This window comes from Fervidobacterium sp. (genome assembly GCA_026419195.1).
Taxonomy (GTDB): domain Bacteria; phylum Thermotogota; class Thermotogae; order Thermotogales; family Fervidobacteriaceae; genus Fervidobacterium.
In genome coordinates this window covers 1-55,732 of the sequence record JANZZV010000012.1, presented here as the reverse complement: position 1 = coordinate 55,732, position 55,732 = coordinate 1, and the positions used below count along the sequence as shown (strand labels likewise).

52 protein-coding genes and 1 tRNA gene are annotated in these 55,732 nt (G+C 35.0%); 26 read left to right on the top strand and 27 right to left on the bottom strand.

The features are described 5' to 3' along the window. Positions 1 to 217, bottom strand: a 217-nt coding sequence (locus tag N2Z58_08770; GenBank protein ID MCX7654748.1) for a hypothetical protein, incomplete at its 3' end; no start/stop codon positions are given. 265 nt (positions 218 to 482) lie between these two features. Between N2Z58_08770 and N2Z58_08765 the strand changes: the two genes are divergently transcribed. From N2Z58_08765 to N2Z58_08735, 7 genes are all read left to right on the top strand, one after another. After that, the gene (locus N2Z58_08765) at positions 483 to 1,694 is read left to right on the top strand and encodes an iron-containing alcohol dehydrogenase (protein MCX7654747.1); all 1,212 of its coding nucleotides are present in this window, start codon (positions 483 to 485) and stop codon (positions 1,692 to 1,694) included. Positions 1,695 to 1,812: 118 nt separating this feature from the next. Continuing rightward, positions 1,813 to 2,265, top strand: a complete 453-nt coding sequence (locus tag N2Z58_08760) for a hypothetical protein (protein ID MCX7654746.1) — start codon at positions 1,813 to 1,815, stop codon at positions 2,263 to 2,265. 146 nt (positions 2,266 to 2,411) lie between these two features. After that, a complete protein-coding gene (locus N2Z58_08755) occupies positions 2,412 to 3,041 on the top strand; it encodes a superoxide dismutase (GenBank protein MCX7654745.1) in 630 nt (209 codons plus the stop codon). Positions 3,042 to 3,083: 42 nt separating this feature from the next. Next, positions 3,084 to 4,013: an L-lactate dehydrogenase gene (locus tag N2Z58_08750; GenBank protein MCX7654744.1), complete on the top strand. Its 930-nt coding sequence runs from the start codon at positions 3,084 to 3,086 to the stop codon at positions 4,011 to 4,013. An 18-nt stretch (positions 4,014 to 4,031) separates the two neighbouring features. Then, positions 4,032 to 4,370 (top strand): ferritin-like domain-containing protein, encoded by a 339-nt coding sequence (locus N2Z58_08745; protein ID MCX7654743.1) that lies wholly within the window; start codon positions 4,032 to 4,034, stop codon positions 4,368 to 4,370. Between the two features lie 28 nt (positions 4,371 to 4,398). Then, complete coding sequence (locus N2Z58_08740; GenBank protein MCX7654742.1) at positions 4,399 to 5,193, top strand: bacteriocin family protein; 795 nt, start codon at positions 4,399 to 4,401, stop codon at positions 5,191 to 5,193. A 184-nt stretch (positions 5,194 to 5,377) separates the two neighbouring features. After that, positions 5,378 to 6,676 carry an MFS transporter gene (locus tag N2Z58_08735; GenBank protein ID MCX7654741.1) on the top strand — a complete coding sequence of 433 codons (1,299 nt, stop codon included), beginning with the start codon at positions 5,378 to 5,380 and terminating at the stop codon, positions 6,674 to 6,676. Between the two features lie 39 nt (positions 6,677 to 6,715). Here N2Z58_08735 and N2Z58_08730 read toward each other — a convergent pair. Next, positions 6,716 to 6,805: transfer RNA gene (locus tag N2Z58_08730), tRNA-Ser, on the bottom strand. A gap of 133 nt (positions 6,806 to 6,938) precedes the next feature. Between N2Z58_08730 and N2Z58_08725 the strand changes: the two genes are divergently transcribed. The 3 genes from N2Z58_08725 (at position 6,939) to N2Z58_08715 (ending at position 11,528) form a co-directional block, all read left to right on the top strand. Then, entirely contained in the window at positions 6,939 to 8,945 is a 2,007-nt protein-coding gene (locus N2Z58_08725; protein MCX7654740.1) for an alpha-amylase family glycosyl hydrolase, read from the top strand. Positions 8,946 to 9,497: 552 nt separating this feature from the next. Next, on the top strand, positions 9,498 to 10,001 hold the full coding sequence (locus N2Z58_08720; protein MCX7654739.1) for a hypothetical protein: 504 nt from the start codon (positions 9,498 to 9,500) through the stop codon (positions 9,999 to 10,001). Between the two features lie 39 nt (positions 10,002 to 10,040). Then, positions 10,041 to 11,528, top strand: a complete 1,488-nt coding sequence (locus N2Z58_08715; protein MCX7654738.1) for a methyl-accepting chemotaxis protein — start codon at positions 10,041 to 10,043, stop codon at positions 11,526 to 11,528. On the opposite strand, the gene N2Z58_08710 is transcribed toward N2Z58_08715, so the two are convergent. Further along, positions 11,512 to 12,582, bottom strand: coding sequence for an EAL domain-containing protein (locus N2Z58_08710; GenBank protein ID MCX7654737.1), 1,071 nt, complete (start codon positions 12,580 to 12,582; stop codon positions 11,512 to 11,514). The two genes, N2Z58_08715 and N2Z58_08710, sit on opposite strands and share 17 nt — an antisense overlap. A 964-nt stretch (positions 12,583 to 13,546) precedes the next feature. On the opposite strand from N2Z58_08710, the gene N2Z58_08705 reads away from it, so the two are divergent. Further along, on the top strand, positions 13,547 to 14,230 hold the full coding sequence (locus N2Z58_08705) for a DUF429 domain-containing protein (protein MCX7654736.1): 684 nt from the start codon (positions 13,547 to 13,549) through the stop codon (positions 14,228 to 14,230). A gap of 2 nt (positions 14,231 to 14,232) precedes the next feature. Here N2Z58_08705 and trpA read toward each other — a convergent pair whose 3' ends face one another. The 15 genes from trpA to aroF are packed head-to-tail and all read right to left on the bottom strand — an operon-like array spanning position 14,233 to position 29,048. Beyond that, the gene (trpA, locus tag N2Z58_08700) at positions 14,233 to 15,015 is read right to left on the bottom strand and encodes a tryptophan synthase subunit alpha (GenBank protein ID MCX7654735.1); all 783 of its coding nucleotides are present in this window, start codon (positions 15,013 to 15,015) and stop codon (positions 14,233 to 14,235) included. 5 nt (positions 15,016 to 15,020) lie between these two features. Continuing rightward, positions 15,021 to 16,205, bottom strand: coding sequence for a tryptophan synthase subunit beta (gene trpB / locus N2Z58_08695; GenBank protein ID MCX7654734.1), 1,185 nt, complete (start codon positions 16,203 to 16,205; stop codon positions 15,021 to 15,023). Further along, positions 16,198 to 16,818 carry a phosphoribosylanthranilate isomerase gene (locus N2Z58_08690; protein MCX7654733.1) on the bottom strand — a complete coding sequence of 207 codons (621 nt, stop codon included), beginning with the start codon at positions 16,816 to 16,818 and terminating at the stop codon, positions 16,198 to 16,200. Before N2Z58_08690 ends, trpB begins: the two co-directional genes overlap by 8 nt. 11 nt (positions 16,819 to 16,829) lie before the next feature. Beyond that, positions 16,830 to 17,570, bottom strand: coding sequence for an indole-3-glycerol-phosphate synthase (locus tag N2Z58_08685; GenBank protein ID MCX7654732.1), 741 nt, complete (start codon positions 17,568 to 17,570; stop codon positions 16,830 to 16,832). An 11-nt stretch (positions 17,571 to 17,581) separates the two neighbouring features. Beyond that, positions 17,582 to 18,634 (bottom strand): anthranilate phosphoribosyltransferase, encoded by a 1,053-nt coding sequence (trpD, locus tag N2Z58_08680; protein MCX7654731.1) that lies wholly within the window; start codon positions 18,632 to 18,634, stop codon positions 17,582 to 17,584. Between the two features lie 11 nt (positions 18,635 to 18,645). Continuing rightward, the gene (locus N2Z58_08675) at positions 18,646 to 19,263 is read right to left on the bottom strand and encodes an aminodeoxychorismate/anthranilate synthase component II (protein ID MCX7654730.1); all 618 of its coding nucleotides are present in this window, start codon (positions 19,261 to 19,263) and stop codon (positions 18,646 to 18,648) included. A 29-nt stretch (positions 19,264 to 19,292) separates the two neighbouring features. Further along, the gene (locus N2Z58_08670; protein ID MCX7654729.1) at positions 19,293 to 20,753 is read right to left on the bottom strand and encodes an anthranilate synthase component I family protein; all 1,461 of its coding nucleotides are present in this window, start codon (positions 20,751 to 20,753) and stop codon (positions 19,293 to 19,295) included. A 22-nt stretch (positions 20,754 to 20,775) separates the two neighbouring features. After that, positions 20,776 to 21,570, bottom strand: a complete 795-nt coding sequence (locus N2Z58_08665; protein MCX7654728.1) for a prephenate dehydrogenase/arogenate dehydrogenase family protein — start codon at positions 21,568 to 21,570, stop codon at positions 20,776 to 20,778. 12 nt (positions 21,571 to 21,582) lie between these two features. Then, positions 21,583 to 22,683, bottom strand: coding sequence for a prephenate dehydratase (pheA, locus tag N2Z58_08660; protein ID MCX7654727.1), 1,101 nt, complete (start codon positions 22,681 to 22,683; stop codon positions 21,583 to 21,585). Beyond that, positions 22,684 to 23,709 (bottom strand): chorismate synthase, encoded by a 1,026-nt coding sequence (locus tag N2Z58_08655; protein MCX7654726.1) that lies wholly within the window; start codon positions 23,707 to 23,709, stop codon positions 22,684 to 22,686. It abuts the gene before it with no gap. 4 nt (positions 23,710 to 23,713) lie between these two features. Further along, positions 23,714 to 25,048, bottom strand: a complete 1,335-nt coding sequence (gene aroA / locus N2Z58_08650) for a 3-phosphoshikimate 1-carboxyvinyltransferase (GenBank protein ID MCX7654725.1) — start codon at positions 25,046 to 25,048, stop codon at positions 23,714 to 23,716. After that, the gene (locus N2Z58_08645) at positions 25,041 to 26,408 is read right to left on the bottom strand and encodes an AAA family ATPase (protein MCX7654724.1); all 1,368 of its coding nucleotides are present in this window, start codon (positions 26,406 to 26,408) and stop codon (positions 25,041 to 25,043) included. The genes aroA and N2Z58_08645 overlap by 8 nt, the downstream gene beginning before the upstream one ends. Positions 26,409 to 26,450: 42 nt before the next feature. Next, positions 26,451 to 27,176 carry a type I 3-dehydroquinate dehydratase gene (locus N2Z58_08640; GenBank protein MCX7654723.1) on the bottom strand — a complete coding sequence of 242 codons (726 nt, stop codon included), beginning with the start codon at positions 27,174 to 27,176 and terminating at the stop codon, positions 26,451 to 26,453. After that, a complete protein-coding gene (aroB, locus tag N2Z58_08635; protein MCX7654722.1) occupies positions 27,125 to 28,186 on the bottom strand; it encodes a 3-dehydroquinate synthase in 1,062 nt (353 codons plus the stop codon). Before aroB ends, N2Z58_08640 begins: the two co-directional genes overlap by 52 nt. Further along, positions 28,179 to 29,048, bottom strand: coding sequence for a 3-deoxy-7-phosphoheptulonate synthase (gene aroF, locus N2Z58_08630; GenBank protein ID MCX7654721.1), 870 nt, complete (start codon positions 29,046 to 29,048; stop codon positions 28,179 to 28,181). Before aroF ends, aroB begins: the two co-directional genes overlap by 8 nt. Before the next feature lie 439 nt (positions 29,049 to 29,487). Between aroF and N2Z58_08625 the strand changes: the two genes are divergently transcribed. Beyond that, positions 29,488 to 31,245 carry a methyl-accepting chemotaxis protein gene (locus N2Z58_08625; protein MCX7654720.1) on the top strand — a complete coding sequence of 586 codons (1,758 nt, stop codon included), beginning with the start codon at positions 29,488 to 29,490 and terminating at the stop codon, positions 31,243 to 31,245. Here N2Z58_08625 and N2Z58_08620 read toward each other — a convergent pair. The 3 genes from N2Z58_08620 to N2Z58_08610 are packed head-to-tail and all read right to left on the bottom strand — an operon-like array spanning position 31,195 to position 33,552. Continuing rightward, positions 31,195 to 32,100: a radical SAM protein gene (locus N2Z58_08620; protein ID MCX7654719.1), complete on the bottom strand. Its 906-nt coding sequence runs from the start codon at positions 32,098 to 32,100 to the stop codon at positions 31,195 to 31,197. The genes N2Z58_08625 and N2Z58_08620 overlap by 51 nt on opposite strands. 21 nt (positions 32,101 to 32,121) lie before the next feature. Further along, positions 32,122 to 33,348, bottom strand: a complete 1,227-nt coding sequence (locus tag N2Z58_08615) for an ABC transporter permease (protein MCX7654718.1) — start codon at positions 33,346 to 33,348, stop codon at positions 32,122 to 32,124. An 18-nt stretch (positions 33,349 to 33,366) separates the two neighbouring features. Continuing rightward, complete coding sequence (locus N2Z58_08610; protein ID MCX7654717.1) at positions 33,367 to 33,552, bottom strand: hypothetical protein; 186 nt, start codon at positions 33,550 to 33,552, stop codon at positions 33,367 to 33,369. A gap of 131 nt (positions 33,553 to 33,683) precedes the next feature. On the opposite strand from N2Z58_08610, the gene N2Z58_08605 reads away from it, so the two are divergent. Continuing rightward, a complete protein-coding gene (locus N2Z58_08605) occupies positions 33,684 to 34,871 on the top strand; it encodes an ISL3 family transposase (protein ID MCX7654716.1) in 1,188 nt (395 codons plus the stop codon). A 540-nt stretch (positions 34,872 to 35,411) separates the two neighbouring features. Here N2Z58_08605 and N2Z58_08600 read toward each other — a convergent pair. The 3 genes from N2Z58_08600 to N2Z58_08590 are packed head-to-tail and all read right to left on the bottom strand — an operon-like array spanning position 35,412 to position 37,314. After that, complete coding sequence (locus tag N2Z58_08600; protein MCX7654715.1) at positions 35,412 to 36,602, bottom strand: M50 family metallopeptidase; 1,191 nt, start codon at positions 36,600 to 36,602, stop codon at positions 35,412 to 35,414. 56 nt (positions 36,603 to 36,658) lie between these two features. Next, complete coding sequence (locus tag N2Z58_08595) at positions 36,659 to 37,105, bottom strand: SPASM domain-containing protein (protein MCX7654714.1); 447 nt, start codon at positions 37,103 to 37,105, stop codon at positions 36,659 to 36,661. An 8-nt stretch (positions 37,106 to 37,113) separates the two neighbouring features. Then, the gene (locus N2Z58_08590; GenBank protein ID MCX7654713.1) at positions 37,114 to 37,314 is read right to left on the bottom strand and encodes a hypothetical protein; all 201 of its coding nucleotides are present in this window, start codon (positions 37,312 to 37,314) and stop codon (positions 37,114 to 37,116) included. 325 nt (positions 37,315 to 37,639) lie between these two features. Here N2Z58_08590 and N2Z58_08585 point away from each other — a divergent pair, with 325 nt between their 5' ends. From N2Z58_08585 to N2Z58_08540, 10 genes are all read left to right on the top strand, one after another. After that, positions 37,640 to 38,479 carry an ATP phosphoribosyltransferase regulatory subunit gene (locus N2Z58_08585; GenBank protein ID MCX7654712.1) on the top strand — a complete coding sequence of 280 codons (840 nt, stop codon included), beginning with the start codon at positions 37,640 to 37,642 and terminating at the stop codon, positions 38,477 to 38,479. Between the two features lie 19 nt (positions 38,480 to 38,498). After that, on the top strand, positions 38,499 to 39,122 hold the full coding sequence (gene hisG, locus N2Z58_08580; protein MCX7654711.1) for an ATP phosphoribosyltransferase: 624 nt from the start codon (positions 38,499 to 38,501) through the stop codon (positions 39,120 to 39,122). Between the two features lie 22 nt (positions 39,123 to 39,144). Beyond that, complete coding sequence (gene hisD / locus N2Z58_08575) at positions 39,145 to 40,452, top strand: histidinol dehydrogenase (GenBank protein ID MCX7654710.1); 1,308 nt, start codon at positions 39,145 to 39,147, stop codon at positions 40,450 to 40,452. Beyond that, on the top strand, positions 40,434 to 41,477 hold the full coding sequence (locus N2Z58_08570) for an aminotransferase class I/II-fold pyridoxal phosphate-dependent enzyme (GenBank protein MCX7654709.1): 1,044 nt from the start codon (positions 40,434 to 40,436) through the stop codon (positions 41,475 to 41,477). Before hisD ends, N2Z58_08570 begins: the two co-directional genes overlap by 19 nt. Next, complete coding sequence (gene hisB / locus N2Z58_08565) at positions 41,477 to 42,079, top strand: imidazoleglycerol-phosphate dehydratase HisB (protein MCX7654708.1); 603 nt, start codon at positions 41,477 to 41,479, stop codon at positions 42,077 to 42,079. Before N2Z58_08570 ends, hisB begins: the two co-directional genes overlap by 1 nt. Continuing rightward, positions 42,076 to 42,693 carry an imidazole glycerol phosphate synthase subunit HisH gene (gene hisH, locus N2Z58_08560; GenBank protein ID MCX7654707.1) on the top strand — a complete coding sequence of 206 codons (618 nt, stop codon included), beginning with the start codon at positions 42,076 to 42,078 and terminating at the stop codon, positions 42,691 to 42,693. Before hisB ends, hisH begins: the two co-directional genes overlap by 4 nt. Continuing rightward, positions 42,687 to 43,427 (top strand): HisA/HisF-related TIM barrel protein, encoded by a 741-nt coding sequence (locus tag N2Z58_08555; protein MCX7654706.1) that lies wholly within the window; start codon positions 42,687 to 42,689, stop codon positions 43,425 to 43,427. The genes hisH and N2Z58_08555 overlap by 7 nt, the downstream gene beginning before the upstream one ends. Beyond that, on the top strand, positions 43,417 to 44,175 hold the full coding sequence (gene hisF / locus N2Z58_08550; GenBank protein ID MCX7654705.1) for an imidazole glycerol phosphate synthase subunit HisF: 759 nt from the start codon (positions 43,417 to 43,419) through the stop codon (positions 44,173 to 44,175). Before N2Z58_08555 ends, hisF begins: the two co-directional genes overlap by 11 nt. A gap of 28 nt (positions 44,176 to 44,203) precedes the next feature. Then, positions 44,204 to 44,836 carry a bifunctional phosphoribosyl-AMP cyclohydrolase/phosphoribosyl-ATP diphosphatase HisIE gene (gene hisIE / locus N2Z58_08545; protein ID MCX7654704.1) on the top strand — a complete coding sequence of 211 codons (633 nt, stop codon included), beginning with the start codon at positions 44,204 to 44,206 and terminating at the stop codon, positions 44,834 to 44,836. A 144-nt stretch (positions 44,837 to 44,980) separates the two neighbouring features. Further along, complete coding sequence (locus N2Z58_08540) at positions 44,981 to 47,443, top strand: glycogen/starch/alpha-glucan phosphorylase (GenBank protein MCX7654703.1); 2,463 nt, start codon at positions 44,981 to 44,983, stop codon at positions 47,441 to 47,443. A gap of 49 nt (positions 47,444 to 47,492) precedes the next feature. Here N2Z58_08540 and N2Z58_08535 read toward each other — a convergent pair whose 3' ends face one another. Both N2Z58_08535 and N2Z58_08530 read right to left on the bottom strand, forming a co-directional pair. After that, on the bottom strand, positions 47,493 to 48,137 hold the full coding sequence (locus N2Z58_08535; GenBank protein ID MCX7654702.1) for a peroxiredoxin: 645 nt from the start codon (positions 48,135 to 48,137) through the stop codon (positions 47,493 to 47,495). A gap of 106 nt (positions 48,138 to 48,243) precedes the next feature. After that, positions 48,244 to 49,875, bottom strand: coding sequence for a phosphoenolpyruvate carboxykinase (ATP) (locus N2Z58_08530; GenBank protein ID MCX7654701.1), 1,632 nt, complete (start codon positions 49,873 to 49,875; stop codon positions 48,244 to 48,246). A 247-nt stretch (positions 49,876 to 50,122) separates the two neighbouring features. Here N2Z58_08530 and N2Z58_08525 point away from each other — a divergent pair, with 247 nt between their 5' ends. The 3 genes from N2Z58_08525 to infB all read left to right on the top strand — a co-directional run bounded on the left by N2Z58_08525 (position 50,123) and on the right by infB (position 53,768). Beyond that, positions 50,123 to 50,590, top strand: coding sequence for a MarR family winged helix-turn-helix transcriptional regulator (locus N2Z58_08525; GenBank protein ID MCX7654700.1), 468 nt, complete (start codon positions 50,123 to 50,125; stop codon positions 50,588 to 50,590). Between the two features lie 23 nt (positions 50,591 to 50,613). Further along, positions 50,614 to 51,627 carry an NAD-dependent epimerase/dehydratase family protein gene (locus N2Z58_08520; protein MCX7654699.1) on the top strand — a complete coding sequence of 338 codons (1,014 nt, stop codon included), beginning with the start codon at positions 50,614 to 50,616 and terminating at the stop codon, positions 51,625 to 51,627. An 86-nt stretch (positions 51,628 to 51,713) separates the two neighbouring features. Next, positions 51,714 to 53,768, top strand: a complete 2,055-nt coding sequence (infB, locus tag N2Z58_08515; protein ID MCX7654698.1) for a translation initiation factor IF-2 — start codon at positions 51,714 to 51,716, stop codon at positions 53,766 to 53,768. 39 nt (positions 53,769 to 53,807) lie between these two features. Here infB and N2Z58_08510 read toward each other — a convergent pair whose 3' ends face one another. After that, positions 53,808 to 55,241 carry a DNA photolyase family protein gene (locus N2Z58_08510; protein ID MCX7654697.1) on the bottom strand — a complete coding sequence of 478 codons (1,434 nt, stop codon included), beginning with the start codon at positions 55,239 to 55,241 and terminating at the stop codon, positions 53,808 to 53,810. Between the last annotated feature and the right edge of the window lie 491 nt (positions 55,242 to 55,732).

Below are 55,732 nucleotides of genomic sequence, written 5' to 3'. Positions count from 1 at the left end.
TATATTTTTGCATAATTTGTATTAAAGAATCAAAGTTATCACGACCAGCAACGACGTTGTTGATTTTTTTAAACTCAGCACGCAGGGTTTTGTGAAGTTTTTCGAGGACTATGCTTTCAAAAGCGATGAAACTAATTATGATAAAGACAAAAAATATGAGCAAGCTTACTGCAATTAAACTTATGTTTATGCATCTGTTTATACTTATCCTAATCATTAATATCACCTCAGGAATAAACCTTTCAGTCAATTATATTTCCATCAAAGTAATTATATCATAGATTTTATAAAATTGTTTAACACTTAAAAATTTATAATATGTACAAACTCAAGGAAACGAAGAAGATGAAAATCGATTCTTACATTATTTAAACATATTTTTTGTGAACTCTTTCACAAATAGAAACAAAAAGTAGCATTTTAAGGTTATAATTATTGTGAAATAAATCACTTATCATTCGAAGAGCAAGGAGGTATTAAAAATGTGGGAAAGAAAGGTGAATATCTACAACATTTTCGAACTTAGATGCAAGACAACATGCTATTTTGGTGTTGGAGCAATTAAGAAGATAGAAGACATTTCGGAATGGCTTTCAAATCAAAAGAAGAAGAAAGTCATTGTTGTAACAGATCCAGTGGCATACAAGGTAACAGGTGCATGGGATGTAGTTGAAAAGGCACTAAAATCGAAAAAAATTAAATACTTGGTTTATGACGAAGTCTCTCCAAATCCGACAACTTCTCAGATAAACGAAGCAACAAACCTAGGAAAGGATTTCAATGCGGAAGCAGTCATAGGTATAGGTGGAGGTAGCCCAATAGACGCGGCAAAAAGCGTAGCAATTTTACTTGAATATAAAAACAAGAGTGCAGAAGAACTTTATGAAGGAAAGTTTATTCCGAGCAAAGCAAAACCAATAATTGCTATCAACACCACACATGGTACAGGTACGGAAGTTGACAGGTTTGCAGTTGCCACAATAACTGAAAAAAAATATAAACCCGCGATCGCTTATGATTGTATATATCCAACGTTTGCCATTGACGATCCACAATTAATGGTGACACTTCCTTACAAACAAACATTATACACTACTATAGACGCACTAAATCACATTACAGAAGCAGCTACAACGCTTGGAAGAAATCCTTACTCGATACTCTTGGCAAAAGAAGTTGTAAGATTAATAGCAAATTACCTACCACAAGCATTGAGTAATCCAAACGATTTAAATGCAAGATACTATCTATTATATGCTTCGGCAATAGCAGGGATTTCTTTTGATAATGGTTTATTGCACTTTACACATGCTCTTGAGCATCCACTTAGTGCGGTTAAACCTGACTTAGCACATGGTCTGGGGCTTGCAATGCTCTTACCTGCTGTAGTAAAAGAAATATATCCTGCAACAGCAGAAATACTATCAGAAATTTATAGCCCGATTGTATCTGGACTAAAAGGAATTCCATCCGAAGCGGAAGAGATAGCTTATGGTATTGAACAGTGGTTATGCAGTGTTGGAATAACTCAAAAGTTGAGCGATGAAGGATTCAAAGAAACGGATATTGAAAAATTAACAAACCTTGCTCTGGAAACTCCATCACTCGGATTACTTTTAAGCATGGCACCCATCGAAGCAACTAAGCAAATAATTGAAAGAATATACAGAAATTCTATGTGGAGAATGAAATAATTAAGCACCTTCAATATTGTTAGAACTCATAAAAAGAAACGAATACAACAAGGTCGAGTGACCTTGTTGTATTTTATATGGTAAAATATTTTCGTAAAAAAGATAAGGGGGGATATCGATGAAATGCTTGATTGTTTACATTTCAAAGCACAAAGGGAACACAAAAAAGGTTGCACTCGAAATGGCGGATGAACTTAAATGTGAAGCAAAGACCGTCGAAGATGTCAACTCATCAGAACTGGATAATTATGAACTTATTGGAATTGGCTCAGGAATTTATGCCTTTGGAATGGACAGAAAATTAAAAAAACTCTTCAAAAAAGTTAGCCAACCAAAAGGTAAAAAAGTATTTCTCTTTTCAACTTCCGGGGATTTAAATGGAATAAAATACCACAAAAGTATGAAAAAATTTCTCGAAAAGAAGGGTTTCGCAATTATTGGAGAATTCAACTGCCCAGGCGCTTACACTGGCTGGTTTTTCGGAAAGAAAAATATAAACATTGATAGACCCAACAAAGTGGACTTGGAAAAAGCAAGAGAATTTGTGAAAGAGATTATCAAAAAATTTTAACAATCACCTATGTTTTATCAAGTCCACCTCCTCACGTTTCAAGTTTTTAGTTGACAAACATTATATGTTGTATTATAATAAGTCTGACTTAGCTTAGACTAAGTATAAAATTTTACAAGAAAAGCTTTTGATGAGGAGGTGTTGTTATGTTTAGACTACCGGAATTATCTTACGGTTTTGATGCGTTAGAGCCGTATATTGATGCAAAAACAATGAATATTCACTACAATGGTCATCATAGTGCTTACGTAAACAATTTGAACTCGGCGATTGAAAAATATCCCTATCTGAAAGATAAATTACTCATAGAATTACTCTTAGATTTGGAAAGCTTACCCGAGGACATCAAGATCGTTGTTCGCAACAACGGAGGAGGTCACTATAATCATACTTTCTGGTGGTCACAGTTAAAAAAAGCAGCAAGTTTTAATTCCGAAGGAGAACTTTTTAAAGACTTAGTCAATCAGTTTGGCGACTTTGAGAATTTTAAAGCAGAGTTTAAGAAAGTGGCGCTTAATAGATTTGGCAGCGGCTGGGCATGGGCAATTTACGAGCATGGGAAGATAATTCTTTATTCCACACCAAATCAAGATAACCCAATTATGGAAAGAAGATTGCCATTTCTGGGTTTGGATGTATGGGAACATGCATATTACTTGAAATATCAAAACAAAAGGAGCGAATATATTGATAATTTCTGGAATGTCGTTGATTGGAATGAAGTCGAGAGGCGATATTTAATGGTTAAAAGTGGTAAACAACCTTTGATCTTGTAAATACCATATTTTTAAAATATGAGCTTTTCCGAGGTGGTTTGCATGAAGGTGAGTATTTACGGCGCAGGTAGAGTAGGGGTTAGTGTCGCATTTTCACTGATTCACAGAGCATTAATTGATGAAATTGTACTTGTAGATATAGATACAGAGAAGGCTGAGGGTGAAGCTCTTGATTTATTACACAGTTCTGCAATGTTTAAGAAATGCAATGTTAAAGCGGGATCACACGAAAATATATTTGACAGCGATTTTGTTGTTATAACAGCAGGCTATAGTCAAAAACCAGGCGAGACAAGATTAGATCTTGTGGAAAAAAACTTGAAGATTATAAAACAAATTGCACATGAACTAAGAATATATGCTCAAGATAGCATAATAATAAACGTTACAAACCCTGTTGATGTCCTAACTTATTTTCTTTGGAAATATACTGGATTTAGCAGTAACAAGGTAATAGGTACTGGCACAACACTTGATACTGCAAGGCTGAGAACTTTGTTGTCAAGTATCTGTGATATCGCACCAAGCAGTATACATGCATACGTCATCGGTGAACATGGTGACAGTGAATTTGTACCATTTTCAATAGCTACCATTGGTGGATTAAAACTTGTAGATTATTGTATTCAGTGCAAAAATTATGTGGCTGGAAAGTGTCCTAATTTAGAAATATTAGTTGAAGAAGTAAAAAATGCAGCATACAAGATTATCCAGAAGAAGGGAGCAACATATTTAGCAATAGGCTCTGTCGTAGGTTCAATTATAGAAAGTATGATCAAAGACGAAAAAAAGGTGTGGACACCTTCTGTCTTAATTGATGATGTGTACATTGGTTACCCGGCTGTTTTAGGTCGCAAAGGTGTGGAGAAAGTACTAAGACTTAATCTGACACATGAAGAAAATATTCTGTTTGAAAAATCAAAAAGCACTATTAGGAATGTTATAATAGAAATGGAATCTAAAAAGATTTAAAAAAAGGGGGGAACTTGAATGAGTTATCACGAACCATACGAAGAACTCCAAGATTTTGATAGAGATTTAACAAGACTTATTAGAAGCCTTATAGAAGAACTTGAAGCAATTGATTGGTACAACCAAAGAATGTCTGTGTCAAAAGATCCAGAAGTAAAAGCTGTTGTAAAGCACAATCGCGACGAAGAGATGGAACACGCAGCCATGGTTTTAGAGGTTTTGAGAAGAAGAATTCCTGAATTTGACAAGGCCTTGAGAACATATCTTTTTACAGAATCACCTGTAACTGAGGTAGAAAAATCCACTGTAGAACATGAAGCAGAAAACAATTTAGACAAAGGACTTATAAGGCCATAAGTCTTATGATCTCAGGAGGTGTGAATCTATGGAATTTCTAAAAAGGACGTTTGCTCCTATAACTACAAAAAGTTGGAAAGAGATAGACGAGAGAACCAAAGAAATCTTAAAAAATAACTTGTATGCAAGAAGAGTAGTAGATATACACGGGCCACTTGGATGGCAGTTTTCTGCATTGCCACTCGGGGAAGTTGAAGTAAAATCTGATGATACTGATAAAGTTCAATGGGGAATAAGAAAGATATTACCTGTTGTTGAATTACGAGCTTCTTTCAAACTTAAAATTTGGGATTTGGACAACATTGAACGTGGAGCTCAAGCACCTGATTTATCAGCTTTAGAAGACGCTGCAAGACAAGTAGCAAAATTTGAAGATGAGCTCGTGTTTTTTGGTTGTCCAGAATATGGAATAAAAGGAATAGTTGAAATAATCAAAGAGAGAAATTTATCAGCAGTTAAAGATGATGTGAAATTTCCTTCAAGTGTTCAAAGAGCGATACAGATTTTAAAAGAAGATGGTGTCTCTGGCCCATACAACTTGTTGATCTCAGCTAATGTGTGGAAAGAAATGATTTCTGACCAATACTTTTACCAAGCAAATAGAGTACTTTTAAATTTGTTAGAAGGTGGAAGAGTTGTGCCAACTCCAAGGATAGATGAAGCTATAGTTATTGCTCAAGGTAACCATTTCAAACTGTTTATAGGTCAGGATTTTTCAGTTGGATATGAAGGAAATACCGACACTGAAGTAAAACTCTTTATAACCGAAACACTTACATTTTGTATAGTAAATCCTCTCGGGGCTGTTGGATTGAAATTCTGATAAATTCTCTTGAAAATAGCCTCTGGCTTCAGCCAGAGGCTATATTTTATTTGGAATTTTTGATTTTAAAATGACAAGCAAATTTTGTGCTATAATTGATTTGCAAGACCTATTAATACCTTTGTTGCTTGTTAATTTTTATAGTACGGAGCTTGTCAAAATAAAAAAATAAGGGGGAACTTATATGATTAATATTACTAACAGAAAGAAAACAGTCTTTTTTTTATTCTTGCTTTTAGTGATACTGAATGCTGACCAAATGGTAATGAGCCCTGTCATTGGTATGATTGAAAGAGAGTTCAACGTTACAGATTCGGACATTGGCTTAGTTGGGGGTGTCTTTAGCATTGTTGGTGCACTTGTGAGTCTTGTTTGGGGTTACTTATCAGATAAATACAATCGGAAAAAGTTGTTGATTTCTTCAATCCTAGTCGGGGAGATCCCTTGCTTACTTACTTCAATATCAAATTCCTTTGGTGAACTATTTCTTTGGAGAGTCTTAACAGGAATAGGCATAGGAGCATCTTTTCCAATATCTTATTCGCTTGTTGGTGATATGTTTGGTCACAAAGAGAGGGGAAAGGTAGTTTCCATACTTGGGCTTGCAACTACAGTAGGTGGTATTCTTGGTATGCTGATAGCAGGTTACACGGCTGGCATATTTGGTTGGAGAATACCATTTATACTCGTTTCTGCGCCTAATTTAATAATAATCCCATTGATAGCAAACTTGTTAGAAGAACCAAAAAGAGGAAGTGCGGAAGAAGGATTTTCTGAATTTGAAACTGAATACGTATTTAGCATCAAAATTTCCGATTACGCTAAGCTTGTAAAAATAAAGACAAACCTGTTACTCTTTTTCCAGGGTATAGCTGGAACCATACCTTGGGGTGCAATACCGTATTTCATGATAGAATTTTTCAAAAGAGAAAAGCAGATGAGTTTAAATGCCGCTACAACCGTTTTTTTAGTGTTTGCTGCAGGTAGTATAGTAGGCAACCTGATAGGTGGATTTGTCGGTGAACAAATATACAAAATTTCAAAGCGGTTAGTTCCGTTAGTTTCTGCTGCGACAACTATTCTTGGTGTATTTTTCACAGTTTGGGTATTCAGGTACCCGTATATTCCTGGTCAGTTTTCTTCATTTTTAATTTTTTTGGTTATTGGCTTTTTAGCTGCAACAATGGATTCTTACACAGGACCAAATGTAAAGATGATGCTCTTAAATGTAAATGAACCGAAGGACAGAGGAAGAATATTTTCTATATTCAACCTTACAGATTCAGTAGGTAGCGGGGTTGGACGTTTTGTAGGTGGTGCTTTAGCTGTTTCACTCGGTACACTTGGTTCGGCACTTGAAATTAGCGCATACTTTTGGTTTGTATGTGGATTTCTCTTAATGCTTACATCGTGGTACTTTGAACAAGAAGTAGAAGACTTAAATAAGAAGATGCGCGAGCTTGCCCAAAAATCTGTACAATAAAATAAAAGGCACGTTTAACGTGCCTTTGTTTCGAAAAAATGGCGGAGGCGGTGGGACTCGAACCCACACGGTGGTTTGACCACCACCGATTTTCAAGACCGGCTCCTTAGCCAGTTCGGACACGCCTCCGTCCAGCAGAAATGATTATACAACCAATACAATTTTTAGTCAAGAGAGTAATACATTATGTGATTTTGCATAGCGAATTTCTTGTTTTATGATATAATTACCAAAGTAGCTGTAAATTGAAAGGAGGAATATGATGACCGAATTAAGGAACTTGAAAGACTACTTAAAAAGTAAGATTACAGGAAAAACTCTGTACGCTTTACCAAAACATTGGTTTATTTCAAATTATACTGGAAAGGTTTCCATAAAGGATGGGCACTACTTTGTTGATCCTTACGAATATTATAGCTTTGTAATTGACAGCATACTTGAAAACGACAAAAGTTTAGATTATTCCAAATCCCTAGCACAACTTAATGGAGAGAAGGATACAAGTTGGTTAAGGAAATCTAAAATGTATGGTTCTCTTCCAAGAACAACTGTTGCGTATAATCATAAGGGATTTGGCAGCTTTGAACCAGAAGATATATTTGGCTACAAAGAATCTGGTACGTTCTTGAAAATGATTGGATTTCTACCATACCTTAAAAACATGGGAATAAACGTACTTTACATGCTCCCGATATCAAAAATGAGCGATGTATTTAAGAAAGGTGAAATTGGTTCACCATATGCTGTAAAAAATCCTGTGGAACTTGACAGTTCTTATCACGATCCTCTTCTAAATGGTATATCAGTGGATGAACAATTCAAAGCATTGGTTCAAGCGGCTCACGTGCTTGGTATACGTGTGATTCTTGACTTTATACCAAGAACAGCAGCACGAGATAGTGACCTAATTACTGAACATCCAGATTGGTTTTATTGGATTAAAATTGAAGAAGTTGCAAGTTACAAACCCCCTCATATACCGGGACTTCCATTTAAAATCCCTGATCCAGAAGATTTAGAAATAGTTTATTCAAATCAAGAAGTTAAAACTCATCTTAGCAAATTTACATTATCACCGGATAAAATTGATTCAAAAAAATGGCAAAAGGTAAAGAAAATGAAAGGTGACATTCTATCAAACATTGCTAAAGAATTTGGAATAATCACACCTCCTGGATTTTCTGATTGGATAAATGATCCTCAACCAACTTGGGATGATGTAACATTCCTAAGATTGTATCTTGACCATCCAGCTGAGAGTCAGAAATACCTACCAAAAGACCAGCCACCTTATGTACTGTTTGACGTAGTAAAAGCCAGTAAGTTTCCAGGAAATGAACCAAACAAAGAGCTTTGGGACTATCTGGCAAATATAATACCTTCGTATCAAAAACGCTTTGGAATAGATGGTGCAAGAATCGATATGGGGCATGCACTACCTTCTAAACTTCAAGATATGATAATCTCCAAAGCAAAGGAAATTGATCCAGCTTTTGCTTTCATAGCTGAAGAACTTGAAATGAAGAACGACGAAAAGGCTATGAATGAAGGATACGATTGTATACTTGGCAACAGTTGGTACGCGGTTGCAAGGCCAAGAGAACTTTACAAATTTGTTGAAGAAATAATACCATATTTAAGAATTCCATTTATTGCATCATGTGAAACACCTGATACACCAAGGATTGTGATAAGGGAAAATGGAGATAAGCTTAAATACCTCGCGCCTGCTTTATTATATTTCTCACCTAATGCTATACCTTATGTAAACACAGGACAAGAGATTGAGGAAATTCAACCCATGAACCTTGGACTTGACAATACAATATTTGGAAAGACAGTTTTGTCACCAGACGATCAATTTTATGGAAAACTGGCATTCTTTGACTATTACGCACTTCACTGGGATAAAGCAGATTTTAACATGTATAATTATCTTAAAAAGCTGCTTGCAATAAGAGATAAACTCTCGGATTTCTTTGAGGGTGAGTTTAGATACGTATATTTAAATTATCAAGACGGTTTAACTGCAAACTACAGTTATTGGAAACAAGACAAAGGACTGATTGTTTTGGGAAATTTAAACCTTGTTCAAGACAGATACGTTGAAGTTTTTGTTAACGAAACAGTTGGTAGAGACATTGAGGTAAAAACGGTATTTTTCATAAACAAAAACGGAGCAAAAAAAGTACCTATAACGTCAAATATAATACCATTTGAATTACCAGCTGGTGAATTCATGATAATACTTGTTAACCAAGAAATTTAACACGTACGCAGCAGAAACCCTAAAACACTTATGGCGGATTTCGATAAAAAGCGTTTTTATTTACTGAAGATAAAAAATTGAATACCCAAAATATCTGTTTAAAGCTGAAAATGGATTAAGAAGTTCGCACAGACAATTGTCAAGAAAGAAAAGGCCATTAAGACTGTGAGAAAACAGGAAACAGACTTCCAAAGGAACGTGAACACGTAAGAAATTCAAGAAAAGACTCTTTGCACAATTTATCTAAGACCATCATGGACTAAAAGGAATCAGTAGGATGGGGGACACACGAATTTACGACTGCAAAAAATAGGTCTTTACTAGTGTGGATACAGCTTCAGTAGCAAGTCAGGGTGATGAAACAGCAGTTTTTTTCTTTCCGGACAGATGATAGTTTATTATTTGATAAATTTTTGTAAATAAAACAAAAAGGTAGGTCTTATCTGACCTACCTTTTTATTTTCTAACAAAACTTATAACTTTCTTTAAGTACTTAATGCGAACTATCCCGTGTATTAATCAATAAAAACTGAAAAAGAAGGAGGTCCAAAAATGAAACTTTCCACATTTTTAAAAGCTGGAGTACCTTTGATAATAGTTATCACTTTTGTGATTACTTTACTTCTCTCATTAATAGGTATGAACAATTTGAACAGATACATGTATGAGGAACTTGCCATTTTTAAAGCTAAGAATATCTATCAAAAAGTTTTAGACTTACAAGATTTGAGTAATGAATTTTCAAGAAACTTCACTTCAGATTTTGCTACACTTTGGTCATTATCACTTAAAGATTACAACGGTCTAATTGATAATGCACAATCAGCTTTCGAAAGATACAGAACAAATAGCTATGTAAATGGAATCAATTTTTACACAAAAGATGGAAAGTACTATGCCACAATCGGACTTGCTAAAAAGAAATCACAAAGTACGGCTGTTGAGGATGTAATAAAACAACAAAAAGAAATAAAATTAATTGAACACGATTCCCAGGGATTAGCATTAAGACATTATAAACCACTAATTCTAGATGGTGTTTTCGTTGGTGTCTGAGAATTTGTTACAAAACTCTCTGGTCCTATACTGGAAAGATTGATCAAATCAATAGAAGAAGAAACTATCTTTGTTGATCTAATTAACAAAAAATATGTAGAAAAGAGTCAAAACTTTACTCAAAAAGACATTGAGAAAATATTTGGTTTTTCAAATCAAGAACAGTTAAAAAAAATTATAAAAGATCAACTCATATGGAAACCACACGGAAAATACCTAATCGTTGGAAGCTTGCTAAACGATAATCAAAACAAACCATTTGCAGTCATATTCTCAAAAGTTGACATTTCAAAGTTTGTAAGATCTGTCTTTCTCACCACATTCATGGTATGCATATTGATGACTGCCTTAGTAATCTTTGCCGCATTATTCACAACAAGAATTGGTATTAATCTCACAAAACATGTTAATAGCATTGCACAGCAAGTTCAGCACATTTCAGATAACAACGATTACACAAAAACAATAAACACAGATCATTCTGGTGAATTTGGTATAATAGCTGAGAAAATCTCAAATCTTGTTGAAACAGTCAGAATGAGTTCTTTTAATATATACTCAAACATGATAGAATCAAAAGGAAAACTCGACGAACTAAAAGAACACTACTCTTCGTTCGACAATCTATTAAGTGAATTCTTAAATAACTTCAAAGCCTGGTCAGAAAAAACTCAACAAGTCTCTGCTGCAGTCCAGCAAATAGATGAGACAATAACAAACATATATATTGGTACAACAGAAGTTACAGAAAAATCTGAAAAACTTATCAACATAGCAGACAAAACACTCGACGTAACCCTCAAAACTCACAAGTTTTTACAAATACTGACAAACGAAGTCGGCAACGTAAACACGACATCAGCGGAAGCAAGCAATATATCAAAAAAATTATACGAAGAATCATTAAATATTGATATGATACTCAACACAATAGACAACATAAGCAAGAAAATAAACCTACTTTCATTAAATGCCGCTATAGAAGCCGCAAGAGCCGGGGAAGCGGGTAAAGGATTTGCTGTAGTAGCAGATGAAATACAGAAACTTTTAGTCACCACCCAAGAGGCTTGCAACATGATAAAAAACAAAATTAAAAATATAAAAGACGGAATTGTCAAAATAACAGATTCAATGAACTTGGTAAACACTAATGTGTTAAGACTTGTAGCACAATCAGAAAATCTTTCCTTAGATTTCAAAAAGGTTGAGGAAAGCATGCAAGAAACACATCAAATAGTCAGCGAAGTAACTTCACAAACCTTAGAGCAGGCAAACTTACTTGAAGTAATCAAAAACACATCTGACGTGATATCTACAATGACTTCAATACTTGCACAAGAAATTGTCGAAAGTAACTTACAAGTTTCAAACGTCAAGAACCAGATGAATGACATTGCCAACAACATTGACGAGGTACTAATAAACATCCAAAAAGTTGTCAACATTTTCAACGAAAAAGTCAAAATTTTCAGCCAAGAAGATCTTGGCTTTTTTGAAAAAACTGAAGAAATCAAACTTGAAGTTTAATTTCCCTTAAAGGTTCAGGAGCCGGCTTTGCGAAAAGAAATCCTTGAACGAAATCTACATGTTCTTTCACATAGTTGTATTCATCAACTGTTTCAACACCTTCTGCAAGTACAAATATATTTGCTTCTTTACAAAGTGAAACAACTGCTTTGAATATTGACCTTTTTAACTCATCATTTTGTATGTTTCGGATTATTTCTGTGTCTATTTTAACAATATCCGGTCTAAGGTGCACAAGCATATTCAAGTTCGAGTAACCAGAACCAACATCATCAAGTGCAACCAGAAAACCATTTGTTCTGTAGAAATTTAGAATATTTGAAAGAAGATCGATATCAGTTACTTTGTAACTTTCAACTACCTCAAACACTATATTACTTGGTTCAAAATCAACCTCCTTTGCGAAACGGATTGTTGATTGTAAACACACATTTGGATCGTATATAGATGTTGGAATAAAGTTCACAAATATCTTACAACTTCTCATATCCTTTTCCGCAGCTGTTCTCAGCACTGTTTCTCTGCAAAATCTGTCAAGATAAAACAAAGTATTCGTTTTTTCCGCGGTATCAAACAAAAATTTAGGACTCACAAGCGAACCATCTTTAGATATTCCTCTTATTAGGGCTTCGTACCCAATTATCGATAAATTTTTACTTTCCAAAACTGGTTGGAAATATACTATCAATCTCTGTTCCTTTAATATATCGAAATAATCCTGGGCATCAATTAGTGAAAACCAATAAGAAAGAGGTTTCAACTTTGAAAAATTAGTAAACGACAAGTCTTCTCCTTCATTTAAAGTGATACACATAATATCGTTTAACTCAGGAGTTGAAAACCCTGACTGCATGCGTAAGTCTGTTAAAAAGGACCTAAAATCTTGTGCAAAAACAGTAAGTAATTCATTATTCTCAAAGAACTCGAAATTTGTTTTTCTTAAAATATCCTTTACCTTATCTCTCAACAAATCAATCGGAAAAACAAAATGTACAACTTTTGGTGCAGATTCCACGACAGGTAAAAGCTGGCATCGTTTACAAATATCATTCATTTCTATCCCCCCAAATAAACTTATCTAACTTGAATCTTCAAGAAAAGCTGAAGAAATTTATTCCTGACACTCCTATTATATCACAAAATAACCTATACAAAAAACTAATAAAACTATCCACAATCAATGTAGAACTGATAAAAGCCAACCTTACCTAACAAAAAAACTACTAACAAATATAACCTACTTGACAAAAGCTATTCAAAAATAGTAAAATACGTCAGTACAAAAAATCTAAAATCCAAACAACCTAATATGTGTGATTATTTTCACACAAAATAATTCATATAACAAGTGTTTATAGCTACTTAAATTGATTGAACCATCTCAAGCATTTCACAACAACAATCAAAACCCCTAATAAATAGGCCCGGCACTGATAATCGGAAAAACAATTTGTTCAACAAATGGCATAAATTCAACAAAATTTGAAAATCACCCTGTTTTAAAAACCATTTCCGTACCTATTATAACAACAATATTATGATTGTGAACACAGAAAATAATGAACGGCGCTGAAGTTGTAACAAATCAAAAAACAGGTCCGGAGTCAAGAATCCAAAAGCAAGTAGGTAAAGAGTAAGTCATAAGAAAACACACTTAATGCAAGCTAAAATAAGGGGTGTGGAAAAACGCAGTCTAAAAAGCAAGAATTTAAGAGCATTCTGGAAGCCAAGAGTCAGGAAGGTACTTCTCTCTGAAAGAGATGGAAACTAAATAAAAAATGGACCTTGAAAGACGGGCGAGATGGATTTTTCTCGATAGAAATAAAGATTTATAAGCTGCGAAGATGTCTTTGTTTATTTTGTCGTAAGCTAGGAATGTACTTCTTTTTCAAAGATATAAGAATACACAATCATATAAGGCTTTTTTAAGGAAACAATGAACCGACAGCCGCATACAATGGGAAGGTTATGCTAAGGTTGGATGAATAGGCAAAAATTTATGAGGTTGGGTGTAAGTTGTGTTTATTGGTATAGACGGAACAAAAGGTGGATGGGTATATTGTTTTCTTTCAGAAGATATGAAAAGTTTCAGTTTTAAATGTTCAAAACACTTCGAGTTAAGCGGCATTATAACTGAGAAGGTCTTTGTTGATATACCTATAGGTTTGCCAAGTAGAAGTGTGAGAACATGCGATGTTTTAGCAAAAAAGCTACTTTCAAAAAGAGCCTGCAGTGTTTTTACAGTTCCTGTTCGAGCAGCTGTGTATAGTGATTCTTACAAGAATGCTTTAACAATTAATAGAAAAGCCCAGGGAAAGGGCTTTTCTAAACAGTTTTGGAATATTCGTGAAAAGGTAATACAGGTGGATTCGGCTTTGAGAAGTAACGCTAATCTTTATGATGTTGTTAGAGAGTCTCATCCCGAGTTATGTTTTATGATGTTGTCTGGATATCCTTTACCATCTAAGCATACTCGTGAAGGAATTACTTTAAGATTAAGCTTTTTGAAAAAATACGTACCGAAGGCTGATAGTAAAATTTTGGAGATTAGTTATAAGATAAAAGTACCTATCCATGATCTTATTGATGCAACGGTTCTCGCACTTTCTCAATTCTTTGAATTGAATGTTGTTCCTGAACATAAAGAATTCGATGAATACGGAATCCCTATGAGGATTTTCTTTCCCAAAGTTTATTTATAAGATCAGTAAGTATGTACCTTAGAAATCATCGATTGCCAAAATTTTTTTAGGTTCTCTCCAATCGAAAAATTGTCTTCTTCCCAACTTTTTATAAGGGCACTTCCTATTATGAATCCATCAACTTCATCTTTGAATTCTTCGATTATCTGTGGGTTACTAACACCAAATCCTAAAAGCGTGGGTAATCCTGTTTTTTCTTTCACAATCTTTGCTCTTAGTTTTATGTTTTGCGGGAGTGTATTTCTTATTCCAGTTGTACCTGTTATTGAAATTAAGTAAGCAAAACCACTGAAGAATGTTTTCATTTTCTCTAATCTCTCAATTGGAGTTATTGGAGATATAAGTGGAATAAGGTGTATGTTGTGTTTTCTGAAAATTTCAAAAATGATATCCACTTCTTCCAATGGTAAGTCAACTATTATAATTGCTTCAATGTCAAGTTCATTCATCTTTTCTGCCAGCTTTTTGATTCCATAATTATAGAATGTGTTAAAGTAACCCATAAGTATTATTGGTGTGTTGTGTTTTGTCCTAAATTTTTCGATTAGTTCAAATGTTTTTGAAATAGAAAATCCAAGGGCTCTGTTCATTGCTCTTTGAATGATTTCTCCGTCAGCCATTGGGTCTGAAAAAGGAATACCAATTTCTATCGCTTTAGCTTTGTTTGAAGCAAGAAAGTTCAAAAGTTGTAGAGATGATTTAAATGTCGGATCACCTGCTGTTATGTAGGGTATGAGAAGTTTTTCTTTTTGGTTGAAAAGTTCGTTTATTTTATTCTTTGTCATATGTCCTATTCACCCCCTTGATCTGTAAATCTTTTTACTGTTTCTAAATCTTTGTCACCACGTCCAGATAGGTTTATTAGTACGTCTTTTCCAAGATGTTTGTCCCTGTTTTGTAATATGTAACCAATTGCGTGGCTGCTTTCAAGTGCCGGTATTATTCCTTCTAAACGTGTGAGAGTTCTGTAAGCATTTATAGCTACTTCGTCTGTTATGTATGTGTATGTAACACGCTTTGTTTCATACAGGTTAGCATGTTCAGGTCCAACTGCAGGGTAATCAAGTCCTGGTGCCACAGAATATGTATCAAGTACGTTTCCTATTTCATCTTGTAATAAATAACTTTTTGTACCTTGAAAAACTCCTGGTCTTCCTGTTTGAAATCGCGCCGCATGTTTTCCTGTTTCGATCCCTAATCCTCCTGCTTCAACACCTATTAGTTCGACATTGTCATTTAAGAATGCTGAAAATATACCTATTGCGTTGCTACCACCTCCAACACACGCAACTACAGTGTCTGGAAGCTTGCCGTATTGGTTTACAAATTGTTCTTTTACCTCTTTTCCAATAGTTGATACAAACGTACGAACTAATTGAGGAAATGGATACGGACCATACACTGTACCTATAACGTAATGCGTGTTTTGAACATTTGTTATCCAATCTCTCAAGGCTTCGTTTATGGCATCTTTGAGTGTTTGCGTGCCTGTTTTCACTGGTATTACCTCAGCGTTCAACATCTTCATTCTTTCAACATTAACTCTTTGACGTTGAACATCATCGTACCCCATGTATATGACACATTTCAAACCGAGTAAGGCACAGCATGTTGCAGTAGCAACTCCGTGTTGTCCAGCACCTGTTTCAGCAATTATTCTTGTTTTTCCCAGTCGCTTTGCTAGCAAAGTTTGTCCCAAAGCATTTAAAATCTTATGTGCTCCTGTGTGGTTTAGATCTTCTCTTTTTAGAAAGATATTTGCGCCTATGAATTCTGATAGTCTTTTTGCATAATACAAAGGGGTTGGACGTCCAACGTAGTGTTTTAAGTAGTAATTGTATTCCTCTTGGAATTCTTTTTTTGGTACTATGTGTAGCAGTCCGTATTCAAGCTCAGATAACGCAGGAATTAAAGTTTCAGCCGCGAAAATTCCACCGTAATTTCCATAATACCTCTTTTCAATTGTTTCAAACATTTCGACCAATCCTCCTAAGGATAGCTTTTATTTTTTGTTCGTCTTTTTTACCTGGGTAAGCTTCTACACCACTTGATATATCTATCGCATATGGTTTGTATTTTAAAACATTTTCAACATTCTCTAGGTTTATTCCACCAGCTAATATGAATGGTACAGAAATTTCTGTTAATTTTTCCCAGTTAAATTTTGCACCAACACCACCGTACTTTTCACTGAAACCTTCCAAAAGTGGAAAATATTCAGATGAATTTATTTTATTCATTTGGAAATTGTCCGTTATTCTATAAGGTCTTATAATCGCCCTAGGGTCTATAAATTTTGCAAGAACACCGTAAAGTTTCTCATCATCAAAATAAGGCTGTACGTATGAAAGGCTAAGTTCTTTTTTGATTTCAACTAGAAAAGATGGTGATTCGTTGACAAATACACCTACTGTACAGATGAATGGTGGTAATTTTTGAATTATTTGCCACGCTTTTTCGTAACTGATGTATCTCGGACTGTCTTTGTAAAAGACAAATCCGATAGCATCGACTCCCAAGTCAGCACAAGAAATAGCATCTTCTAAATTTGTGATACCGCATATTTTCACTCTAAGCAAAATTATCACCTTACCTCGCGTTAGTTTTTAGCAGTTTTTATTATTCTCGATAATTTTTCTACCCTGTTTATAGCTTTTAACAGACTTGTACCTATTAGAAATCCACTTGGTTTGTATGGTTTGTAGATTTCAATATCCTTTTCATCTTCGATTCCACTTTCTATTACAAGTGGAATATCACTTGGTAGGTTTTTTACAACTTCTAATGCGTGCTTATGAGATACTTGCAATGTTTTTAAGTTCCTGGAGTTTACACCGAGAATGTACGGAACTTTAAGTTTTTTTACTTTTTCGTACGATTCAAGGTAGTGAATCTCAATCAACAAGTCTAATTCAAGATCGGTTGCAATTGTGGAAAGCTTTTGAAGTTCTTTAATACTTAGCAACTCGCTTATTAAAAGTACACAATCTGCTCCGTAGATAGCACTTTCGCAAATTTGTTTTGTTAAGCATATGAAGTCTTTTCTAAGTATCGGAAGTTTTGTTATCTTTCTGGCAGTTTCTAAATCAGTTATAGAACCCTGAAAATATTGTTCATCTGTCAGGATAGAGATAGCAGCCACCCCTGCTTGTTCGTAATCGTTCAGGATGTCTTGCAGGTTTTCTTGTTGCAAAAGTTTTCCTTTTGAAGGAGATTGTCTTTTGAACTCTGCAATTATTCTTCCTTTGCCCCTATCTTTGAAAATGTTGTAAAATTTGTGAGGATTATCTTTTTTGTACTTGTTTATTTTTTCTTGTCTAATTTGTTTGAAGGATAACATATTTTTCACCTCTATTCAGATTTTTGTGAAAATTCTTTTATCTGCTGTAGTTTATCGTAAGCTTGTCCAGATTCAATGATGTGCTTTGCTACTTGCAAACCTTCATCCGGAGTTTTTACTTTTTCGTATGTATACAATGCATACGCTGAGTTTAGTAAGACAATTTCTTTTATAGGTCCGTCTACTTGCCCTTTAAAAAGTTTTTCTATAATCTGTGCATTGTAATTTGGATCTGCTCCTTTTACGCTTTCTTCTGATGCCAATTTAAAGCCATGGTCTACGGGATTTATTTTTAATTTCTTTATTTTTCCCTTGGCGATTAAGTAAGCGGTAGTCGTTGTGGACAGTGTTATTTCATCCATACCATCATCACCTGAAAAGATTATTGCCCTTCTGACGTTTCGGTTTTGAAGTACTTTTACGTACAATTTTAAAAGTTTTTTCTCAGAGCAACCTAAGAAGATGTATTCAGGTGAAAATGGGTTTGCGATTGGTCCAACAAAATTAAATATGGTTTTTACAGGTAATGCCTTACGAATTGACATTATATTTTTCAAATAAGGATGGTAATTCGGAGCAAAAAGGAAGCAGAAGTTTGTTTCCTCAAGCATTTTGACAGAGCGTTCTGGTGAGAGGTTTATGTTTATACCAAGTGATTGAAGTACATCAGCACTTCCGCATTTGCTTGAAGCAGCTTTGTTACCGTGCTTAGCAACTTTGACACCAGCGGCAGCAAGTATAAATGAGACAGTTGTTGATATGTTAATAGTCTGTTTACCGTCCCCTCCTGTCCCTACAATGTCAATGATAGGGTAAGTTGGACGAGAAACAGGAACACTTTTTTCTAACATTACGTTAAGCAATCCAAGAAGTTCTTCTTCATGTATTCCTTTCATGGTTAAAGCAGTTAAGAAGCCGGTGATTTTATATTTTAGTTCTAAGTCTGACTCATTGTCATTTAAGTTTAGCATGTTTTTGAACAATTCCGTACTTTCTGACAAGGTTAAGTGCAAACCGGAGGATATCTTTTTTATCGATTCGTCAATTAAGTAGTATTCGCTCATAATTTCCCCCCTTAAAATTTATTCAGTTGTTTTATAAACAGTGTTGCTTGATGTATGAAATTTTTAACTATATCAAAACCGTGTTCTGTGAAAATAGATTCTGGATGAAATTGAACGCCTTCTACTGGGTATTTTTTGTGTCTTATGCCCATAACCTCACCGTCAATTGTTGAAGCCGTTACTATAAGCGGTGAGTTAGCTAGGTCTTCTTTTCTTACAACAAGTGAATGGTAGCGCATAACTCTTATCGGTTGTGGTATACCCTGGAATATGCCTTTCCCATCGTGTAGACACTGTCTAAGTTTTCCATGTACAACCTCTCTCGCATTTACCACAGAACATCCAAAGGCATATCCAATGGCTTGATGTCCTAAACAAACACCAAGGATAGGTATGTTTTCTCCAAATTTTTTTATAATTTTCAAAACGTTTGGTATATCTTTTGGATGCCCAGGACCGGGTGATATAATTATCCCTTCTATCGGTTTTTCTTTTTCTATTTTGTATATCTTTTCAGTATCAATCTCTCTGTTTCTGAACACTAAAACATTCTCTGCACCAACTATTTCCATAACATACTGCACAAGGTTATATGTAAATGAGTCGTAGTTGTCTATGACAAGAAACATATATGATCACCTCACGTTAGTTGAAGTTGCTAAGTTTTCATAGCTAAGATAGAAAATATCGCTTTAGCTTTGTTCATAGTCTCTTCGTATTCGTTTTCAGGAATCGAATCGTATACAATACCAGCACCTGATTGCGTATACAATACTTCGTCTTTTAACACAGCACTTCGGATAGTTATTGCAAAATCAGCATCTCCAGACCAAGAGATGTAGCCAACGCTACCCGCGTAAAATTCACGAGAAGTGTCTTCTAATTGTTCTATTATCTCCATCGCTCTGAGCTTTGGTGCACCTGTGACCGTCCCAGCAGGAAATACACTACGTATTACATCGAATGCGTTAAATCTCTCCTCTGCCACCCCAACTACTTCTGAAACTATATGCATTACATGTGAGTATTTTTCAATATACATAAGTCTCGGAACTTTCACAGTACCAGGTATCGCAACACGTCCAATATCGTTCCTTGCCAAATCAACAAGCATGGAGTGTTCTGCTAATTCTTTTTCGTTCGTTAGTAATTCTTTTTCGATTTCTTCATCCTCTTGAGCATTCATACCGCGTTTTCTGGTACCTGCTATTGGATGTATAATTACTTTTTTATTAATAAATTTCACAAGCGTTTCGGGAGAACTTCCGAAAAGTGAGAAATCTTTTGTTTGCACTAAAAACATGTACGGTGAAGGATTGGTTAACCTTAACTTTCTGTATAAATGTAAATCATTCTGTGTCGTATTGATAGAAAATCTTTGAGATAAGACGACCTGAAAAATGTCTCCTTGGTATATGTAATCCTTTGCTGTTTGGATCTTCTCACAGAACGCCTTTTTCGACGTATGAGACTGGATTTTGCTAGTTATGTCTTGTTTGTCAAAAGGGTGTTTAAGAACTACCGGATATTTTTCTATCGAAAGCAGTTCTCTTTCAACTTCGCTTTGTGCTTGGGAAGGCTGGTAAGTCATAACGTTCCACATTAGTCTTTTGTAATTATCAAAGACAATTACAATACTTGGAAAGATTATCAAGATATCCGGAGTGTCGAATACTTTTGCCTTATCGAATGTAATTTCTTCAAAATACTTAACGCTTTCATAATTTAAGATAACTAAAGCCATAGGGATAATTGAAGTGTCTATTTTCGTGGATTCATGGTTCTCAACCTCTATAGAATTTCTAATTTTCTCAACTATATGTTTTACTGTTTCAAAAGTTTCAGCCAAGTTCTGCAACCTCAGATGAACATGATGAATTCCCTCAATTTCGATGTTGTTATCTGAGACCTTAATCGTGAGAAATGGGTTAACTCCAATAAAAGAGAACCGTCCAAGCATTTCGTGTTGTTCTACGCTTTCCAACAAAAACATAGGACTATCAGAATATGCATAGCTAAGTTTTACGTACAAAGACAAAGGAGTCTCAAAATCAGCTAATCTTTTTACTGCATGTAAGTTCAATTTTAAATCAGAAAAGAGATTTCCAAGTTCATTCATCAAAGATTCCCCCTTCGGAAAATCAGAAACGATACAAGACATCGCTAAAACGAACTCTAAGTTTTTTCAAGAATTTACTCAGTTCTTCCTGATCTTTGTCCATAACTATATGTTTTAGATATTCAAGATTTGAGGATATTTTTTCAATTTCTTTCACTGAATGTTTGTTGAAAAGTATCTCAGATATTAGTTTGTCATCCTCACTTAACAATCCAAGTAGAATATCTATATGCTTTTTAAATGTAGTCCCTGGGACAACCGTGTTATCAACACGACTACCAAATACAAATGAAGCGATAAATGGGACACTAAGTGAATATGCCATCATCTCGTCATGTTCTTCAAACGTCATGTAAAAAAATTTCATAGAATACGGAAAGAAAAATTCTTCGAAAAATGTCGTGGTTTCTTCATCAGAACCTTTTATGAATATTACATTCTCACCTTTTATTCTGTCCATTTTCGCAAATGTTGGACCAAACATGGGATGGAATGAACAAAACTTGTGTTGAGAGTTCGTGTAAAACTGCGCCAAATTAGTTTTGACGGAAGCGATATCGCATAGAACAGTCTGCTGATCAATAAAACTTTCAACACTTTTAAAGGCGTCTACAACATTGTCAAGTGATACACAATTCAAAACTATTGAAGGTGCGGCAGTTAGCACATTTTCCAATGGAATATTCATGTTTTTATCGTAACCTAAGACCTTCCAACCCTTGTAAGTAGGGTTTTGTAATACGAATTTTTCAAGACTTTCTTTAAACCAACTTCCCATCTTCCCAAGACCAAGCACAAATAAAATTTTTTCATCCAACTTCCTCACCACCTATAATTTATCGTTTATTTCAAAAGAATCGTACAACCCAAAGACTCTTAATTGTTTCGTTTTTTCTGCTAAGGTCTTTAAGAATTTTTCAAGATCGTCAACATTTTGAGTTTCAAAGTCTACAAAGAATCTATACTCGTTTACTTCGTTTCTTGAAGGTAAAGATACTATCCTGGTTAAATTGATATTTCTAAGCTTGAAGAGTTCCAACACGCTTAGTAACGCACCTGGTTTATCCTCAAGTAAGAATGTGATTGCACACTTTGAACCATGGTTATTCATGACCTTAGAGAGTATCCAGAAAGAAGTTTTGTTGTAAGGATAATCTTGGATGTTATCTTTCAAAACTTCAAGACCGTATATCTTTGCTGCAAGTTTACTTGCAATGACGGCTGCATTTGAATTTCTTTCATCTGCAAGCTTTTTTGCAGCCCCAGCCGTATCAAAAAATTCCAAAGGCTGAAGTGATAAACGTTTTAAAAAATTACGGCATTGAGCAAGTGCCTGCGGATGTGAGTATACAAATTTTATTTCTTTTGGGTCAACGTCTGGCAAAATCAACAGGCAATGGTTTATCGGCAAAATAACCTCAGCTACAACGTTTAAGTTACTTTCCAGTAAAGCATATGTGGCGGTATTTATTGGACCTTCAAGAGAATTTTGAATAGGTAGTACGCCATAATCTATAATGTCATGTTCTACATTTTGTATAACCTCTTCAAAACTTTTTAGAGGGATCGTTGCGAATTTTGCGCGATCTGAGAATATCTTCTCACCAAATTTCACGCCAGAGATTTCGCTGTAAGCACCATGTTCGCCTTGAAAACCTATTAATTTCACATTACTTTCTTGTAATTGCTTACTTTTTTCCATAATTTTTTCATACAATTGGACACAAAATTCCTCGCCAACTAACAAATTGCTACATAAATTTTTTACGTGATTCAAAACTTCTTGTTCTCGTTTTTCGTCGTAGATATTGTCTTTTAATCTACCGATTTTGATTGCTAATTCTAATCGCTGATTCAAAAGATGGATTAGTTTACTATCAATAGAGTCTATGACTTCTCTGAGTTTTTCGATTTGTATCCTTTTTTCCATTTATAAACCTACCTCCCATTTTCTGACTGTTTCAACAAATGACGAATTGTAAGACTGACTAATGAGTTTCAGATCCGCTAATGTAATTGCCGTGACTGCCTCTACTATCGGCGGAACTCTAAGTGCAAAACAAACATCGTGTCTTCCGCTAATCTTTATTTCTTTCTTTTCTTTTGTCCTAATATCGAAACTTTGTTGCGGTATTGATATGCTAGCAGTAGGTCTTACCGCAATCCTAAAAACGAGTTCATTTCCATTCGTTATTCCTCCGTTTATACCTCCGGAGTTGTTTGTGAGTGTTCTACCCGAAGTATCAACGAATTGATCGTTGTATTCAGATCCTTTCATACATGCAGATTGAAAACCTACGCCAAATTCAATGCCTTTGACACCAGGAATGGAAAATACAGCATGTGAAATGGTGCTTTCAATAGAATCAAAGAATGGTTCACCCAATCCTATAGGTACATTACAGACTTTGCAAACTACGATTCCACCTAAGGAATCACCTAACTCGTAAGCTTTTTTGAGTAAATTATAAAAATCATTCCGTCTACCACCTATTTGCTCTACGTAAGCATGAACTTTCATTGGAAAGATCAATTTCTTTGCTATTACACCTGCGGCGACGATACCTGTGGTAAGTCTACCTGAGAAATGACCACCACCTCTATAGTCGTTAAACCCCTTGTATTTAACGTACGCTGTGAAATCCGCATGACCTGGTCTTGGTATGTAACGTATTTCTTCATAGTCCTTTGATATTGTGTCTTTGTTTGGGAATCTTATCAGTATAGGTGTACCTGTTGTATGCCCCTCAAATACCCCGGATTCTATTATTGGTATATCATCCTCAATTCGCTTTGTTGTACCAAACTTTCCTCCTTTTCTTCTAAGCAGGTCTTTTCTGAAATCATGAACTGACAATGGCATCCCTGCTGGTACACCATCAACTAACACACCTACAGATGCGCCGTGTGATTCACCAAACATACTAACTCGAAATATTCTACCGATCGTGGTCACGTAATCACCTCACGATGTTCATCAACTGCTTGTAAAAACCCGGAAAGGATTTTGATACACATGATCCATCTTTTATGATTGTACGTATCTTCTTTCCAAACGCTAGAATGCTACCTGCCATCGCAATTCTGTGGTCTTTGTAAGAATCCACTAACACACTATCTGTTGTAAAGCGTGTAGTTGAACCAACTACAATAAATACATTATTTTCTATACAGCATTTGATACCAAAATCATTCAAAAGCTTTCCAAGTGCCTCTAGTCTGTTACTTTCTTTGTATTGTAAACGTCCTACACCGTAGATTTTGCTTTCTCCTTCGCAAAACGTTGCTAAACATACCAATGGTGGTACTAGGTCCGGGCAATCTTCTGCATTAAATTCAAATGGCTTAAGCTCATCAATACTATCAACTGTAAAACCAAGGTGTGAGTAATTCACTAGCACCCCTACATCCTTAAGAACATCTAAAATGGCTTTATCTGCCTGCACAGAGTTTATAGATAAATTTGAAACAGATACGTTAATTCCTTCCTTTTTTAGCAAGATGGCCAATACAAGCAAAAACGCCCCTGCCGACCAATCGCCTTCTATTTGAAATTCGGATAACACATAAGATTGTTCTCCCGGAATTTCAAAATGTTTCAAGGCTTCATCATGCAAGACATGCACACCGAATCTGCTCATAACATCAAGTGTTAACAAAATATATGGCTTGCTTAATGGATTCTCGACACTTATCTCCGAATTACCCGATACTAAAGGTAAAGTCATAAGCAAACCAGAAAGTACCTGGCTTGTTATACTTGTGTCAATGTATCCCTTGTTTGACTTTAGTTCTCCTTGTACAATGACAGGTAATTTCCCGTTAGTTGTATTCACAGCTAATCCAAACTGTCTCAGTTGCCCAAGCATATCAAAAGGTCTATTTAACAACGAACCTTCTCCTGTGACTGTCTTGGCTTTTTGAGGTTGTCCAATTAGACCTAAGACGGGGACGATCATTCGAGCACACAAACCAGATTCTCCACAATTTACTATGTTAACGTCCTGTTTTCTGCTAACTTTTGTTATTTGTATATCTATACTTTCGTCTTCCTTAGAAAGTAGATCCACATTATTGCCAAGTGTGTTAACAACATTCAAAGTTGATAAAACATCACTGCAAGTTGAAAGCTTTCTTAAGATTATCCCTTCTGAACTCAGTAACCCACCAAACACCGCTCTGATCGAAACACTCTTGGATGGAGGAGCAACAAGAATAACTGGTTTTTTTGTCAGACCAGTGTTTGAATTAATGTGGATTTTGACAATGTCATTTTGAATATTGTACTCAAACATAAAAACTCAACTCCTTCTTTAATTCATCAACTACTTGGTAGATTTCCGATCTATCCACTGGGAATATTAAATCTGCTACCCTAAAATAAAGATCAACCCGAGTCGAAAACAATGAGAAAAACTTTTGCAGTAAATCCTCTCTAGAGTCAGATCTTAGTAAAGGTCTATCGTTCTTATCATCCAATCTTCTTGCACATTCATCTATACTACTTAACAACCAGACAACGTGCCCTTGTTTAATTAGATTGACATTCTCATTTTTCAAAACAATTCCACCTCCAGTTGCTATTACGCAATTTTCAAGCTTTGATACATCTTTCAAAATAGAGGTTTCTACTGTCCTAAAATAATCTTCCGAATAAGTTGAAAATATATCAGAAATACTCATTTTAGCACGTTCCTGTATTAGTTCATCCGTATCAATGAATGTGAATCCAAGCTCACGAGCTAATAATCTACCAATTGTAGATTTTCCACTACCAGGCATGCCAACAAGGTATATGATTTTCCTTTTTGGGGTAGAGTTTCGATTGTCTGTTATCTTTTCTAAAAGTGAATAGTATAAAGAATTTAGTATACACTCCTTTATATCTTTCTTTGTGAGAAAGAGGAACGAATCTAACGCTTGCTTGACTAACCAAACTTCACCCGGTAAATACTTAGCTATTTTTACGTTCACAGGTGACTTATAATTTGCATCTATAAATACCTGTCTTTCTTCAAATTCTAAGTTTTTGAACGCATTGGGATACTCTGTCAAACAATTCACAACAGTATCAAATGATTTATATTTATAAACAAACATCTCCAGACTTTCTGCTTGCGGCTGAAATTGTGAAGTAGTGAACTTCTCGCACAAAGATTGTGCTTTCTGATATGTTCGGTTGAATATGCTGACCACTAAATTGAGGTTTTTACGCTCGGATAAGATTTTCAAAGCACTCAAAGCTGCACGAGCAGCTCCACCCGCACCAAGTATGGCAATGCTGAGTTCACCTTTTGCAAAACCTTCAAAAACAGAACCAAAAATAGATAACAAAGCACTTACGTCAGTGTTTGTGCAAATGGACATTTGACCATTTTCAAAAAATATGCTATTGACAGCTTCGCTCAAAAGAGCCTCGTGTAAAATGTTGCATCCTTTTTCAGTACATAGCTGAAACGCTCGATTCTTAAACGGTGCTGTAATATTCGCAAAATCAATACCAACTTGAGAAGCAATGTGAAAAATCTCGTCAAACTCGTTGAGATTTAACCTTGAGTAAGTACCTTCGATACCACATTTTTCAAATAATTCACCAAAAATCTGCGGACTTTTACTGTGATAAACGGGCTTACCTACAACAAAACATTTTTTCAAAAAACCCCACCCCCAGGTAATTCAAAATATATGTTTCAAACATCAACTAACTTGTACACTGTGATTTTTTAATGCTCCAAGTGAATAATTCTCAATATCCTCTAAAAGTTTTAACAATTCATCGTAAGATGGTTGATACGGAGCCGTAGGCTGCAATGCAGCTGAATAGGTAAAAGGACTACCAAAAATAATGGAGAAAAGGCGGACAAGTCTACCAATCTCTCCCATTCCTACGATGATAATCTTAGGTTCGCACAGTTGAAGAAGAGTAAACATCTCCTCTTTACTCGTTACGAAAGTAGCTATCTTCACAAAATCAGGATCAAAAATTTCAAAAGCTTCGTTTACTTTCTTTTTCAAAAACTCCAATTCATCTGTACCTTTGTAATTGTGAAAAGAACTAATGTACTTTACAGAAGAACGTCTTGCAAGTTTTCTCAGCTCAGAGTTTAAGTCAAACTGGAAGCCCAAATCTACATCTATGAAATCAGCACCATTTTCAATTGCTGATTTCAAGATCTTGAAACATTCCTCGGAACTCAAACTCCCCTCTCGACATGTAACCACGCATTTGTTTTTCTTGAATTTCAGAAAATCTTTCAATTTAGTTATTATTAATTCAACATCCGTTGTTTCGAAATCGATTAAGTCAACTCTTATTTCGTAAAATGGAAATCGCTGGTCAATTTCATACAATATGTCATAACGGCAATAACCTACACTTGCGCAGATAACTTCTTTAAATCCACTTGCCTTTTGAATGCCCATCTTAAGCCCTCCAAAAGCTTTGATTTTTCAACGCTTATCAATTCGGAACTTCCAATCTCCCTCACACAAACCAGTTCTATATTCTCATCTTGGCTTTTCTTATCGTGTAAAATTACTTTGAAGATTTCTTCCTCGAAACCATCCAGATCCACACAAGTGGGCAAGCCAAACTTTCTCAACAAACCTACTATACGTAAAGCAACACATTCTTCAACACCAAACAATAAAATGCCAACAATAGTTTCCAAAACCATACCGATACTCACTGCAAATCCATGTTTTAAATTGAGTGTTAATTCAATAGCGTGACCTACTGTATGTCCAAAATTCAAAACTTTTCTTATGTTACTATCCTTGAGATCGTTCCTAACAACTTCTATTTTCATCTGTATCGATAACTTAACGATCTCCGGCAATTTATTATGTATATTTTCTTCACTTTCGAGTATTTCAAATAAGAACCTATCCTTAATAGCTCCAGCTTTTATAACCTCGGCCATACCATTTCGAAATTCATCAGGTGGTAATGTAGTTAAAAACTCTGGACACACACAAACGAAATCAGGCAAATTTATGGTACCGATTATGTTTTTGTAAACCTTTAAGTTTAAACCATTCTTACCACCAATTGCGGCATCTACCATACTTAAAAGAGTGGTTGGCACAAATCCAAAGTGTAATCCCCTCATATAAGTTGAAGCAACAAAACCCGTAACATCACACACCATTCCGCCACCAACACCTAATACAAACCATGTTTTGTCTACACAATGCGCAATCAAATTTTCGTAAATAGGTAAGATCCTTTCCAAATTCTTACTATCTTCACCTTTCAAAGCTATCAAGCAATCAGCTTCTAAAGAGTTTATGAAATCACCGTAAAATTCCATGACGGTCTTATCCGCAATTACGCAAAGCTTACTTGATACGTTTTTTATAAAACTGGTGATAGAAACCTTATTCTCAAAAAAGATAATAGAAGAATCGAATAATCTCAAAACCTCATCCATCAACATCAATCCTTGTTATCGATGAAAGTTCGCTTTGAACAAGATCATCCTCAAAGACCTCTAACGTGCTTTTGATACTCAAAACTCTTTGTACAAGGCTTTTGAATTCTTTGGGGGTAAGTGCCTGCTCTTTATCAGATAGAGCCTTTTCAGGACAAATATGCACTTCAACAATCAATCCATCGGCTCCAACTGCAGCTGCAGCTTGTGCAAGGGGAGTAACTAAAGAAGACTTCCCAGCGGCATGAGAGGGATCAACAATCACAGGAAGATGTGTTAGTTCTCTTAAAGCGGGAACAGCACTGATGTCAAGTGTGTTTCTTGTGTAGTTTTCAAAAGTTCTTATTCCTCTCTCACACAAAACAACTTTATCGTTTCCCTCAGAGAGTATATACTCTGCACTATTCAACAGATCACTAAGCGTTGAATGCATCCCCCTTTTCAGAAGTACTGGTTTACCTGCTTTTCCAACCTCTTTTAGAAGAGAAAAATTCTGCATGTTTCTTGCACCTATCTGAATCATATCGGCGTATTCTGCCACCCAATATACATCTCTCGGATCAAGTACTTCCGTTACGATGGGTAATCCTGTAATTTCTGAAGCCTTTTTCAGTATTTTCAATCCTTTCAGTCCCAGTCCTTGAAAAGAATAAGGTGATGTGCGCGGCTTAAAAATACCCCCTCTCAACATATTGGCACCTGCGTCTTTGACGGCAATAGCGGTCTTAATTGTCTGCTCCTCACTTTCAACAGCACACGGACCGGCTATGATAACAAAGTCTTCTCCAAATCGTACGTTTGAAACATCAACTATGGTTTTGTGGTTACTGTCAATTTTAAGCGCATACTTTAACCCCGTCATACACCACACCTCCACAAAATTATGTCAAGTTTATAAAAAAACCGTGGGTGCACTCTTAGTATCGTGCACCCACGGTTTTTTTACCTTTCTCCTGGTGGTTTTGTCTACGACAAAACCGCAGGAGGCCGTAGGTGCACTCCTGCATAGTAATAAAACCACCAGTAATTAACAGATATTGAGTTGTTCTCACAAATATTTCCAATAAACGTCACAACACAAAGTAAAGTACCATTTTCCAAAGCTAACCCTCCAACAGTTCCTTACAATAGCCTATTTTTAGTTATATTATCAAAAAACAAGAAATTTGTCAATGTGCATTTTATAAATCTTCTTAGAAAGACATTTTATAAAAATTTTGTTTCCATTTGATTTATGATATAATTATTTCAAAAAAGTCTTGTTATTTTTATTTAAATCCTGTGTAAAGGGGGTAGTTAAAATGGAAGGTTTCAAAAGTCTTAGGCAAAAGCTTTTAGTTACCATCCTTTTGCCAATTGTTATATTACTTATTGTCTTTGCCATACTGGTTTACATTAGACTCCAAATATCGACAAATTCATGGCAAGAACAGACACTCTCTCAAGTAGCAACTTCTTCAGCTGCAATACTTGAAAAATGGATTACCAGTGAAATAAAGGAAGCAAAAGCTTTTGCCGAAGAAAAATCGATTATTCAGGCTTTGGAATCCGGGGAATATCAAGAAATTGTCAATTTAGAATTGAAGCCACGGGCTGAGAAAAGAGAAGAACTTCTTATGTATTTGTTAGCTTATCCAGATGGTAAAGCCCCAAACACTACAGGTGCTGTATCGAATGTTTCCGACAGAGATTATTTCAAAGCAATTATGATAGAAGGTAAGGAAGTATTCGTAAGCGAAGGACTCGTATCTAAAAGTACGGGAAAAAACATTTTCGTTGTGACGTGTGCTGTCAAGAATATGGAAAACAAAATCGTAGGATTGTTCGGTCTAGGTCTTGACCTTGAATATCTGAACAAATTAGTCGATCAGCTGAAATTGGAAATTGGGGAAATCATTGTAATCGATCGTGTTGGAAAGGTTATATACCATAAGAATAAAGATTATGTAATGAACTTAAACATCAGCAATGTAAGAGGCAAAGGTTTTGAAAAGATATGGCAGGATATTAAGCAAAAAAAACAAGGAAAAAGCATAGTTAAAACACCAGATGGAAAAAACGCTTACGTTTTTTACTCGCCTTTAAAAGGTGAAAGTGACTGGTCAGTGCTGATTTCTGTACCAGAAGATATCTACTTAGCCCGCGTTCGAACTTCTATAGTGTTGATAGTAACAATCTTCGGTATTGTAATAGTTTCCATCGCTATCCTTATCCTCTTTGTCAGCAGCTTGATAGTAAAACCTGTGAAAGTTCTTGCAGAAAAGATAGAATTATTTGGCACAGGAAATCTGAATGTTGAATTTTCAGTTAAAGGTAAAGATGAGATAGCGAAAATGGCAAATTCTCTGGAGAATATGAAAGTTAACTTAAAAATAATACTTTCCGAAATTCTTCAAGACTCAAACTTAGTAAATTCTTCATCAAAAGACTTGCAAAAGATCTCCCAAAGTTTAGACAAAACCATCGCTGATTTATCAAGAGAAATAGAAGAGATAAACTCATCGCTGCAAAACTCATCTGCTTCTGTCGAAGAAGTTAACAGCGGTATAGAGGAAATTACCGCAAGTGCCCAACATGTCGCTAAATCGGCACAAGAGCTCTCCAAAAAATCAACGCAGGTAAACATGGCTGCTAAGGATGGGGAAGACAAGATAAACGCTATTTCGCAAACAATATTGAAAACGAAAGAAAAATCGATAATAACTGCCCAGGTAGTTAGTGAATTAAGTAACAAAGCAAGAAACATTCAAGAAATAGTTGATACCATAAATTCTATAGCTGAACAAACGAACCTACTTGCACTCAACGCAGCCATTGAAGCCGCAAGAGCTGGTGAAGCAGGTCGTGGTTTTGCAGTTGTTGCCGATGAGATAAGAAAGTTAGCCGAAGAAAGTAAGAATTCAACTAACAAGATAGGAGAAATACTTAGGGAGATACAACAAGGTTCTGAAAAAGCAAGTATAGCTACAAACGAAAGCGTAGAAGTCATAGAACAAGCAGCAAGACAATCAGAAGAAGCTAAAAACAGTCTTATCAATATCATCAAAAAAATTTGCTAATGATTTTTCATCTACAATCGTTAAATTAGAATTCCATTCACCAATTATCGGAGCAAAATGTATAAAATCAATTTTTAAATTGTGAAAATGTTTTACCAACCCCAATGCAAAATCTGGATTATCTTTAAAGTTTTCTATATGCTTATTTGTAACTGTCATTTCTATGCCTAATTTAAAATTTCTTATCTTGTTCATAAGGTTAATTATTTTTACAACGTCTTCATGAACACTTCTTTTAACATTTTTGTATTTTCTATGCTCATCATTGATACCTTTATCTCCATCAAGACTTACTGTTACCCCTATATTATAACTGTTAAAAAGTTCTATTGCTTTTTCATTTATTAATGTTCCATTTGTCGAAATAGAAAATTTTGGTGTATTTAATCCAATAGATGAATAGTATTCGTTGACCCAATAACACAATCTTTCAATTAAATCTAAATTAAGTAGTGGCTCTCCACCAAAAAACTGAATTGACTTTATACCCTTGGCAAAAGTTTTTGTAAAGAAAACAACTGAATTTTTTGCTGTTTCAAAATCCATAAAAAAGTTTCCACTCTGTTTGCCGTATGAACCTCCGTGAGCGTAACAATAAGAACAACTAAGATTACATGCTTGCGATATCACTAATATTAACCTAGAACAAACATCATCTTCTTTTTCTTCCTGAGTAATTTCATTACTCCCATTGAAGTAAAAATTTTCTTTTAAACTGCTTATCAATCTCTCTTTCTCATTCTCGTCAAGCTTTAACAACTGCTCTCCAAGCTTTGGTGGAAGCAAAAAGTATTTTAACTGTTCATGATTAAACAAAATATACTTATCGTCTAGGTTATAAATATGAACACTCATAAACTTCTGTCCTCCCTGTGCTTATTCTTTGTACAAAGCATTTATTAGCTGCAATTTCACTGCTTTTCGCGAAGCTAAATAGCCTGCTAACAGTGGGGAAATTAGTCCCATCACAGTACAGGTTATAAATAGCAGCGTATTGTCAGTAATATAATTCCACTTAATTATATAAACTAGTAATCTTGACAGCAAGATTCCTGGAATTAACCCTATAAATGTTCCTAAAATTCCAATAATGGCACATTCAAAAATATAAAATGCAGCTATTTGTAAATTTGATGCACCGACAACTTTCATAATTCCTATTTCTTGATACCTTTCATATACTGTTGTAATCATTGTGTTTGTAATGTTAGCTACAGAAATTAAAGATACCATTATAATTACAACTAGTATAAAGAAATATATATACCTAAACCAGTTATTAATTGCTTTGAGAACGTCCATTCTTGACACTGCAATAACACTCAAACCCCATCCTTTTAACTCACTCTTTATTAAATTGTCGCTATTCAGTATTCTTTCTATTTCTTTACATGTACTTTCTAGAAAATTGATACTATTGACTTTTGCACTTATCATCCCATACTTTTTATTGCTAAATGCATCTATATCAACAGGTGCTGCTATCATAAAATTGATCAAATCAGGGGTATCTGAAAACATCTGTGGCTTTTGCAGTTTGAGAATACCACATACTGTAAATATATACTTTCTGTTGCTGTCTTCAATTTCAATCTTATCGCCAACTTGAATACTCCCTATTTCTGCTATCTTTGCACCTATAACCACTTCGTTGCCTTTTTTAAAAATTCGTCCATGCTCTATAATTGCACCTAAATTGTCTAAAAAGAGTTTTTTCGTTCCTATAATACGAGTAAAGACGCTTTTTCTCTGACCTTTACTATTTACAGCCGTAATGCTATCAGGCGACCACACTTTTACCCCGACAACATTTTTCAAACTTGAGATTTTTTTTATCATGTCTATATGAGAATCATCAAAAATAGGATAACTATAATAATAACTTGCTCGGCTTTCAGGCCTGCCTTGCACTATGCTTATGACTTTTTCATCAGAAACCTTCATTTCTGTATACATTTTATCCTTGAAACTTCCTGCCATAATAATTATAACCGTGACCAAAAATACTCCCAAGGTTATGTTAAACATGCTCAGTACAAATCTTATTTTGTTGTTCTTTATGCTCGACAGAGAAAACTTTATGTACTCAACTATTGAACTCATAGATTGTTGCTTTCCTCCTTATCTCACCTGAACTATTTTTTTGTTTGATATAGTAATTACTTTCTGTGCTCTCTTTGCCACCTTTTCATTATGTGTAACCACAACTATTGTGGTTTGAAGTTCTTTATTGATATTCTCAAAGATAGATAATATCTGCTCTTCATTAGCTTCATCTAAATTTCCTGTCGGTTCATCAGCAAGCAAAATCGGCTCTATAATAAATATTGGGGTGGTAAGAAAAGAAAAAATATAGCACTTATTCTGAATGCCTGCTATAATTAAAATTGTTTTTAGGGATAAAAAAACACACAAAAGAAAGGAGGCATCCAGAATAAGTGCTCAATCATAATTATATCACTGAACTTTTGAAATCAAAAGATATCATTCTCCACCAAGTAGTAGAAAACGAAAAGGAAGTAGAACTCCACATAAGTCAGATGCAAAAACCTCACGAGTGTCCTAAATGTGGTAGTATCACAAGCAAGATACATGATTATCGTGTCCAAAGAGTAAAGGACGTACCAATAATGGGTAAGGAAACATATTTAGTTTTAAGAAAGCGAAGATATGTTTGCAAAAAATGTGGAAAGAAGTTTTTTGAACACATAAATTTTTTGGGCAAGCGTCAAAGAATGACAAATAGACTAGCAGCATACATTATAAGTCAGCTTAGTAGTTTGAGCAGTATGAAAGAGGTAGCAAGACAGACAAATGTATCAGTTACAACAGTTATGAGGTTATTTGATAAGGTAAGTCCTACCAAGAAAATAGAGGATTTTTCTTCTGAGGCGATATGCATAGATGAATTCAAAGGAAATGCAGGTGGAGCTAAATATCAGTGTATAATTGTGGACCCTGTGAAAAAGCAGATAGTAGAAATTTTAAAAGACAGAAGACAAGATGTTTTGATTGAATATTTTAAAGGGTTAAAAGGAAGGGATAAAGTAAAGTATTTCATATGTGATATGTGGAGACAATTTGTGGAGATAGCAAAGATATATTTTAAAAATGCGAAGATAGTGATAGACAAATTTCATTTTACAAGGTATGTTTATTGGGCGACAGAAGGAGTAAGGAAAAGAGTGCAGAAAGAATTAGAAGATAATTTGAGAAAATATTTCAAGAGGAGCAGGAAATTGTTGTTAAAGTCTTATGAAGAACTTACAGCAGAGCAGAGAGAAGAGTTAGAAGTGATGTTTTGGTATAGTGAGGATTTAAGGAAAGCGCATAGACTCAAGGAAGAATTTAGAAAAGTTTTGGAAAGCAGTAATTCAGCAGAAGCGAGAGTTGAATTAAAAAAGTGGATAGAGGCAGCAGAGAGAAGTGGCCTTTCTGAATTTTGCAGATGTATAAAGGTTTTTAGGAACTGGTTTTCAGAGATAGTAAATTCTTTTGATGTTCCGTATACAAATAGTGCAACAGAAGGTTTTAACAACAAGATAAAAGTTTTAAAGAGAAATGCATTTGGATATAGAAATTTTGAGAGATTTAGAAAGAGGATTTTATACAGTTGTGGTAGTTAGGAGTTAGAAAGAGAATATTTAAAACCCGCAAAAGTAGCGGGGAAAGACAATATTGGGTTTTTAAAATTATTTACCTGTAAGAGGTATATATTACATTAAATGTTTGGTTGATAAAACTGAAAAGGTGGGCATTCAGAATACCCACCCCATCTCTTGACAAAGAGCCGTAATTTTTTGTTAGCTCAAAAACCCCTCCTAACTGACAAAGTCCAGAGATTGTTATTTTTTGTTAGTCTATAAATACCTCTGAACTGATAAAGTCAAGAAAAATAAAAAAACACAGATAACTTTTAGAAAATTATTTGTTGTTTAAAAACAGGATTTATTCTAATATATTAAATTACTTTTCTGTGAAAGTATACTATTAATGAAATCAATCTAATTTCTTTGCTTTTATACCACCGATTTATATATTTCATTTATTTCTAGAATTGTTGTATGCTGCACGATGTACTTAAATTCCCACATTTAAAGTTACAGTTGATACATAAATCGGACATTTACAAGTTTAAAAGTTAGAAATACTTTTTATTCAATCATCTAAAAATCTTTAGCCAAAGTTGCATTTAAATACTTAATGCTTCTTTTGTAAATGAATAGATATAAAGCAGAAACAATAAGTATATTCATTGCAGTGTAAATAAAAAATCTCCTTTCTTGGCTAAATCCAAATCCATATTTCTGTAAAGTTTCATATAAAACATTGTCAAGTACTTTAACTTGAACAATAATGTAAAGTATAGTTATCACAATACTACAAATAATATATATCAATTGCTTAAATGTTAGTTTGTAACGAAATTTTTTATTAACTATTCCAGCCAAAAATTTGTAGTACTGATATCGCAAATTTGGTTCTCCAATGACTATAGAAAATATAAAGTATCCATCGCTAAATGTGAAAGGTGTTAAATTTAGGAATGCTATTTGAATATTTACAAAAAACAAAGTTTTAAATATTTCTATCTCAAAAATATACCACATAAATAGACAACTCAAGCCAAAAATAAAGTTAAACACAATTCCAGCTATTAATACTCTCACTCTTTTGAAAGGAGGAAGAGCATATAAACCTTGAATCTTTACATAAACTATAGGGATTACGAAATAATATAACCCTATATTTAATTTATTAGAAGTCAGACCATATCTCGTGGCAAAAATAATATGCCCAAGTTCATGTACTAAAAAGCATGGTATTGTAAATATTAAACTTAAAATTATATTTTTCAAGTAGGAATTGTCATATTTAATAATATTATTGAAATTAAAACTTATTCTCGATGGTAAAAATATTGTAACGTATAGAATTGTAACAATTAACATTAAAATTAAAATAATAGTTAGAAACATGCCTCTTTTTTTAATATAATTACAAAACAAAGAAATGTCTATCGAAAGCATACTAAACGAAAAAAGTTGTAGTTCACTGAATTTGTAATGTTCATTGAAATTTTTTATTAAACCTGCCCTTCCAAGTTTAGTTATTAAACTTTTTATATCTATTGACATATTATTCTCTTTAGCAAATTTTTGAATATCACTGACACTTAATTTTCCATTCATTAACTTCAAAAGTCTTAAGATAAGACTCACCTGCTCATTTGGAACAATTATAAACGAGTCATTTTCAATGGTTCCAATACAATACATTATATTGCCTTTCTTTTTAAACAACTCATACTTCTCAATATCTGGATAAGCAATGGGTTTAAAATTGTCAGAAACCAATTATTAGCCCTCCCCTGACACCAAGAAAAGATAAAAAACTTTTTTCCTTATAAGTTCTAAATTTTATTCACCAGATAGTTGTCCACTAGGAACAACCCTATCCTTTCAATTATTTTCTTATTGATAGAACATAAATTATTATCAACACAATCGAAATTCTTAAACTTTAAATAACTTGCTGCTATGCATTGGGAACAAATTCCTTTTGCTATACAATTTGCACAAGAATTAATTCTCTCATATGTAATTTCTTTAAATTCAAGTATCTTTTGCCTAAAATTCTGAGTTTTTTCTTCAATATTATCATTTACATTTCCCATAATTAAATCTTCTGACCGTCCTATAAAGACAAAACAAGGGTATATGTTTCCTTCTACATCAACAGCAAAATCTTCCACACCTGCCGAACACAGATTCTTCTTTAATCTTTTTTTAACAACCGACTCCGTAATTCGCAGAACAAAATCAATAACAAGTGGATTATTAGAAGATATTGTTGTCAAAGAATACTTTACAAAATACTTAAAGAAGTTGAAAGCATTAGTTCAATGATAGAAAGTTTAGCCTCAAGTGCCCAAGAACAGAGTGCAGCAACCGAACAAATGAGTTCTGCCATGGCTAACGCAACCAATTCAATTATGGTCATAGCTAATTCAATCGAAAAAATAAGTAAAGATTTTAAAGAGCAGAGTACAAACGCTAAACATGTCAATACATCAGCTCAAAATTTAGCAATGATAGCCGAAAAACTAAATACTTCGGTCCGAAAGTTCATTATTTAATTCATGATTCTGTATGTTGCAAAAAGTTGAAATTATGATACAATATTTAAAAAATGCTTAGAGGTGTAAATATGGATTGCCTTTGTGCACAAATTGATTTACAAAATAATTCAATAATAAATCTGCATCACCATCAAAATGCCCCGGGTGTTACTCCACCTGGGCTTTTTTGATGGTTTAATGGTGGAGTAAACACAAGGGGCTCATCGATACGATGAGCCCCTTTTATTTTTAAATTGTCCGGAGGTGAAAAATATGATCGATACTATTTTTCGAGCATTTTACAAACGGGTAAGCGAAAATTTTGAAAAGTTTACACAGCCGGATATTAAACGAGTAAAAGATTTAAAAGAATTAGTGTCAGGTGTAACATTCATGGTGAAATCTGGTGAGATTTTTAAATTGAGGAAGGATTTTACAAAGTTTATTTGTGAGCACGTCAAAGCACTTGAAAATGTTGAAAATCAAAGACAGCCACATAGATTCTGGTATGACGGACATGTTTACTTTTTTGATAATTTTGGAAATTTGAAATCTCGGTATGAAATTGGACTTGAGATTATCCCTGGTGGGATTTATGAGCTATTAGAGTGTATCAAGATCATAGTAGGTACATATACAGAATATTCAAATTCAGACCTTATCTTGGAACTCAGCGATGCGAGAGTGCTAGAAGATCTCATCAAAGATGTTTCTGAAGACATAAAGACTGAAATATTGGAGATGCTTGATAAAAAAGACTTCTCAGAGCTCGAAGTACTTGGTAGTGTGAGAAAAATAGACGTATCAAAACTTGTTGAAGTAGTTAAAAACAGCTTTTCAAAACGTAGACTTGAAGATTGGCAAGATTTTCCCATTAAAGAACCTTACAGAAAAGAATTGGAAACGGTAATAAGAAGTTTAGAGGGGTTTGAGAACGTAGTTGTTGAGGTTGACTTTTCACTCGCCAGAACAACAGAAGAATATTGTGGATTAACGTTCGCACTCTTTGATACTAAAAGTTCTAAACTAGTTGCAGCTGGCGGTGAATATAAAGTTAATGAATTCTTGCATGGTGTGGGTGGAACGATCTTTCTTTCAGAAATTCGATACTAAATCTATCGGAGGTGGTAATGTGCTCAGAATAGCTTTGGCTAAAGGAAGACTTGAAAACGAAAGTATCGCATACCTTGAAAAATGTGGGTACAAGTTTGAAGAAAAGTTGGAACGAAAACTGGTTTTAAGAGATTGCGATGAGAGAATCGAATTGCTCTCTGTAAAACCACTTGATGTACCGATATACGTACATTGGGGAATAGCTGATGTTGGGATTTGTGGCACTGATTCGATAGTTGAATCACAGTTGGCTCTGATTCAACCAATGAAATTACCTTTTGGTTTGTGTAGCATGGTTCTTGCAAGTTTTCAAGGTTTCAGATTCAACGGTCGACGTGTTAAAATCGCTTCTAAATTTCCGGTGAGCGCTAAGAAATATCTTGAATCAAGAAATGTTGATGCTGAGCTTATAAAATTGAACGGTTCTGTGGAGCTTGCACCTGTTGTTGGACTTGCGGACGCAATTATCGATATAGTTCAAACCGGTAAGACATTAAGAGAACATGGATTAGTGATAATAGAACAAATTTACAGAATATCCGCGATGGTTTGCGTAAATGATGTTGCTTATAGAACAAAACGCATTGACTTGCAAGCACTTTTTGACAGGCTTTGGAATGGTTTGAATAATCAAGTCAGTTGATAAAGACAAAGGAGGTTGTGATATGAACGTGATAAGGTTTCCTTCACCAAGCCAGATCTTTCAAATTATTGAAAGCAGAAGAAGAAACGTTTCAGATATTGAAGAATTCGTCAAATCTGTAATAAAAAATATACAAACAAATGGTGATGATGCGTTGATTGAGTATATTAACAGATACGAAAAATGCAAGTTGACCTTAGACATGCTGAGAGTTTCAGATACTGAAATTGAAGAAGTTACAGTTGAACCTGAATTTGAGAGCATAGTCGATAACTTCATATCAAGGTTAGAAAGATACCATATTTTGCAAATAGAAAAAAACAAATGGCAACTTACCGAAAATGGTTCATTCTTAGGGTATATGAACGTACCAATTGACAGTATCGGAATATACGTACCATCTGGGAAAGGAGTCTACTTCTCTACCCTATTGATGTGTGCGGTTCCTGCCAAAATTGCTGGTGTTAATCGTATAGTGATAGCAACACCACCTGATGAAAGGGGTAAGATACCAAAGTTTATAACTTACATAGCTAAAAGAATAGGGATAAGCGAAATCTACAAGATGGGAGGAGCACATGCGATTGCAGCACTCGCGTATGGAACAAAAACAGTTTATAAGGTTGACAAGATCGTTGGTCCTGGGAACAAATACGTTGCTTTAGCCAAAAAACTAATAATCCAAGATTGCGGAATCGATAGTATAGCCGGTCCAAGTGAGGTACTAATCATTTCCGATGAGACAGCAAATCCACGTTTCATAGCTTGTGATATGTTATCTCAGGCTGAACACGATGAAGATGCTATGTGCGTGCTTGTCACCACTTCTGAGAAGTTGGCAACATCGGTTCAGGAAAATATTCAGTACTATATTCAAAAACTAAACAATCCAAACAAAGAACGGGCAATAAAATCTCTGGAAACAAATGGTTACATAATTCTTGTTGAAAATCTTCTCCAGGCTGTAGAAATATCTAACAATATTGCCCCGGAACATCTTGAAATAGTCACCCAAGAACCATATCAATTATTAAAACTTATCAAAAACGCAGGCTCAGTATTTTTGGGTAACTTTTCAAGTGAGCCGATAGGAGATTATGGCATAGGACCAAACCATGTGTTACCAACATTCTCAACTGCACGATTTACTTCTGGCTTAACTGTGAATGATTTTCTCAAAAAAATATTTATAACACAAGTAAGTAGCGAAGAAATTTTGAAAACTGGAAGTGAGTACGTCAAGCTTGCAAGACTTGAAGGATTTGAAGCTCATGCTATGGCTGTCCAAATTCGACTTGAGGAGTTGGGAATATGGAATCAGCCAGAATGAAAATCAAAATGCTACCAAAGTATCAGCCAGAGAAACGTACAGAGATATATCTTGCCCTGAACGAGAATCCGTTCGATTTCCCTAAAGAGATTTTAGACTACGCGTATAAAAAGCTTGACCTTAGTGCACTCAAAATTTACTATGATTCCCCGTGCGAAAAGCTATTGCAAGCTTTATCGCAATACACATCTCAACCTAAGGAAAGAATAAGTATAGGAAATGGAGCAGATGAAATTATCTACTACATATTTCTCATGTTCAAAACTTTCAGCTTTTATATCTGTCCACCTACTTACAGCTGTTATTCTATATTTGCTTGTGCAACGGGAGTGAATCTGTCCACTGTACCTCTGTTGGGTGAAAAGTACGACAAGCTGGACATTGATGAGCTTACAAAGAAGTTAGACCATAAAAGTGTTTTGTTCTTACCGAATCCAAATAACCCGACTGGACATTTGTTTGATAAAAGTGAAATCGAGTATCTTCTATCAACTGGAGCAATAATAGTTGTTGATGAGGCATATTACGAGTTTGCAGGTGACTCGTGTGTAGAGTTGTTGGACAAATTTAAAAATTTGATAATCATACGCACCTTCTCAAAAGCTTTCTGCTTAGCCGCTCAACGTATTGGCTATATTTTGGCAAATGAGGAACTGATTGATTACTACAATTCAATCAGATTACCTTACAACGTTTCTTACCTGTCGCAGCTTTTAGCTTTAGCTTCGCTCGAAAACTTAGGATATTTTAAAGAAAAGATAACATGGATAAATCAAGAACGCGAGAGAATGAAAAAGACGTTTTTAGAAAATGGCTTTCATTTAACTGACTCGGTAGCAAATTTTATATTTATCTTAGCAAATAACAGTCAAATAGAGATGATCTTCGAAAAATTAAAAAACCAGAAAGTCACCGTAAGAAAATTCAAGGAAGGAGTCAGAATTTCCATCGGGAAATCACAAGAAAACGATTTAGTAAAAGACATTCTAATAAGAACAATCAAATCAAACAAGGGGGGATCGTAATGGTCGAGATAGATGTTTTCGAGAATAGCTGTACTGTTAAGAGGACCACTAAAGAAACATCTATAATCTTGAGATTATCCTGTACTGCACAAAAGTCTGTATTTACAGGTAGCACAGGAATCGGCTTTTTTGATCATCTTTTGGAAACTCTTTCAAAATATTGTGGCCTGTCAATCGAGATAACTGAGTTTCATGCTGATACACATGTAGATTTACATCACGCAGTTGAAGACACAGCGATAGTAATTGGCACGGCAATAAAGAACTTGTTTGATTACAACTTAACTGCAAGATTTGGTTATTGCATTGTACCCATGGATGATGCATTAATTATGAGTGCGATTGATCTATCTGGAAGGCAGTATTTGGAATTTAACGTAGATTTTACAGTATCGAACATAGGAAACTTTGCAACGGAATTGTTGGAGGAATTTTTTAAAGCATTTGTGAATAGTTCCGCTACAACGCTTCACATAAGAAAACTGAATGGAAAGAACAACCATCATGTTGCTGAATGTGTTTTTAAATCATTCGGTTTATGCTTAAACATGGCGTTAAAACCTTCGAATACAACGCTCTCAACGAAGGGGGTAATTATGTGAAAGTCGGGCTTGTAGGCATCGTCCCTGGTAATGTTATGAATGTTTATAGGGCTCTGCTGAAAGTAGGTATCGAGTCGGTTGAAATTATACAACAAAGCACAAAGAAATTCTACGAAGTATTAATTCTTCCTGGTGTTGGTCACTTCCAAGATGCTATGGAATCTCTCAAGAGACTAAACTTCGATGAGTATATAAAAATTCACGTTGAAAGTGGAGGAAAACTTTTGGGTATCTGTCTTGGAATGCAACTTCTATTTGAAAAAAGTGAAGAGGTAAAATTTAACAGCACTGACAGAGAATCCGAAGGACTTAAGTTGATAAAGGGAAATGTCATCAAACTAAAATCAAAAATTTTACCGCACATTGGTTGGAACCAAATTACATTTTTGCAAGAAACAAATTGTGGAATCTCGAAGTTTAACAACCATTATTTTTACTTCGTCCACAGTTACAAAGTAGTCTGTGACAAAGAATTAACCATAGCAGAAACCGAGTACGATGGAGAGAAAATCCCAGCAATCATTAAGTATAAAAACATAGTTGGAATACAGTTTCACCCAGAAAAAAGTCATACAGATGGTCTATCACTACTTAGTGAGGTGATAAAATGTTAGTCATACCGGCTATAGATATATACAATGGTAACATCGTACGTATGATAAATGGAAAAAAAGAACAAGCTATAGTCTATGAAACAGGAAAAGAGAAAATATTGAGAAAAATCGAACGTTTCTTGGAGAACGGACTGAATTTAGTTCATATTGTCGACTTGTCAAAAGCCATAGATGGTAGTGATAAGAATTATGAAATAATCACTGAAATATCACGCTGTGGTCTTTCACAATTCATACAACTTGGCGGAGGTATCCGAACATTTGAATATTCAATTAAGCTCTACAATCTTGGTTTCAAAAGGCAGGTGTTGACAAGTTTGGTACTTAAAAACGAAGAGATTGTAAGTAAGCTCATTGAAAATGGAATAGAAGTGATCTTTTCGCTGGATACTGACTCCGAGGGTAACATAAAAACAAACGGCTGGAAGATTAGTAAAAAAATAACTTTTGAAAAATTACTTACAAAACTTGAAGCACTTGGTATAGAACAATTAATTCACACAGACGTAGAAGCTGATGGAACACTGAAAGGAAGAGATCTAAAAATTACAAAGAACTTAGCAAATCAAACTAAATTAAAAATCATTGTAGCAGGTGGGATAAGTTCTGTTTATGACTTAGAGAATGTCAAGTCTTACTGCAAAGAATACAGCAACGTAACAGGCCTAATAATTGGTAGGGCGTACTATGAAGGAAGAATAACACTAAGGGAGATGAGCCTTTATGCTGACTAAGAGACTCATAGCTTGCCTCGATGTTAAAGATAACGTAGTTGTTAAAGGTAAACAATTTGAGAATTTAATTTACGGTGGTGATCCTGTAGAACTTGCAAAAAGATATGCACAGATAGGCATCGACGAATTAGTATTCCTTGACATAAGCGCCACGTATGAGAAAAGGAAAACCTTGATCCAGCTTGTTGAGAAAGTAGCTGAGCAAATAAATATACCTTTTACAGTAGGTGGTGGTATAAACTCCTTGGAACTCGCTTCTGAGCTGATATACAAAGGTGCCGATAAAGTGAGTATAAACACTGCAGCCGTTGAAAATCCAAAGTTGATAACACAGATCGCAGATCGTTTTGGGTTACAAGCTGTTGTTGTAGCTGTGGATGTGAAAAAAACCGACATTGGTTATGAAGTATTCACAGTATCTGGACGCAAGAGAACGGGTATAAGGTACGAAGATTATCTCGTCGAAGTAGAAAAACGTGGTGCAGGTGAATTACTTATCACAAGCATCGATAAAGATGGTACACAAGACGGTTACGATGTAGAAACAGTACGTCTTGCCAAATCATTAACAAAGCTTCCGGTTATAGCATCTGGTGGTGCTGGTAAAATGGAGCACGTATTGGAAATACTCACAGCAGGTGCAGACGCAGCACTTATGGCATCTGTATTGCACTTTGAAAAGATTAATTTGCAAAAGTTGAAGGAATTTCTACAAAATAATGGAATAAAAGTTAGGATTAACTACTGAATTCAAAAAATTGAAGGAGGATGTAATTATGCAAAATGATGAATTATTAATACCAGTAATTGTACAGGAAATAAATACAAAAGAAGTTTTAATGTTAGCATACGCAGATCAAAAAGCACTTGAATTGACCAAACAAACTGGCTATGCACACTTTTATTCACGCTCGAAAGGTAGAATTTGGAAAAAAGGTGAGGAATCAGGAAACACTATGAAAGTTGTTAAAATATTGAAAGACTGCGATGAGGACGCAATATTGTACTTAGTAAAATTTCCGGCAGACAAAGTAGCATGTCATACAAACAAAAGAACTTGCTTTTTCAAAGTCTTACACGACTCAAGTAAGGAGGACAACGACGAAATTGTGAACTTGGAATTCTTAATCGAGTTAAAACAACTAATCGATGAACGAAAGAAGGAACTACCAGAAGGTTCTTATACAACCCGTCTCTTTAACGAAGGAATAGAGAAAATAGCCAAGAAATTTGGGGAAGAAAGCATTGAAGTCGTTTTAGCTGCTATGGGAAATGATAAAAGACACCTTGTGTCCGAATTGGCAGATTTAATTTACCATTTAACGGTCTTATTGTCAGAAAAGGAAGTCGGGTGGCATGAAATAATATCAGAGTTAGTCGCAAGACGGAAAGGTTCTAAGTTGCGATAATAAGACTTTTCGAGTATGAATCTGAAACTATGTGGCATTTTTCCTTTCTTTATAATGTATTTGACATTTTTCAAAACATAGTGTAAACTTTAATTTGGATTTCTATTGGAAACGGTTCTGATGCTTTGAAAAGGGGTGCAGATAGTGACAAGGAATGGAAAGAAGTGTGATTTAGCGACACAATTCAAGTATCACATGCATCACTCCTTAGGTGAGAAAGTTGATTACGCTACAACAATCCAAAAATTCTTTGCATTATCTTACTCTATCAGAGACATTATTGCGGAAAAATGGCTCAACACTGAGGATATAATTTATAAGAGGAAAGATCTAAGAATAGTTAACTATTTATCGATGGAATTCCTGATAGGTAGACTTTTATACAATAACATACTCAATCTGAAGGTTGAGGATGAAGTCAAAAAACTTTTGGAAAAATACAACATTACACTTGATGAAATTGCTTTATTAGAAGAAGATGCAGCGCTTGGTAACGGTGGCCTTGGTAGACTTGCTGCATGTTTTCTTGATTCCTTAGCTACTCTTGGCTATCTTTCTTACGGTTATACAATACGTTACCAATACGGATTATTTAAACAAGAAATCGAAAATGGTTTTCAGAAAGAACTTCCCGACGATTGGTTGAAAAATGGTTATCCATGGGAATTTCCTAAACCACATGAAACAGTAAAAGTCAAATTCTTTGGTAAAAGTGAACCGTATTTCGACGCGGAAGGGAAACTAAAATTTAGATGGATTGATACCTACGAAGTTTTAGCGGTCCCATATGATATTTATATAACTGGTTACAACAGCGAAATAGTCTCTGTACTCAGACTGTGGCATCCTAAAGCCGTTAATGAGTTTAATTTCAACGAGTTTGAGAAAGGTAATTACGAAAAAGCTGTTCATGAAAAAAACCTTGCAGAAACACTTTGTAAAGTGCTATATCCAAACGATGCGTTCTATCAGGGTAGAGAATTAAGACTAAAACAAGAATACTTTTTTGTGAGTGCTGCTTTGCAAGACATAATCAGAAGACACAAAAGAAGGTACGGTAACAACTTAGATAACCTTCACGAAAGTGAGGTCATACAACTTAACGATACCCATCCTGCGCTTGCAATTCCCGAACTCATGAGAATATTACTTGACGAAGAAGGATACGGCTGGGATGAAGCATGGAAAATAGTAAGCAACACAATAGCTTATACCAACCACACAGTCATGCCGGAAGCACTTGAAAAGTGGGAAGCGCCATTACTTCAAAATATGCTTCCCAGACACTATCAAATAATTGAGGAAATAAATGCCAGATTTTTGAAAGAAGTTGGTCAAAAATTCAACAACGACCTAAAAAAGATCATTGATATGTCAATTTTCGAAGAAGGAAATATAAAGAAAGTCAGAATGGCAAATCTTTCATCGATAGCTTCATTTTCAATAAACGGCGTGTCTGAATTACACACAGAAATACTTAAAAAAAGTGTTCTGAAAGATTTCTACGAAACGTATCCGGAAAAATTTAACAACAAAACAAACGGAGTTACACAAAGAAGATGGCTCTTGGAGTGTAATCCACCACTTGCCAAACTCATAACCGAAGGAATCGGAGATGGTTGGATAACAAACCTTTACGAGTTGAGAAAATTAGAAAATTTTGTTGAAGATAAAGGATTCCTCGAAAAGCTTGCTCAAGCAAAAATGTGGAACAAAGAAAGATTAGCGAAATATGTAAAAGAAAAATTGGACATCTCAATCGATCCTAAGACATTATTTGATATACAGGTAAAAAGAATCCACGAATACAAACGACAACTTCTAAATGTATTGCATATTGTTCATTTATACAACGAAATAAAAAACGGAAATAACTTAAACGTACCTAGAACATTCATATTTGCAGGCAAGTCTGCCCCAGGGTACAGAATGGCGAAGCTAATTATCAAGCTCATCAACAGCGTTGCCGACGTAATAAACGCTGATCCAATAGTAAGCGAACAATTAAAAGTTGTTTTCATACCAAATTACAATGTATCAGCTGCTCAGATAATCATTCCAGCGGCAAATATTAGCGAACAAATCTCAACAGCTGGTACTGAAGCATCTGGCACTGGTAATATGAAGTTCATGATAAACGGTGCTTTAACAATTGGTACCTTGGACGGAGCAAATATTGAAATACTTCAAGAAGTTGGTGAAGAAAACATATTCATATTTGGTCTTAAAGCAGAGGAAATTGAAGAGGCAAGGAGAAAAGGTATTTATAATCCATTTGGAATATATCTAGAAAACGAAAAAATTAGAAAAGTGCTCGATATGATCAGGAATGGTTACTTTTCTCAAGAACAACCAGATTTATTCGTAGACATATACGAGAACCTACTTTACGGAAAATACGCTCCTATGCCCGACCAATACTTCTTACTTGCTGATTTTGAATCTTACGAAAAAGCTCACAAGAAGATAGATGAAACCTACTTGGACCAAGTTGAGTGGAATAAAAAGTCATTACTAAACATTGCAAGAAGTGGAAAGTTCTCAAGTGATAGAACAATAGAAGAATATATAAAAGATATATGGAAAACCAAAAAGGTAGTAGAATAAAAAACCGTGAGGATTCTTCCTCACGGTTTTTTGTAAAACTTTGTGGAGCTTATTTTAGCTTCTTATGACAGAACCACCAATCATAGCATTCGTACTCTTGTAATCTTTTCTGAGCAGTTGCGCAGTCACTTGCTGGTGGAATAATCACTTCGTCTCCAAGCAACTCGTTATTGGGCCAATTCGCCGGTAACGCAACATGATACTGATCATTTACTTGCAATCCCTTGACCATTCTTAGAATTTCATCCATGTTTCTTCCAAGTTCTTGCGGATAATAAAGTGATGCTCTTAGAATTCCTTTCGGATCTATTATAAAAACTGCTCTAACTGTGTTCGTTCCTTTCCCTTGATGAATCATGCCAAACAAATCCGCTATTTGACCCCTGTCATCAGCGATAATGGGGAACTTAATCTCAATACCGAGCTTCTCTTTAATCCATTCAACCCACTTAATATGCGAAAAAACTTGATCTATACTGAGCCCTATCAACTCTGTGTTTAAAGTCTTGAACTCATCATATCTCTTTTGAAATGCAACAAATTCCGTCGTACACACCGGTGTGAAGTCTGCCGGATGGCTGAAAAGTACAACCCACTTACCTTCGTAATCCTTAGGAAAGTTTATAACACCTTGAGTAGTCTTTGCACTAAATTCTGGTACCTTATCCCCTATAAGCGGTAAACCCATATACATCCCTCCTGTAATAAGATATATTTTAGATACACTCTTATTTTATACTAAATCTAACTAATTACAATAACAACAAAGTAACTATTACATTAACACAGAATTTATATAACTAGAGAAGTGCTATTAAATCGTTTATAGAGTTTATGCATTCAATCGGAAGCTTATCATATCCTTGATTTTCGGTTTCTTTTGTTTTTATAAACTCGACACGTTTTTCGAGAGAAATTTTAACCAATTCTCTGTACTCGTATTCAGAGATTTTTGTTTCGAACCCTGGAATATCTATTATCTTTAATCCACCAAACCAATCAACGAATTTCGCACTTTTTTCGACAATTTTTTCTATGATCTCCAGGGTGAGTTCTTTCGGTACCTTTTTGTTCAAATAAAATCCTGTGTTAACTATGTAACATTCAACGCCCTTTTCAAATAACTTTTTAAACTTCTCATAGTCCTCTGCCAGTGGATACGTTCTAAACGGATTAGCGTAAGGTTCAAAAACAAGAGCCTCAGGATCTACACCTGGAAGTAATTTTTCAGCTGAGGTTCTTTTTGTTGCGAGTGTAGCTCCCATTGTGGATGCAAGGATAGGATCTTCTATTTTCACAATAGGTGGTAAAACAGGATCTTTCATTATCCAAAAGATTGCGTTGACAGGTTCATCAATTTTATCTACTCTGTTTGGTGACCAAAGCCTCGACTTAATTGCTCTACCATTTCCATTTCGAATATCTTCCATCACTGGAATTATTCTTCCTACTTCATCCAATGTAGCACCGCAATTTTGAATTGTAAGCAAATACTTGTTATCTTCACTGGTTAGCGGATAGTCAGAAGTCTTGTCAAAATAAGAAGGCTCTAAAGCTATTGATGAAAGATCTTCTAAACTTATAACAAGTGCATCATCGTGCAGTACAGTTATTTTGTACCTTTCCTTGTGCTTTGCGTGAGTTAACGTCGATTTCCCAGAACCTGATAATCCAAAGAAAGCAGCTACAAAAACGCTGTTATCGAATTCGTACTTCTTTAATCCACCATGACATGCAACAAAACCTTGTCTGTTTCCTATGGACCAACCAAGTGTGAGTGTTCCTTTCTTAAATTCTCCAAAATATCTCAATCCAAGTAATGCTGCGCAGTTGTTCCTTGGATCAAACAATGCAAGACCACCAGGGAATTCGGGATGTTGCCAATCTGGGTCTGTAAAGATATATATATCTGGTTCGCCGAGCATCTTGGAATTTTCGTACATCAGAGAATATTCAGGTGTTAAGTCCTGAAAGTTCAACAACCAATTATACACAGTATTTTCAAAACCCTCAGGTATCAAAATATGGTTTTTCACCATGAAATCCGGGTGAAGTCCTGTATAACTAATTGCATGATACAACTTTTTATACCTAGTACCATAAATTGCCTCTCTAACGACTTCAGCAAAGTAATCTTCGCTTACGCCAGGAATCCCTATTATCTTCCGTGCTCCAGCAAATCTTCCAACAGTGGCCCCATCGTTAAATATTAAAATTTTTGTACCTTCATCCAGGTTTAGAAGTTCCGGCTTGTAAACAAACAAGTCAGTTACTATAGTTCCTTGAGCATTCACAGCTTTCTTATAAGCTTCCTTCCTTGAAGTTACTACTTCCACATTGTTTCCGTAAAAAGCACTTTCAATAGTCGTTCTTAGCTTTGAAAAGTTGCTTTTGTTGACCTCCGACCACTGCCACCTTCCCTTTGTAGCCATCTTCGTTTCCCCCTTTAATTGATATTAACAATACATATCTTATTTTATAACTTTGCAAACGATTGGTTAACAGGAGCATAAACAAGCATACTTATACATCGTTGTGAAAGGATTTACATAGTCCAAAAACCCATTTTCTTATCAAGTATTTCGCGCTTAATAAGTAAAGAATAAAGAAATTGGTAGTTCATATTTTGAACTATTAAACAAATGAACTGTCTAAACAATTGGAGGTAGGTGATCTGAAATGTCAAAAGAGTTAGAGTATGCAATTAGCAACGTAGAAGTTGAGCAAATTTTGGAAAAAATTTTGGACACAGTGGCATATTTTGTAAGTATTCTTCCTCGTATTGCTGAATTTGAAAATATGAACACCACAGAATTTTATGTTTTCATGTACATTGCAACAAGAAAAGATTCTTATAGCAGCCAAATCGCTTTAAACTTAGGATTAAGAAGAAGTTCAGTAAGTATGATTTTGAAAAAGTTGTTAAAAAAACAGCTTATCGAGGTGACTGAAGATGAAAATGACAGAAGATATGTACATATTTATCTTTCAAAAAAAGGAAAAGATGTCTTCGAAAAATTTCTAAAAGCTTTCGAAAGTATAATGTTAAATGTAACATCAAAGCTCAGCTATGAAGACTTTGAAAAATTAACCAGCAGCTTTGAGTTAATAAGCAGATTCTCGCAATTAATTTTTAAGTCAAGATGACAAAAATCAAGGGGGGAGAAATCATGATACTTGTAACGGGAGCAACTGGACATCTTGGTAATGTGCTTGTGAGGGAGTTAATCAAAAAAGGTTATCATGTGAGAGTCTTGGTACATCCAAAAGATGATCTTATACCTTTGCAATTATTGCCTATAGAAATCTTGTATGGTGATATAAATGATGATTTCTCACACGGCTTAAAAGGTGTGGAAAGTGTCTTTCACTTAGCTTCTTTGATCTCGATTACTCCTGGCAAAAGAAAGCAAATTTACAAAACAAACGTTGATGGTACTATTAATGTAATAAATCTTTGTAAAAAGTACAAAATTCCGTTAATATATGTAAGTAGCGTACATGCAATAGCGGAAGTACCCAAGGGTTCAACGATAAATGAAGACATACCGGTAGATGAAGAAAAAGTAAGAGGTCACTATGCAAAATCGAAGGCAATAGCAACCAAAAAAGTGATGGAGGCCTTTAAGGAAGGATTAAATGGTTACATAATATTCCCGACTGGCATATGTGGACCTTTTGACTATAGACTATCATATTTTTCAAGAGTACTCATAAAATACAAATACAACAAATTAAAGATTGCAGTTATTGGAGGTTTTGATTTTGTAGACGTAAGGGATGTAGTGTATGCTTTGCTGAACTTACACCACTTATTTACCTTGAAACATTACGTAATAAATCATCAGCGATACTTAGTCTCGGCAAACAAGGTACGTTTCGAACTCCTTCCATTGGTTTGTGGAATGAAAAAATATGTAGTTTGTAGTGATTATACAGCCTATTTGGTAAGTTATTTATCGCTTTTAGCCCAGCTGATTTTTGGTGTAAGCACAGAATTTGTTCCTTATGCTCTTCACACTATTAATTTAAATTACACTTACTCTTCAGATAAACTAAAAGAGACCATCGAGTACCATCCAAGAAAATTTGAAAAATCTGTAGAAGACTTCTTCAAGTGGCTTTCTGAAGATACATTTCTGCAAAAACATGGCACCGTAGATTCCAAATTTAAGAATAGATAAACGTTTTTTTCAATTGGTTGAACAGATTGAACAGGGATAATATTATGTGCTATAATATCATTTGAAAAATTAAGGAGGTGGACTTATTGGGACGTTTAAGAGTTTATGAACTAGCAAAACAGCTTGACATGGATACAAAAGAGCTACTTCATGAATTAGAAGAACTGGGTATCGAAGTAAAAAGTCATATGAGCTATATAGACGAGGAAACTGTAAATATCCTTCTTGAGATATACAGAGAAACTCTTGATGAAGAGGAAGAGTTAGTAAAGTCACGCGAACCTGTAAAAGAGAAAGTAGAATCCAAAAAGCCACCTGTTCATATTACCGAGTCAGATTTGAAGCTTGATAAATTCGCTGAAAAAATAAAGATACCACAAAATAGAATAATCCAAGACTTTTTCTTGAAAGGTGAAATTTTGCGTCCTGGTCAAGCAATTTCTTTATCCTTGGCAAAAAAAATTGCCAAAATGTACGATGTTAGGTTAACATTTGAGGAGGATGCAACAACAAAAGAAGCTGTAAAACTTGAAAATCCACTTGATGAACTCAAACAAGAATTTGAAGAAATATACAACAACAATAAAGACAAATTGATTAACAGACCACCAGTAGTCACAGTAATGGGTCACGTAGATCATGGAAAGACAACACTACTTGATTACATAAGAAAGACACGTATAGCCGAAAAAGAAGAAGGTGGAATTACTCAAAGCATCGGTGCATATCAAGTTATAGTTAATGGGAAAAAAATCACTTTTATCGACACTCCTGGTCACGAAGTCTTCACTGAAATGCGTGCAAGGGGCGCTCAAGCAACAGACATAGTCGTTTTGGTTGTTGCTGCAGACGATGGTGTAATGCCTCAAACAATAGAAGCCTACAACCATGCAAAGTCAGCAAATGTACCAATAATTGTGGCAATCAATAAAATAGACAAACCAAACGCAAACGTAGATCTCACAAAACAAGACCTTGTCACAAAACTTAACCTTATTCCAGAAGATTGGGGCGGCGATACGATAGTTGTTCCTATATCTGCAAGAAATGGTATCAATATCGACACACTACTTGAAATGATACTCTTAGTAGCAGAAATGCAAGATATACGCTGTATACCTGATAGCCCTGTTAGAGCAGTTACAATTGAAACTAGGCTTGATAAGGGTTATGGTCCTGTGGCAAACGCAATTGTAAAAGATGGACTCTTAAAAGTCGGGGATTTTATAGTGGCTGGAAAGGTATTTGGTAAAGTCAAAGCATTAATAGATGACAAGGGTAGAAGATTAAAAGAGGCAGAACCGTCTACACCTGTAATGATTGTAGGATTTGAAGAACTACCAGATCCACACAGCATAATTTATGTGGTCGAATCAAAAGAGAAAGCTTTAGAAATAGTTGAAAAAGTGAAAGAAATAGAAGCAAGGGAATTAAGGAAAAAACGACAGATAAAACTTGAAGAAATTCTCAAGAAAATGCAAGAAACAGAAAGAAAAGAAATTAAATTGATCCTAAAGGCGGACACAGTTGGATCTTTGCAGGCACTCCAAAATGCAATTGCAAAATTGAAAACAAACGAAATAGGAATCGACGTTGTCCATTCCGCAGTTGGGGCGATAAACTCAAGTGATGTGATGCTTGCAAGTGCTTCAGAAGCTGTTATACTTGGCTTTAGAGTAAAAGCAGACAATCAAGCTTCCAAAATAGCAGAAACAGAAGGTGTTCAAATAAAAACCTACACGATTATTTACAAACTTCTAGAAGAACTCAAAGCAGCGATCGAGGGAATGCTTGAACCTGAAGAAGTTGAAGAAAAAACTGGTAGTGGAGAAATAAAGAAAGTCTTCAAAATTCATAAAGTTGGAAACATTGCCGGTGTGCAAATGTACGAAGGTTACGTGGAAAAATCTGGATTTGTAAGAATATACAGAAATGGTACATTGGTTTTCGAAGGAAAAATCGAATCTCTCAAACATTATCAACAGGATGTAAACAAAGTCAGTGCACCGCAAGAATGTGGAATCAAGTTCTTGAACTTCGATGATATAAAAGAACAAGACGAACTTGAATTTTATATAATCAAAAAAATTCCAAGAAAACTTACTACTGTTACAGAGCAAGAGACCAAAGTTGAACAATAAGCGATACGAAAATCCCCCCAAAGGGGGATTTTTTATCCTTCAACAATCTTTTAACCTTCTGAAAGCTTCCAAAGCCTTTTGCCTTGTTTCATTAATAGATGCCATAGGTAAAGGATAGTCCTTTCCAAGTTCTAATTCTATTTTCTTAAGTATGTGCTTAGGTGTGTTCCATGGTTCATGTATATATTCAACAGGAAGCTTTTCAAGTTCTGGGACCCACTTTTTAATATACTCACCGTTCGGATCAAATTTCTTCGATTGAAGCACAGGATTGAATATTCTAAAATACGGTACCGCATCAGCACCACAACCAGCAACCCACTGCCAACCTTGCACATTATTTGCGACATCCGCATCAACAAGTGTATCCCAAAACCACTCTTCTCCCAACTTCCAGTGAATTAAAAGATTCTTCGTCAACCAAGATGCAACAATCATACGTACTCTGTTATGCATCCAACCTATCTTCCAAAGTTGACGCATTCCAGCATCAATTATCGGAATCCCAGTCAACCCCTTTGTCCATCTGAAATAATCATCTGTTCTATCCCATCTCCAAGGAAACATATCGAATTTTCTCTTCAAATTCTTACTAACCATATCCGGATTGTGGTAAAGAACATGATAAGAAAATTCACGCCAAACAAGTTGTCTTAAAAACGATTTCTTACCCTTCGTAAAAGTTCCAAACTCACCACCATTAACAACTTTGTACCAAATCTGTCTTGGAGAAATCAAACCAACCGAAAGATAAGGAGACATCAAAGACGTACCATCTACGTCCGGTCTATCTCGATCTTCTTCATAACTTTCTACAGCATTGCACAAAAACCAATCTATACGATTTTGAGCACCTTCCTCACTAACATCCCAAAATTTATCCATGTCTGTGTACCAATTAACTTTTGGCAACAATCCTAAATCATCTAATCGTTCTGACGCAACAGCCATCTTTACACCAAGCAAACTTTCAGGAACAGGAAGTGGTTTTGATACAACAACCTCTCGTTCAAATTTCCTCCAAAAAGGTGTAAAAATGGCAAATGGTTTTTCATTATCCATGAGAAAATTCCTTGGATCATGCAGCAAAAAATCATCGAAACACTCAACTTTCACTCCTAAAGAAATTAGTTGCATTCTTATGCTCTCATCTCTACGTTCCAAATTTGGGTCAAAACGCTTGTTCCAATAAACTGCTTCGGCTCCAACTTTTTTAATAAGAGATTCAAGTACAAGAAAAGGATTATCCGCCTTACGGATAATTAACTTCAAACCGAACCTCTCAAGTTGTTTACTCAAACTTAAAAGTGCTTTATATAGCCACCACTTTTTTGCACCGCCCAGACTTTTCCTTTCTTTATCTTTTGTGTAAATATATAAAGGCACAACTTTTCCATCTTTGGCTGCATAATACAAAGCAGGATTATCAGAAACTCGCAAGTCATTCTCAAACCAAACAATTATACTCCCCATTATCTTAACTCCTATTAAGCTTGATACACTTCTATATTATACAATAAATTCTTGCATGTTTACAACCTCATCTATCTTCTTGCTTTTCATCGTCTCACTCTGCTAATTCTTTGCCATGTATAACCTCATCCCTCAACTCACATACTCTGAGCCTAATAATACCTGCCTCCACAAATTTTGATTATTTTCAATTCCAAAGTCCGGATAGAAAACTGAAATGGAAATTCGAAACGTAATATACTCCAGTCCAGCGGTAGGTCCGGACGGTAGTATTTATGTTGGTTGCTTGGATGGTAATCCATACGAAACTCATTCAACATCGTATAGTTTGATAGATATTACCTGACCAAAGTTTAGAGGTAATTTACGAGACACTGGAATGTTTGGTGAGAAGTGATTTTTGCTTTGGGCATACAAAGAAAAAACCCCCCTGATCTATTCAGGGGGGTGAGGCTTTAAATATAACCCTGGGCACTACCTACTCTCGCAAG

Coding starts and splice junctions, on each gene's coding strand:
- N2Z58_08675 (MCX7654730.1), bottom strand. CDS start 19,263: ATGTTTCTTGTCATAGACAACTACGACTCATTTACATATAACCTTGTG.
- hisD (MCX7654710.1), top strand. CDS start 39,145: ATGAACGTGATAAGGTTTCCTTCACCAAGCCAGATCTTTCAAATTATT.
- N2Z58_08615 (MCX7654718.1), bottom strand. CDS start 33,348: ATGAGTTCAATAGTTGAGTACATAAAGTTTTCTCTGTCGAGCATAAAG.
- hisF (MCX7654705.1), top strand. CDS start 43,417: ATGCTGACTAAGAGACTCATAGCTTGCCTCGATGTTAAAGATAACGTA.
- N2Z58_08520 (MCX7654699.1), top strand. CDS start 50,614: ATGATACTTGTAACGGGAGCAACTGGACATCTTGGTAATGTGCTTGTG.
- trpD (MCX7654731.1), bottom strand. CDS start 18,634: ATGAGCGAATACTACTTAATTGACGAATCGATAAAAAAGATATCCTCC.
- trpA (MCX7654735.1), bottom strand. CDS start 15,015: ATGACAAAGAATAAAATAAACGAACTTTTCAACCAAAAAGAAAAACTT.
- N2Z58_08710 (MCX7654737.1), bottom strand. CDS start 12,582: ATGAATGATATTTGTAAACGATGCCAGCTTTTACCTGTCGTGGAATCT.
- N2Z58_08725 (MCX7654740.1), top strand. CDS start 6,939: ATGACCGAATTAAGGAACTTGAAAGACTACTTAAAAAGTAAGATTACA.
- aroF (MCX7654721.1), bottom strand. CDS start 29,048: ATGACGGGGTTAAAGTATGCGCTTAAAATTGACAGTAACCACAAAACC.
- hisIE (MCX7654704.1), top strand. CDS start 44,204: ATGCAAAATGATGAATTATTAATACCAGTAATTGTACAGGAAATAAAT.
- N2Z58_08620 (MCX7654719.1), bottom strand. CDS start 32,100: ATGAGTGTTCATATTTATAACCTAGACGATAAGTATATTTTGTTTAAT.
- N2Z58_08750 (MCX7654744.1), top strand. CDS start 3,084: ATGAAGGTGAGTATTTACGGCGCAGGTAGAGTAGGGGTTAGTGTCGCA.
- N2Z58_08670 (MCX7654729.1), bottom strand. CDS start 20,753: ATGAATGAACTTGGAAATCTCTTTTCTGATTTAAAATTGAACTTACAT.
- N2Z58_08625 (MCX7654720.1), top strand. CDS start 29,488: ATGGAAGGTTTCAAAAGTCTTAGGCAAAAGCTTTTAGTTACCATCCTT.
- N2Z58_08685 (MCX7654732.1), bottom strand. CDS start 17,570: ATGTTATCCTTCAAACAAATTAGACAAGAAAAAATAAACAAGTACAAA.
- N2Z58_08755 (MCX7654745.1), top strand. CDS start 2,412: ATGTTTAGACTACCGGAATTATCTTACGGTTTTGATGCGTTAGAGCCG.
- N2Z58_08570 (MCX7654709.1), top strand. CDS start 40,434: ATGGAATCAGCCAGAATGAAAATCAAAATGCTACCAAAGTATCAGCCA.
- N2Z58_08510 (MCX7654697.1), bottom strand. CDS start 55,241: ATGGGGAGTATAATTGTTTGGTTTGAGAATGACTTGCGAGTTTCTGAT.
- N2Z58_08760 (MCX7654746.1), top strand. CDS start 1,813: ATGAAATGCTTGATTGTTTACATTTCAAAGCACAAAGGGAACACAAAA.
- N2Z58_08735 (MCX7654741.1), top strand. CDS start 5,378: ATGATTAATATTACTAACAGAAAGAAAACAGTCTTTTTTTTATTCTTG.
- N2Z58_08555 (MCX7654706.1), top strand. CDS start 42,687: ATGTTAGTCATACCGGCTATAGATATATACAATGGTAACATCGTACGT.
- N2Z58_08525 (MCX7654700.1), top strand. CDS start 50,123: ATGTCAAAAGAGTTAGAGTATGCAATTAGCAACGTAGAAGTTGAGCAA.
- N2Z58_08720 (MCX7654739.1), top strand. CDS start 9,498: ATGAAACTTTCCACATTTTTAAAAGCTGGAGTACCTTTGATAATAGTT.
- N2Z58_08585 (MCX7654712.1), top strand. CDS start 37,640: ATGATCGATACTATTTTTCGAGCATTTTACAAACGGGTAAGCGAAAAT.
- N2Z58_08740 (MCX7654742.1), top strand. CDS start 4,399: ATGGAATTTCTAAAAAGGACGTTTGCTCCTATAACTACAAAAAGTTGG.
- N2Z58_08765 (MCX7654747.1), top strand. CDS start 483: ATGTGGGAAAGAAAGGTGAATATCTACAACATTTTCGAACTTAGATGC.
- aroA (MCX7654725.1), bottom strand. CDS start 25,048: ATGTTTGAGTACAATATTCAAAATGACATTGTCAAAATCCACATTAAT.
- N2Z58_08745 (MCX7654743.1), top strand. CDS start 4,032: ATGAGTTATCACGAACCATACGAAGAACTCCAAGATTTTGATAGAGAT.
- N2Z58_08640 (MCX7654723.1), bottom strand. CDS start 27,176: ATGGGCATTCAAAAGGCAAGTGGATTTAAAGAAGTTATCTGCGCAAGT.
- trpB (MCX7654734.1), bottom strand. CDS start 16,205: ATGTTTGAAACAATTGAAAAGAGGTATTATGGAAATTACGGTGGAATT.
- aroB (MCX7654722.1), bottom strand. CDS start 28,186: ATGGATGAGGTTTTGAGATTATTCGATTCTTCTATTATCTTTTTTGAG.
- N2Z58_08530 (MCX7654701.1), bottom strand. CDS start 49,875: ATGGCTACAAAGGGAAGGTGGCAGTGGTCGGAGGTCAACAAAAGCAAC.
- hisB (MCX7654708.1), top strand. CDS start 41,477: ATGGTCGAGATAGATGTTTTCGAGAATAGCTGTACTGTTAAGAGGACC.
- N2Z58_08535 (MCX7654702.1), bottom strand. CDS start 48,137: ATGTATATGGGTTTACCGCTTATAGGGGATAAGGTACCAGAATTTAGT.
- pheA (MCX7654727.1), bottom strand. CDS start 22,683: ATGGAAAAAAGGATACAAATCGAAAAACTCAGAGAAGTCATAGACTCT.